General features: G+C 71.4%; 52 protein-coding genes and 4 pseudogenes (1 of these 56 running past the window's edge). 24 read left to right on the top strand and 32 right to left on the bottom strand.

Annotated features, from left to right (window positions below; all coding sequences use genetic code 11):
* Positions 1–194, bottom strand: partial view of a hypothetical protein gene (locus tag AB0N17_RS36235; protein ID WP_366015878.1) — the beginning only. The gene continues 364 nt to the left of window position 1, outside the view; the window shows 194 of its 558 coding nt (coding positions 1–194); its start codon is at positions 192–194; the stop codon falls past the left edge of the window.
* 144 nt (positions 195–338) lie between these two features.
* On the opposite strand from AB0N17_RS36235, the gene AB0N17_RS36230 reads away from it, so the two are divergent.
* Both AB0N17_RS36230 and AB0N17_RS36225 read left to right on the top strand, forming a co-directional pair.
* Complete coding sequence (locus AB0N17_RS36230) at positions 339–1,112, top strand: IclR family transcriptional regulator (RefSeq protein ID WP_366015877.1); 774 nt, start codon at positions 339–341, stop codon at positions 1,110–1,112.
* Complete coding sequence (locus AB0N17_RS36225) at positions 1,109–1,957, top strand: SMP-30/gluconolactonase/LRE family protein (protein WP_366015876.1); 849 nt, start codon at positions 1,109–1,111, stop codon at positions 1,955–1,957. Before AB0N17_RS36230 ends, AB0N17_RS36225 begins: the two co-directional genes overlap by 4 nt.
* A 24-nt stretch (positions 1,958–1,981) precedes the next feature.
* Here AB0N17_RS36225 and AB0N17_RS36220 read toward each other — a convergent pair whose 3' ends face one another.
* Genes AB0N17_RS36220 through AB0N17_RS36210 form a run of 3 tightly spaced genes read right to left on the bottom strand, consistent with a single transcriptional unit; the run spans position 1,982 to position 5,203 of the window.
* Positions 1,982–3,379, bottom strand: coding sequence for an FAD-dependent oxidoreductase (locus tag AB0N17_RS36220; RefSeq protein WP_366015875.1), 1,398 nt, complete (start codon positions 3,377–3,379; stop codon positions 1,982–1,984).
* Positions 3,372–4,601 carry an MAB_1171c family putative transporter gene (locus tag AB0N17_RS36215; protein ID WP_366015874.1) on the bottom strand — a complete coding sequence of 410 codons (1,230 nt, stop codon included), beginning with the start codon at positions 4,599–4,601 and terminating at the stop codon, positions 3,372–3,374. Before AB0N17_RS36215 ends, AB0N17_RS36220 begins: the two co-directional genes overlap by 8 nt.
* A complete protein-coding gene (locus AB0N17_RS36210; protein ID WP_366015873.1) occupies positions 4,598–5,203 on the bottom strand; it encodes a toxin-antitoxin system, toxin component family protein in 606 nt (201 codons plus the stop codon). The genes AB0N17_RS36215 and AB0N17_RS36210 overlap by 4 nt, the downstream gene beginning before the upstream one ends.
* 214 nt (positions 5,204–5,417) lie before the next feature.
* On the opposite strand from AB0N17_RS36210, the gene AB0N17_RS36205 reads away from it, so the two are divergent.
* A complete protein-coding gene (locus tag AB0N17_RS36205; protein ID WP_366015872.1) occupies positions 5,418–6,932 on the top strand; it encodes an alpha-N-arabinofuranosidase in 1,515 nt (504 codons plus the stop codon).
* On the opposite strand, the gene AB0N17_RS36200 is transcribed toward AB0N17_RS36205, so the two are convergent.
* Positions 6,919–9,873, bottom strand: a complete 2,955-nt coding sequence (locus tag AB0N17_RS36200) for a beta-galactosidase (protein ID WP_366015871.1) — start codon at positions 9,871–9,873, stop codon at positions 6,919–6,921. The genes AB0N17_RS36205 and AB0N17_RS36200 overlap by 14 nt on opposite strands.
* Positions 9,874–9,948: 75 nt before the next feature.
* Here AB0N17_RS36200 and AB0N17_RS36195 point away from each other — a divergent pair, with 75 nt between their 5' ends.
* Positions 9,949–10,407 (top strand): Rrf2 family transcriptional regulator, encoded by a 459-nt coding sequence (locus tag AB0N17_RS36195; RefSeq protein WP_366015869.1) that lies wholly within the window; start codon positions 9,949–9,951, stop codon positions 10,405–10,407.
* A 170-nt stretch (positions 10,408–10,577) separates the two neighbouring features.
* The gene (locus AB0N17_RS36190; protein ID WP_366015868.1) at positions 10,578–11,231 is read left to right on the top strand and encodes a DUF4360 domain-containing protein; all 654 of its coding nucleotides are present in this window, start codon (positions 10,578–10,580) and stop codon (positions 11,229–11,231) included.
* Positions 11,232–11,278: 47 nt separating this feature from the next.
* Here AB0N17_RS36190 and AB0N17_RS36185 read toward each other — a convergent pair whose 3' ends face one another.
* The 8 genes from AB0N17_RS36185 to AB0N17_RS36150 form a co-directional block, all read right to left on the bottom strand.
* Positions 11,279–12,898 carry a histidinol-phosphate transaminase gene (locus tag AB0N17_RS36185; protein ID WP_366015867.1) on the bottom strand — a complete coding sequence of 540 codons (1,620 nt, stop codon included), beginning with the start codon at positions 12,896–12,898 and terminating at the stop codon, positions 11,279–11,281.
* Between the two features lie 102 nt (positions 12,899–13,000).
* A complete protein-coding gene (locus tag AB0N17_RS36180; protein WP_366015866.1) occupies positions 13,001–14,149 on the bottom strand; it encodes an aldose epimerase family protein in 1,149 nt (382 codons plus the stop codon).
* A gap of 75 nt (positions 14,150–14,224) precedes the next feature.
* On the bottom strand, positions 14,225–15,469 hold the full coding sequence (gene mmsB, locus AB0N17_RS36175) for a multiple monosaccharide ABC transporter permease (RefSeq protein WP_366015865.1): 1,245 nt from the start codon (positions 15,467–15,469) through the stop codon (positions 14,225–14,227).
* The gene (gene mmsA, locus AB0N17_RS36170; protein WP_366015864.1) at positions 15,466–17,025 is read right to left on the bottom strand and encodes a multiple monosaccharide ABC transporter ATP-binding protein; all 1,560 of its coding nucleotides are present in this window, start codon (positions 17,023–17,025) and stop codon (positions 15,466–15,468) included. The genes mmsB and mmsA overlap by 4 nt, the downstream gene beginning before the upstream one ends.
* Before the next feature lie 84 nt (positions 17,026–17,109).
* Positions 17,110–18,219 (bottom strand): multiple monosaccharide ABC transporter substrate-binding protein, encoded by a 1,110-nt coding sequence (gene chvE, locus AB0N17_RS36165; protein ID WP_366015863.1) that lies wholly within the window; start codon positions 18,217–18,219, stop codon positions 17,110–17,112.
* Positions 18,220–18,254: 35 nt separating this feature from the next.
* A complete protein-coding gene (locus tag AB0N17_RS36160; RefSeq protein ID WP_366015862.1) occupies positions 18,255–19,223 on the bottom strand; it encodes a hypothetical protein in 969 nt (322 codons plus the stop codon).
* A gap of 114 nt (positions 19,224–19,337) precedes the next feature.
* On the bottom strand, positions 19,338–20,351 hold the full coding sequence (locus AB0N17_RS36155; protein WP_366015861.1) for an alcohol dehydrogenase catalytic domain-containing protein: 1,014 nt from the start codon (positions 20,349–20,351) through the stop codon (positions 19,338–19,340).
* Positions 20,348–21,505 (bottom strand): mandelate racemase/muconate lactonizing enzyme family protein, encoded by a 1,158-nt coding sequence (locus tag AB0N17_RS36150; protein ID WP_366015860.1) that lies wholly within the window; start codon positions 21,503–21,505, stop codon positions 20,348–20,350. Before AB0N17_RS36150 ends, AB0N17_RS36155 begins: the two co-directional genes overlap by 4 nt.
* Before the next feature lie 201 nt (positions 21,506–21,706).
* Between AB0N17_RS36150 and AB0N17_RS36145 the strand changes: the two genes are divergently transcribed.
* The gene (locus AB0N17_RS36145) at positions 21,707–22,717 is read left to right on the top strand and encodes a hypothetical protein (RefSeq protein WP_366015859.1); all 1,011 of its coding nucleotides are present in this window, start codon (positions 21,707–21,709) and stop codon (positions 22,715–22,717) included.
* A 196-nt stretch (positions 22,718–22,913) separates the two neighbouring features.
* Positions 22,914–24,065 carry a serine hydrolase domain-containing protein gene (locus AB0N17_RS36140; protein ID WP_366015858.1) on the top strand — a complete coding sequence of 384 codons (1,152 nt, stop codon included), beginning with the start codon at positions 22,914–22,916 and terminating at the stop codon, positions 24,063–24,065.
* A gap of 63 nt (positions 24,066–24,128) precedes the next feature.
* On the opposite strand, the gene AB0N17_RS36135 is transcribed toward AB0N17_RS36140, so the two are convergent.
* Together AB0N17_RS36135 and AB0N17_RS36130 are read right to left on the bottom strand one after the other, a co-directional pair.
* On the bottom strand, positions 24,129–24,548 hold the full coding sequence (locus tag AB0N17_RS36135) for an organic hydroperoxide resistance protein (RefSeq protein WP_366015857.1): 420 nt from the start codon (positions 24,546–24,548) through the stop codon (positions 24,129–24,131).
* A gap of 94 nt (positions 24,549–24,642) precedes the next feature.
* Entirely contained in the window at positions 24,643–25,641 is a 999-nt protein-coding gene (locus AB0N17_RS36130; protein WP_366015856.1) for an NADP-dependent oxidoreductase, read from the bottom strand.
* 88 nt (positions 25,642–25,729) lie between these two features.
* On the opposite strand from AB0N17_RS36130, the gene AB0N17_RS36125 reads away from it, so the two are divergent.
* Together AB0N17_RS36125 and AB0N17_RS36120 are read left to right on the top strand one after the other, a co-directional pair.
* Entirely contained in the window at positions 25,730–26,164 is a 435-nt protein-coding gene (locus tag AB0N17_RS36125) for a MarR family transcriptional regulator (protein WP_366015855.1), read from the top strand.
* A 35-nt stretch (positions 26,165–26,199) separates the two neighbouring features.
* On the top strand, positions 26,200–27,000 hold the full coding sequence (locus AB0N17_RS36120) for an EI24 domain-containing protein (protein WP_366015854.1): 801 nt from the start codon (positions 26,200–26,202) through the stop codon (positions 26,998–27,000).
* 7 nt (positions 27,001–27,007) lie between these two features.
* Here the strand turns inward: AB0N17_RS36120 and AB0N17_RS36115 are convergent.
* Positions 27,008–27,298: pseudogene (locus AB0N17_RS36115) on the bottom strand (LysR substrate-binding domain-containing protein); the annotation flags it as partial.
* Between AB0N17_RS36115 and AB0N17_RS36110 the strand changes: the two are divergent.
* Positions 27,296–27,463 (top strand): annotated as a pseudogene (locus AB0N17_RS36110) (RidA family protein); the annotation flags it as partial. The pseudogenes AB0N17_RS36115 and AB0N17_RS36110 overlap by 3 nt on opposite strands.
* On the top strand, positions 27,460–27,792 hold the full coding sequence (locus AB0N17_RS36105; protein WP_366015853.1) for a YrdB family protein: 333 nt from the start codon (positions 27,460–27,462) through the stop codon (positions 27,790–27,792). The pseudogene AB0N17_RS36110 and the gene AB0N17_RS36105, both read left to right, overlap by 4 nt.
* A 3-nt stretch (positions 27,793–27,795) precedes the next feature.
* Here AB0N17_RS36105 and AB0N17_RS36100 read toward each other — a convergent pair.
* Positions 27,796–27,951, bottom strand: a pseudogene (locus tag AB0N17_RS36100) (TetR family transcriptional regulator); the annotation flags it as partial.
* Here AB0N17_RS36100 and AB0N17_RS36095 point away from each other — a divergent pair.
* A pseudogene (locus AB0N17_RS36095) lies at positions 27,952–29,907 on the top strand (glycoside hydrolase family 3 C-terminal domain-containing protein); the annotation flags it as partial.
* A 115-nt stretch (positions 29,908–30,022) separates the two neighbouring features.
* Here AB0N17_RS36095 and AB0N17_RS36090 read toward each other — a convergent pair.
* Positions 30,023–30,286: a hypothetical protein gene (locus AB0N17_RS36090; RefSeq protein WP_366015852.1), complete on the bottom strand. Its 264-nt coding sequence runs from the start codon at positions 30,284–30,286 to the stop codon at positions 30,023–30,025.
* Positions 30,287–30,301: 15 nt separating this feature from the next.
* Here AB0N17_RS36090 and AB0N17_RS36085 point away from each other — a divergent pair, with 15 nt between their 5' ends.
* Complete coding sequence (locus tag AB0N17_RS36085) at positions 30,302–30,988, top strand: hypothetical protein (RefSeq protein WP_366015851.1); 687 nt, start codon at positions 30,302–30,304, stop codon at positions 30,986–30,988.
* A gap of 14 nt (positions 30,989–31,002) precedes the next feature.
* On the opposite strand, the gene AB0N17_RS36080 is transcribed toward AB0N17_RS36085, so the two are convergent.
* Both AB0N17_RS36080 and AB0N17_RS36075 read right to left on the bottom strand, forming a co-directional pair.
* A complete protein-coding gene (locus AB0N17_RS36080; RefSeq protein WP_366015850.1) occupies positions 31,003–31,980 on the bottom strand; it encodes an aldose epimerase family protein in 978 nt (325 codons plus the stop codon).
* A gap of 26 nt (positions 31,981–32,006) precedes the next feature.
* Positions 32,007–32,900, bottom strand: coding sequence for an SGNH/GDSL hydrolase family protein (locus AB0N17_RS36075; RefSeq protein ID WP_366015849.1), 894 nt, complete (start codon positions 32,898–32,900; stop codon positions 32,007–32,009).
* A gap of 266 nt (positions 32,901–33,166) precedes the next feature.
* Here AB0N17_RS36075 and AB0N17_RS36070 point away from each other — a divergent pair, with 266 nt between their 5' ends.
* Entirely contained in the window at positions 33,167–33,661 is a 495-nt protein-coding gene (locus AB0N17_RS36070) for a DUF3145 domain-containing protein (protein WP_330340336.1), read from the top strand.
* 88 nt (positions 33,662–33,749) lie between these two features.
* Here AB0N17_RS36070 and fabF read toward each other — a convergent pair whose 3' ends face one another.
* The 5 genes from fabF to fasR all read right to left on the bottom strand — a co-directional run bounded on the left by fabF (position 33,750) and on the right by fasR (position 38,693).
* Complete coding sequence (gene fabF, locus AB0N17_RS36065) at positions 33,750–35,021, bottom strand: beta-ketoacyl-ACP synthase II (RefSeq protein WP_366015848.1); 1,272 nt, start codon at positions 35,019–35,021, stop codon at positions 33,750–33,752.
* An 87-nt stretch (positions 35,022–35,108) separates the two neighbouring features.
* Positions 35,109–35,357, bottom strand: a complete 249-nt coding sequence (locus tag AB0N17_RS36060; protein ID WP_366015847.1) for an acyl carrier protein — start codon at positions 35,355–35,357, stop codon at positions 35,109–35,111.
* A gap of 81 nt (positions 35,358–35,438) precedes the next feature.
* Positions 35,439–36,470, bottom strand: coding sequence for a ketoacyl-ACP synthase III (locus tag AB0N17_RS36055; RefSeq protein ID WP_366015846.1), 1,032 nt, complete (start codon positions 36,468–36,470; stop codon positions 35,439–35,441).
* A gap of 10 nt (positions 36,471–36,480) precedes the next feature.
* On the bottom strand, positions 36,481–37,398 hold the full coding sequence (locus AB0N17_RS36050; protein WP_366015845.1) for an ACP S-malonyltransferase: 918 nt from the start codon (positions 37,396–37,398) through the stop codon (positions 36,481–36,483).
* Between the two features lie 89 nt (positions 37,399–37,487).
* Positions 37,488–38,693, bottom strand: a complete 1,206-nt coding sequence (gene fasR, locus AB0N17_RS36045) for a fatty acid biosynthesis transcriptional regulator FasR (RefSeq protein ID WP_366015844.1) — start codon at positions 38,691–38,693, stop codon at positions 37,488–37,490.
* 86 nt (positions 38,694–38,779) lie between these two features.
* Here fasR and AB0N17_RS36040 point away from each other — a divergent pair, with 86 nt between their 5' ends.
* Positions 38,780–39,442: a pirin family protein gene (locus AB0N17_RS36040; protein ID WP_366015884.1), complete on the top strand. Its 663-nt coding sequence runs from the start codon at positions 38,780–38,782 to the stop codon at positions 39,440–39,442.
* A 25-nt stretch (positions 39,443–39,467) separates the two neighbouring features.
* Here AB0N17_RS36040 and AB0N17_RS36035 read toward each other — a convergent pair whose 3' ends face one another.
* Positions 39,468–40,283: a serine hydrolase domain-containing protein gene (locus AB0N17_RS36035; RefSeq protein ID WP_366015843.1), complete on the bottom strand. Its 816-nt coding sequence runs from the start codon at positions 40,281–40,283 to the stop codon at positions 39,468–39,470.
* Between the two features lie 19 nt (positions 40,284–40,302).
* Complete coding sequence (locus AB0N17_RS36030; RefSeq protein ID WP_366015842.1) at positions 40,303–40,779, bottom strand: GNAT family N-acetyltransferase; 477 nt, start codon at positions 40,777–40,779, stop codon at positions 40,303–40,305.
* A gap of 96 nt (positions 40,780–40,875) precedes the next feature.
* Here AB0N17_RS36030 and AB0N17_RS36025 point away from each other — a divergent pair, with 96 nt between their 5' ends.
* Both AB0N17_RS36025 and AB0N17_RS36020 read left to right on the top strand, forming a co-directional pair.
* Positions 40,876–41,337 carry a MerR family transcriptional regulator gene (locus tag AB0N17_RS36025; protein ID WP_366015841.1) on the top strand — a complete coding sequence of 154 codons (462 nt, stop codon included), beginning with the start codon at positions 40,876–40,878 and terminating at the stop codon, positions 41,335–41,337.
* The gene (locus tag AB0N17_RS36020) at positions 41,334–42,347 is read left to right on the top strand and encodes an aldo/keto reductase (protein WP_366015839.1); all 1,014 of its coding nucleotides are present in this window, start codon (positions 41,334–41,336) and stop codon (positions 42,345–42,347) included. The genes AB0N17_RS36025 and AB0N17_RS36020 overlap by 4 nt, the downstream gene beginning before the upstream one ends.
* A 1-nt stretch (position 42,348) precedes the next feature.
* Here AB0N17_RS36020 and AB0N17_RS36015 read toward each other — a convergent pair whose 3' ends face one another.
* The 3 genes from AB0N17_RS36015 to AB0N17_RS36005 all read right to left on the bottom strand — a co-directional run bounded on the left by AB0N17_RS36015 (position 42,349) and on the right by AB0N17_RS36005 (position 45,200).
* Complete coding sequence (locus tag AB0N17_RS36015; RefSeq protein WP_366015838.1) at positions 42,349–43,197, bottom strand: DUF4429 domain-containing protein; 849 nt, start codon at positions 43,195–43,197, stop codon at positions 42,349–42,351.
* A 66-nt stretch (positions 43,198–43,263) separates the two neighbouring features.
* Complete coding sequence (locus AB0N17_RS36010; protein WP_366015837.1) at positions 43,264–44,481, bottom strand: alpha/beta hydrolase; 1,218 nt, start codon at positions 44,479–44,481, stop codon at positions 43,264–43,266.
* 83 nt (positions 44,482–44,564) lie between these two features.
* Positions 44,565–45,200: a TetR family transcriptional regulator gene (locus tag AB0N17_RS36005; RefSeq protein WP_366015836.1), complete on the bottom strand. Its 636-nt coding sequence runs from the start codon at positions 45,198–45,200 to the stop codon at positions 44,565–44,567.
* 66 nt (positions 45,201–45,266) lie between these two features.
* Between AB0N17_RS36005 and AB0N17_RS36000 the strand changes: the two genes are divergently transcribed.
* Positions 45,267–46,913 carry an MFS transporter gene (locus AB0N17_RS36000; protein ID WP_366015835.1) on the top strand — a complete coding sequence of 549 codons (1,647 nt, stop codon included), beginning with the start codon at positions 45,267–45,269 and terminating at the stop codon, positions 46,911–46,913.
* A 258-nt stretch (positions 46,914–47,171) separates the two neighbouring features.
* Positions 47,172–47,477 carry a small hydrophobic protein gene (locus tag AB0N17_RS35995; RefSeq protein WP_366015883.1) on the top strand — a complete coding sequence of 102 codons (306 nt, stop codon included), beginning with the start codon at positions 47,172–47,174 and terminating at the stop codon, positions 47,475–47,477.
* A 27-nt stretch (positions 47,478–47,504) separates the two neighbouring features.
* On the opposite strand, the gene AB0N17_RS35990 is transcribed toward AB0N17_RS35995, so the two are convergent.
* Together AB0N17_RS35990 and aceE are read right to left on the bottom strand one after the other, a co-directional pair.
* Positions 47,505–48,245: an ion channel gene (locus tag AB0N17_RS35990; RefSeq protein WP_366015834.1), complete on the bottom strand. Its 741-nt coding sequence runs from the start codon at positions 48,243–48,245 to the stop codon at positions 47,505–47,507.
* Positions 48,246–48,321: 76 nt separating this feature from the next.
* Positions 48,322–51,069, bottom strand: a complete 2,748-nt coding sequence (aceE, locus tag AB0N17_RS35985) for a pyruvate dehydrogenase (acetyl-transferring), homodimeric type (protein WP_366015833.1) — start codon at positions 51,067–51,069, stop codon at positions 48,322–48,324.
* A gap of 404 nt (positions 51,070–51,473) precedes the next feature.
* Between aceE and AB0N17_RS35980 the strand changes: the two genes are divergently transcribed.
* From AB0N17_RS35980 to AB0N17_RS35960, 5 genes are all read left to right on the top strand, one after another.
* The gene (locus tag AB0N17_RS35980) at positions 51,474–51,911 is read left to right on the top strand and encodes a DUF3052 domain-containing protein (RefSeq protein ID WP_366015832.1); all 438 of its coding nucleotides are present in this window, start codon (positions 51,474–51,476) and stop codon (positions 51,909–51,911) included.
* Positions 51,912–52,039: 128 nt separating this feature from the next.
* Positions 52,040–52,498, top strand: coding sequence for a peroxiredoxin (locus AB0N17_RS35975; protein WP_366015831.1), 459 nt, complete (start codon positions 52,040–52,042; stop codon positions 52,496–52,498).
* 137 nt (positions 52,499–52,635) lie between these two features.
* A complete protein-coding gene (locus AB0N17_RS35970) occupies positions 52,636–53,211 on the top strand; it encodes a calcium homeostasis/redox stress adaptation protein (RefSeq protein ID WP_366015830.1) in 576 nt (191 codons plus the stop codon).
* Positions 53,212–53,314: 103 nt separating this feature from the next.
* Positions 53,315–53,893, top strand: coding sequence for a TerD family protein (locus AB0N17_RS35965; RefSeq protein ID WP_366015829.1), 579 nt, complete (start codon positions 53,315–53,317; stop codon positions 53,891–53,893).
* Positions 53,894–54,048: 155 nt separating this feature from the next.
* A complete protein-coding gene (locus tag AB0N17_RS35960) occupies positions 54,049–55,188 on the top strand; it encodes a DUF475 domain-containing protein (RefSeq protein ID WP_366015828.1) in 1,140 nt (379 codons plus the stop codon).
* Positions 55,189–55,316 lie beyond the last annotated feature (128 nt).

Here is a 55,316-nt window from a genome sequence, read left to right as displayed (position 1 = left end):
GGCGCGCCGAGGACGGAGCGGTAGCGGGCGGCGGCCGACCTGGCTCGGGGTGAGCGGACCATCGCCTGCCAGCGCTTGTTCGCCTCCCGCATGTCCGCGATCGAGGCACCCAGCTGCCGGCGGGCGTCCGCCACCAGCTCCGGGTTGTGGTCGGCCATGCGACGCAGCAGCACCAGCTGGAAGTCGACGTACATGGCACCCATGGTGCCCGGCACGTACCCGACCATTGCCCGCCCACCCGTCCATGACTAGCCTGTGTTCGTCATGCCGATCGCCTGTTGATATCTCGAACACCGGGGTGGTGGACGGGCGCTTAGACCCAAGGGAGGGGGCCGGACGTGGGACGCCTCGTGCCTGCCGTGACCCGGGCTCTCGACATTCTTGAGCTGTTCCTCGACGGGGACGGGACGCTCACCGCCCCCGACATCGTGCGCAAGCTGCAGCTGCCGCGCACCACCGTGCACGAGCTGGTCACCACGCTCGCCGCACGGTCCTACATCGTGCCCCTGCCCGGACAGCCCGGACGGTACCGGCTCGGCGTACGCCCGTACCAGCTCGGCAGCCGCTACGCCGAGCAGCTGGACCTCGCCGCCGAGGGCCAGCAGGTGGCCCGCTCGGTCGCCGAGACCTGCGACGAGACGGTGCACGTGGCCATCCTGGAGGGCACCGACGTCATCTACATCGCCAAGGTCGACTCCACGCACGCGGTGCGCATGGTGTCGGCCGCCGGCCGCCGCCTCCCGGCCCACTGCACCTCGGTCGGCAAGATGCTGCTGGCCTCGCTGCCGGAGCAGGAGCTGGCCGCGCGGATACCGGACGGTGCCGAGCTGGCCGCGATGACCCCCAACAGCATCACGGACCCGGCCGCGCTGCGCGAGGCCCTGGCGGAGATCCGGCAGCGGGGTCTCGCCGTGGAGAACCGCGAGTCCAACCCGGACGTCTCCTGCGTGGCGGCACCGGTCCGCGACCGCGCCGGGCAGGTGGTGGCCGCCCTGTCCATCTCGGTGCCGATGATCCGCTGGAGCGAGGGCCGGCGGGGCGAGCTGGAGCAGCTCGCCGCGAAGGGCGCGGCGGAGCTGTCGGAGCGGCTCGGGCACCGGGGGACGGCGTGAGCGGCGGGTACGAGGTCGCCGTACGGGCCCAGGCGGCGCTGGGCGAGGGCCCGACCTGGGACCCCGAGACGGGCCGGCTGATCTGGCTGGACATCCTGGGCATGCGGATCCACACCTACGACCCGGCGACGGACCGCCGTTCGGCCCGTACGACGGAGCAGCACGTCGGCGCGGCCAAGCCCCGGGCGGCCGGGGGCCTGGTGCTCAACCTCCGGGACGGCGTGGGCCTGCTCGACCCCGACGGCACCTTCCGCTGGCTGCACCACGAGCCGGTGCCGGGCCGCCGGGCGAACGACGCGGCGATCGCGCCGGACGGCTCGCTGTGGGCGGGCACCATGCGGTACGACGAGGCGGCGGGCGGGGGCACGCTGACCCGGCTGACCGGTGCCGGCGCGGTGGAGCCGGTCCTGTCGGACGTCACCGTCAGCAACGGCACGGGCTGGAGCCCGGACGGCCGGCTCATGTACTACATCGACACCCCGACCCGCCGGGTGGACGTCTTCGACCACGACGGTGAGCGGGTGCGCGGCCGGCGGCCGCTGCTGGAGATCGAGGAAGGGGCCGGCTTCCCGGACGGGCTGACGGTCGACGCGGACGGCTGTGTCTGGGTGGCGCTGTGGGACGGGGGAGCGGTCCGCCGCTACACGCCCGCCGGCGAGCTGGACCGGGTGATCGAGGTGCCGGCCCCGCGGACGACGGCCTGCGCGTTCGGCGGCGCCGGGCTGACCGACCTGTACATCACCACGGCCCGCACGGGCCTGGCCGCGCCCCACCCCCTGTCGGGTTCCGTCCTGGTGATCCCGGACGCGGGGCAGGGCCTGCCCCAGCCCGCGTTCGCGGGCTGACGGCCCGCGCCGGCCGGCCCGCGCCTACAGAACCCCGGCGGCCTTGCGTTCCTCCGTGGTCAGCGGGGGTTCCGTCAGCCTCGGCCGCAGGGGGCCCACCGCGGCGGCGAGCAGCACGCTCGGGGCCAGCAGGACGTCCGCGCCGCGCTCCAGTGACGTCACGTCCGTCACCCGGCGGGCGATGCGGCCGTTGCCCGTCGCGGTGTACAGCAGCCGGCCGACGTACGCGGACACCAGCCGGTCCCGCAGCGTCGGTCCCTGCTCGGTGGCGCCCGGATAGAACACGTCCGCCCCGATCGCCAGTTCCCAGGCCTCCCGCACGGTCCGCCCGACCGCCTTCTGCACCCGCCGGGCCAGGCCCGGCGACCCGAGGCCGAACCGCAGCGCCGTGTCGCGCAGCACCCGCGCCGACCGGGCCGCGACGGCCATCCCGTGGCCGTACACCGGGTTCAGCGCGCACACCGCGTCCCCCAGGACGACGAAGTTCTCCGGCCACCTCGGCATCCGCTCGTAGAAGTAGCGCCGGTTCGCCGTCGTCCGGGTGATCGTCACCTCGCTCAGCGGCTCCGCGCCCGTGCTCAGCAGCTCCCCGATGAGCGGATGCCGCAGCTCCGCACGGGCGTACCGGGCGAACTCCGCGCCGTCCGAGGGCGGTTCGTCACCCCGGCCGCCGTACAGCGTGACGATCCACTTGCCGTCCTCCACCGGCATCAGCACGCCCCCGCACCCGTTGCCCGCGGCCCGCGGATCGGGCTGGAGGTTCACGACCGGGAAGCCGTCCCGGGCCCCCTCCGGCGCCCGGAACAGCCGGCTGCCGTAGACGAGCCCGGAGTGCACCTCGCGCCGCTCGGGCGTGGGCAGCCCGAGTCCGGTCAGCCAGCCGGCGGCGCGCGAGGCCCGCCCGGTGGCGTCCACGATCAGATCCGCCGTCAGCGTCCGCTCGGTGTCGTCGTGGGCGCGGACGCGGACCCCCGTCAGGGCCGCGCCGGTGCCCTCCACTCCGACCGCCTCGGCCCGCTCGACCAGCTCGATCCGCTCGTCCGCCAGCACCAGCCGCCGCACCACGGAGTCCAGCAGATCCCGGCCGGCGGCCAGCATGAACGCCGACTCGGACCACCGCCGGTACCAGCCGTACGGGGACAGCGCGACCATGTCCGTGGTCATCGGCACCCGGCGCGCCCCGGCCGCCACGAGCCGCTCGATGGCCCCGGGCAGCAGCTCCTCCAGCGCCAGCGCGCCCCCCGACCACAGTTGGTGCACGTGCCGGGCCTGTGGCAGTCCCTTGCGCGGCTCGGGCCCCGCGGGCAGCGCGTCGCGCTCGATCACCGTCACCCGGGCGCCGGCGACGGCCAGGGAGCGGGCCGCCAGCAGGCCGGCGAGGGAGCCGCCGAGGACGACGGCCGTGGGCATGTGATCACTCATGGGCGGCAAGGCTCTCTGCTGGGGCGGTCGCACACGCGCGGACCGCCTCGATGTCGTCGGGACGGCGGAGGGCTCGGGAGACGGCCCCGATCTCCTGGAGCAGCCGCGTGGTGTCGGGCCCTTCGCCCGTCCCGGGCGGCTCCGGTGTGCGAGCCCTGGCCTCCACGGCGTCCAGGACGGCCACCGCGGCGGCGAGGGCCCGGGCGCGCTCGGGGGGATGCCCGAGGGCCAGCGCGGCGCCGTGGGCGCGTCTGCTCAGTTCGAGGTCGATGTGCCGGGCCAGCGGCAGCAGCACGTCCCGGATGAACGTCTCGCGCCGGGTCAGCCGCAGCTCGGGCGTGGCGCGCAGCACGAACGGCACGCCCTCTCCGCTCACGGTGCGCATCAGGTGGTACAGCGGCCGCAGTTCGCGGTGCGCGAGCCGGACCCGCCAGCGGTCGTGCAGGTACTGGCCGGCGTGCGGCAGGATGAAGCCGACCGCGATCAGGATGGCGGACAGCGCGGCGACCGGCGGCGCGAGGTCGGTGCTCAGCGAGTCCAGGTCCCGGCCGCACCAGTGGGCGGTGACGGCGGTCAGCTTGGAGGCGTCGAAGATCAGGTTGAGCACGTAGCCGACGCCCAGCAGCTTCAGGCCCCAGCGCAGCCAGGCGTCCAGCCCCTCGGTGCGCACCCAGTTCCAGATCAGCCGCGAGGTGATGAGGACGGCCACGGCATGGGCGAGGAGGTAGAGCAGGATCTCCTCGCGCATGAACGGCGTGTCGGCGTAGTAGGTGTCCAGGTCCCGCAGCCGCTCGACGGGCGCGTCGGCGAGCAGGAACAGGATCCACAGGGCGGCGATCACCCCGCAGTACACGGAGACCACCCAGCGCATCGCCCGCCGGGTGGCGGCCGAGCGGTCGGACAGGCCGTTGCGCCAGGCGATGATCAGCAGCAGACACGAGCCGCAGAACGCGGTGAGCAGCGAATAGCACCAGGGCGCCGAGACGTTGGGCACCCCGACCAGCCGGTTGACCCGGGCGATCGTGGAGGGCGCGCAGAACACGAACACCGCGCAGGCGAGCAGCAGCAGTCCGCCGACCGCGCGCAGCAGCGGATCCCGCCACAGCCGGATGATCGTGGGCAGCTTGATCACCAAGGCGGCGCTCAGGACGGCCGCGGGGATCCAGAAGGAGATGTAGAACTCGCCGAGGAGTCCGGAGGTGTTCAGCGCCAGCAAGGTCACCGCGCGGCTCCTCCGCGTCCGCGGTAGCCGAGGGAGCGCTGCAGCGGGTCGAGGGGCGCGCCGGATCCGGAGCCGTCGAGACGGGGCCGGAACAGGGTGGCCAGGCGGTGCCCGAAGTCGTCGGCCTCGGCCTCGTCGGTCTCCCGGGAGCCGTTGCGCGCGGCCACCGTCAGCGGCGCGTCCCGCCAGTCGGGCGCGTCGGCGAGGGCACGGGCCGCCGCGGCCCCGGCCAGGTGGTGGTGCCGGTGCCCGGCGTGCAGATGCCACAACTCATGGCCGAGGATCACCAGTTGCTGCACGGCCTCGGCCCGTTCCTCCACGATCACCAGGTCGAAGTCGGCGAACTCCACCCACAGCCCGGTGACCTCGATCTCGTCGGGGAAACGCTCGAAGCGCAGCTCCACCGGCCGTCCACCGCGCAGCGCGCCCATCTCCTCGCACAGCGCCCGGCCCAGCTCCCGTACGCCGTGCGGCGGTTCGGGGCGGGCGCGGACGGCGGCGGCGAGGGCGCCGGCCAGGGAGCGCATCGCCGAGCCCGGACGGGCCGGCCGCAGCCGTGCCGCCAGGCGTGCGGCTCGCTCACGCGCCCCCGCGATGCTCATCGGTCCCCCTTCTGCCGCTCAGAGCGTACGCGTCTGGACGTGTCCTCGTCACGGGATCCCGGCGAGCTTCGTCCAGGACGAAACCACCTGTGAGCTCGTGCAGGGACCATTGACGCGGAAGCGCTTCGCACCTACGGTCCGTTCGGAGTCACGTGCACCAGTCGACATGTCGAACACCTCGGGACGGTGGGGGCAAGGTATGGGACAAGGCGCCGTGCACACCGCACGCTTCACGCTCGACCCGGCTTTCACGGTCGGCCCGGTCAACCCCCGTCTGTTCGGCTCCTTCGTGGAACACCTGGGCCGTTGTGTCTACACCGGCGTCTACGAGCCGGACCACCCCACGGCCGACGCCGAAGGCCTCCGTACCGACGTCCTCGACCTCGTCCGCGAACTGGGCGTCACCACCGTGCGGTACCCCGGCGGCAACTTCGTCTCCGGCCACCGGTGGGAGGACTCCGTCGGCCCGGCCGAGGACCGTCCCCGCCGGCTCGACCTGGCCTGGCACTCCACCGAGACCAACCGCTTCGGCCTCTCCGAGTACATCGCGTTCCTGAAGAAGATCGGCCCCCGGGCCGAACCGATGATGGCCGTGAACCTGGGCACGAGGGGCGTCGCCGAGGCCCTCGAACTCATGGAGTACGCCAACCACCCCGCCGGCACCGCCCTCTCCGACCTGCGCGTGTCCCACGGCGACAAGGAGCCCTTCGGTATCGGGCTGTGGTGCCTCGGCAACGAGATGGACGGCCCCTGGCAGACCGGCCACAAGACCGCCGAGGAGTACGGCCGCCTCGCCGCCGAGACGGCCCGGGCCATGCGCCGGATCGACCCCTCCGTCGAACTGGTCGCCTGCGGCTCCTCCGGCCGGGCCATGCCCACCTTCGCCGCGTGGGAGGCGACCGTCCTGCGGGAGACGTACGACCTCGTCGACCACATCTCCCTGCACGCCTACTACGAGCCCACCGACGGCGACGTGGACTCCTTCCTCGCCTCGGCCGTCGACATGGAGTCCTTCATCGAGAACGTGGCCGCGACCGCCGACCACGTGGGTGCCGGGCTCAAGTCGAAGAAGAGGATCAACCTCTCCTTCGACGAGTGGAACGTCTGGTACCTCTCGAAGTGGGAGGAGCACGCGAGGACCGTCGAGCGGTCCGACTGGCCCGAGGCGCCCCGCCTGCTGGAGGACGCCTACAGCGTCACCGACGCGGTCGTCCTCGGCTCGCTGCTCATCGCCCTGCTCCGGCACGCCGACCGCGTCACCGTGGCCTGCCTCGCCCAGCTGGTCAACGTGATCGCCCCGATCATGACCGAGCCGGGCGGCCCGGCCTGGCGGCAGACGACGTTCTTCCCGTTCGCGCAGGCCTCGGCGTCCGGCCGCGGGGAGGTCCTCGACGTCCGGGTGGACTCACCGACGTACGAGACGAGGAAGTACGGCGAGACGGACCTGCTGCACGCCACCGCCGTCCGCGCGGCCGACGGCACGGTCACGGTCTTCGCCGTCAACCGCGACCGCACCCGGCCCCTGCCCCTCGAAGTCGCCCTGAACGGGCTCGACCTGACGGCCGTCGCCGAGCACAGCGCCCTCGCGGACGCCGACCCCGACGCCCGCAACACCCTTCAGGACCCCGAGCGGGTCACCCCGCACCCGGTCGGGGGCACCGTCCTCGCGGACGGCACCCTCACCGCCGTACTGGAGCCGCTGTCCTGGAACGTGATCAGACTGGTGTGACGGGCACTCCGCCGCTCGCCCGGCCGAGCAGCGTCAGGCTCACCGACCCGGGGCCCGACAGCGTGGTGAACTCCGACAGGACCGCCAGCGCGAGGGTGTTGGTGCCCCGGGTGCGCAGGACGCCGTTCGGCAGGACGAAGGTGTGCTGCGGGCCGACGTCGTTGATGTACTGGCCCATGTTCCAGCCGTTGAGGAAGATCTGCGCCCGGTAGGCCCGGTACGGGTCGTCCTGGAGGGTCAGGCCGATCGACGCGTCGACGTCCGCCGGCACCGACAGCCGGAACGTGGTCCGGTACCAGGTCACCCCCTGGTACCGCGCGGCCCGCGGGAAGCTCACCGTCTCCCAGTCCCGGTCGCGGAAGCCGGGCAGGTGCCAGCCCTCCCGCTCGCCGTACAGGCCGCCGTTGTTCATCGGCCCGCGCACCGGGTCGGGTGCGGCCTGGCCCTGGATGCGCCAGCTCACCTCGGGGTCGGCCCCCTTGAAGGCGGCGGCGGTGAGCCCGCGGGCGGCCTTGTGCGTGTCCAGGCCCTTGCCGTCCTGGTCGTGCTGCATGCGCCGCACCAGCACGGACAGCACATGCCGGCCGGGCGAGCGCAGCGCCTCCCGCACCGGGAAGGCGGCCGTGGCCGTCCAGCTGCCCTGCCGGACGGTCGTGTCCTTGTCCGGCACCGGCATCCGGTGCGTGCCCAGCGGTTCCCCGTCCAGCCACGCCATCAGCAGCCCCTGGGTGCCGGTGGCGTAGGCGAGGGAGACCTCGTCCAGGCCGGTGGAGTCGGTGAAGGAGCCCCGGTACCAGACGTCCCCGTAGTGGAAGCCGTAGTCGTCGGCGAACAGAACCGGCTGCCCCTCGGGCACGGGCGTGGTGCTGAACGACGTCTTCGCGTCCGCGGCCTTCCAGTCCGAGTCGTCGAAGCCGGGCCCGGCCTCCGGGTTCTCCGTCCGCATCCGCCAGCCGCCCAGCGCGGGCAGCTTCACCTCGGGCACGGCGGGCAGCAGCCCGGTGGTCATCAGGCTGCCGGACAGGGTGACCCGGGTGGGCAGCGTCCGCCCGTTCCACACCAGGCTCCCGATCCCGCGCGGCCCCCACACCTCGATGCTGGTCTCCCCGGTGACGTCACCGGTCAGATGGACCTCCGAGCCCCGGACCTCGGCGTGCCGCAGCAGCGCCGGACCGTACACCAGCAGGGTCCCGGACGGGGTGTCGTACGGGAACAGGCGCACGGCGGTGGCGTCGTCGGCGAAGAGCAGCAGCAGCGGGGTGTCGCTCTCGCCCTTCTCCACCAGTATCCGGGTCAGCCCGCCCTGGCCCAGCGGCACGTTCACATGGAGTTCGTCGTCGGCGTAGACCCAGGCGCCCTCCGGGTCCAGGCGCAGGACGAACGGCTCGACCGGGCACTTCAGCACCAGCTCGGCCATCTGGCCGGTCCGGCCGGTGAACAGCGCGACGTCCTGCCGTCCCGCCGTGAGGCACAGCAGGGGCTCGGCGGTGGCGTACTTCAGGGTCCGCTCGCCCAGCTTCAGGCCGGTGGTCAGCAGGGTGGCGTCCTTGCCGGGCACGGTGACCCGCAGGTCGCCGGCGTCGGTGGGCAGGTCGGTGGTGACCGCGTCCGCGCCGTCGTTGCGGGCGACGTACACGTGGGCGCCGGTGTCCGGGTTGGTCAGGTGGTAGACCTTCAGCCCCTCGGCCTCGACGTCCGCGGCCCGGTCGAGCTTGGCGAAGTCGGGCACGCGCTGCAGCAGATGCCCGAGCTGGTGCATCGGCGCGATCTTCGCGGTGACGTTGCGGGCCTCGTCGATCGCGGCCCCGTAGTCGTACGAGGTGTAGACGACGGGCGCGGGCAGCCAGCCCCACGACGTCCCGCCGAAGGTCATGTACACGTTGTGCAGGGTGAGCCCGTTGGCGAGGTTGGTCAGGTAGAAGCGGCGCTCGTAGGCCGCGTCCCGGGTGCGCCGCGACTCGGCGTATCCCTTGCCGTCGCACCAGGCGCCGCCCCACGGGTCGAACCAGCCGCCGCCGAACTCGGGCACGAACCCGGGCGTGGACGGCGAGGCGCTCGCCCCGCCCTTCGCCCCGCCGGGCCCGAAGGTCCCCCAGTCCGGCGGGGTCTGTGCCGGCGACGGATACCCGTCGAACCCGTACAGCCAGCCGCTCTTCTCCCCGCCGGTGCCGAACGAGCCGGGCACCCAGTAGCCGTTGCGCCCCTTGTCGTTGTGGAACAGAGGTACGTCGATCCCGTCGGCCCGGACCTTCCGGTACAGATGGGACATGTAGGCCCGGCCGGTCGCGTCGCCGGGGTGGGCGTCGTACTCGTTCTCGATCTGGTACAGCAGGACCGTGCCGGCGCCCTGTGTGTACAGGTGCCTGCGGGCGATCCGGTTCACCTGGGTGAGCCACTCGTCGACGTGGGACAGGTAGGCCGGGTCGTCGGTCCGGGCCGTCCCCTTCGTCGCCGTCAGCCACCCGGGGAAGCCGCCCGCGTCGACCTCGGCGTTGATGTACGGGCCGGGCCGCAGGATGACGTACAGGCCCGTCTCGGCGGCCGTGCGCAGGAACAGGTCGAGGTCCCGGACGCCGGTGAAGTCGTACCGGCCGGGCGCGGGGGAGTGGTAGTTCCAGGCCACGTAGATGCTGACGGTGTTGTACCCGTGGGCCCGCATCTTCTGCAGCACGTCCCGCCACAGGGACGGGCTCGGCAGCCGGAAGGGGTGCAGCTCGCCGGACCACACCACCAGCCGCCGCCCGTCCACGATCAGCGAGTGGCGGTCGTACCCGATCGTGTGGCGCGCGCCGTCGGCGCTCGGCGGGGCGGGCGCGGGCCCGGTGGGCACGCTGTGCGCCGCGAACGCCGAGGAGGCCCCGGGGCCGCCGCTGCCGCCCAGGGCGAGCCCGAGCGCGGTCGAGCCGGCCAGGGCACTGAAGGTACGTCTGCTGAGCGCCAAGGTGGATCCTCCCGGCGGTCTTACGGGGCGCGGGTGCAGGCCATTCTCCATGGCGCGACGGCCCACAATGGACCCATGAGGATCTCGGCGCGGGCGGATTACGCGGTACGGGCGGTACTGGAGCTGGCCGTACGGCAGGGTAACGGCCCGGTGAAGGCGGAGGAAATCGCCGCCGTACAGGACATCCCGCACAAGTTCCTGGAGGGCATCCTGGGCGACCTGCGCCGCGGCGGGGTCGTGGACAGCAGGCGCGGCGGGGGTGGCGGCTACCGGCTGGCGCGGAACGCGGCCGCGGTCACGGTGGCGGACGTCATCCGGGCGGTCGACGGCCCGATCGTCTCGGTCCGGGGCGAACGTCCCACGGGCCTCGCCTACACGGGCACCGCGCGGCCCCTGCTGCCGCTGTGGATCGCCCTGCGCGCGAACGTCCGCCGGATCCTGGAGGGCGTCACGATCGCCGACCTCGCGGCGGACGCGCTGCCCGAGCCGGTGCGGGCACTGGCGGCGGAACCGGCGGCCTGGGAGAACCCGTGAGGGGAGTGAACAGCCGGAAGTGAATGGCCGGAGTTGGCTCTGCCGGGTGCTCGTGGGGCTCCCTACGCTACCCACGCCTCCCTTCCTCCTTCACGGTTGACGCACAGATTCTCCAAAGGTGACGGGGCGGAGCGGAGGCGTGACCCCCCACTCGACAACCGGGAGAAACCATGGCTGGTGGATTCCTCCTGAGCGGCGCCGTCGCCGCTCTCCTGACCACCGCGCTACCCGCGCAGGGCTCCTCGTCCCCCGTGTTCGACAACCCGCCGCCGGACAAGATCGTCATCGACGTGGCCACGGTGAACGGCTCCGGCTGTCCCGCGGGCACGGCCGCGGTCGCCGTCTCGCCGGACAACACCGCCTTCACGGTGACGTACAGCAACTACCTCGCCCAGGCCGGCGGCAACTCCGACCCCACGGCGTTCCGCAAGAACTGCCAGCTGAACCTGGTGGTGCACGTGCCCCAGGGCTTCACCTACGCGGTCGCCAGCGCCGACTACCGGGGCTTCCTCTCGCTCCAGCAGGGCGCCACGGCCACCCAGAAGGCCTCGTACTACTTCCAGGGCTCCTCGCAGACGGTGCCCAGGACCCACCCCTTCAACGGTCCCTACAACGACGACTGGCAGGCCACCGACAGCACGGACTGGGCACAGCTGGTGTGGTCGCCCTGCGGGGTGCTGCGCAACTTCAACATCAACACGGAGCTGCGGGTGAGCGCGGGCAGCGCGTCCGCCGACAAGGTCAGCTTCATGACGATGGACTCGACGGACGGCGACATCAGCACGGTCTACCACCTGGCGTGGAAGGAGTGTCCCGCCAAGTAGCGGACGGGTGCGGTGCGTCGGCGCACCGCACCCGTCGCCCCCGCCGGTCAGGCGCCCGCCGCGTTGGGCCAGCTCTGCGCGTTGGGCCAGCCCGTGGCGGGCGCCGGTGACAGGCCCGTCGGGGGAGCCGGGGTGGCGGCCGGCGCCGTCATCCCGCGCACCTGGGCCGCCGTGAGCCCGCCGCGGGCCGGGACACCGGGCGGAGTGGGCGCCACGGCTGCCGCGGGCGCGGGTACCGGCACCGGTGCGGGTACGGGCACCGGCGCCGGTACCGGTGCGGGCATCGGGCCGGGCGTGGGCACCTGCGCGGGCAGCGGGACGGGCAGCGGGGCGGGCGCGGGCAGCGGGGCGGGTGCCGCCGGGAGCGGTGCCGGTTGCGGCACGGGCGCCGGCGCCGTCGGTTGCCGGGCCGGGGCCGGTGCCGGCATCGGCTGGGGCGGCGCGGGCATCGGCACCCCGGCGCCGTTGGTCTCGCTGACCAGGCGGTCCACCGCCGCCGTACCCGAGCTGTAGCTGGTCCCGGTGCCCAGCTCGGGTACGGCGGCTCCCCTCCTGGACCCGTAGAGCACCTGCTCCAGGCCGGACACCAGGCGACGCACGTCGACCTGGGGGCGCACCACGAGTCTCAGGAAGCGGCTGGAGGAGCCGATCTTGTTGCCGCACTCACGGACCAGGATCCGGTGCTCGGTGAGCATCCGGTCCCGGACCACGGTGCCCTCGGCTCCCACCGGAAGGCGTACGAAGAGGAAGTTGCCCTGGGAGGGGTAGACCGTCAGGCCGGGAAGCGCGGAGAGGTGGCTGGCCATCTCCAGGCGGTCCCGGCGGACCTGCAGCAGGCTCTGCGCGTACTCCTGGCCGTGGTCGCGCAGCATGAACACCACGTGCTCGGCGAAGGAGTTGAGGTTCCACTTGGGCAGCATCGAGCGGACCTTGCCCGCCAGCGCCGGGTTGGCGACCAGGTAGCCGAAGCGGATCCCGTGCAGGCCGAAGTTCTTGCCGAGGCTGCGCAAGACGATCACGTTGGGGCGGAGCATCGCCTCCTGCACCACGCTCGGCTCGGCCTCCGCGTCGGCGAACTCCAGGAAGGACTCGTCCACCACCACCAGGTCCAGGTCCGCCATCGCGTCCAGGAACTGCACCACCTGCTGCCGGCGCAGATAGCCGCCGTCCGGGTTGTTCGGGTTGCACAGCACGGCCACCCGGGTGCCCCGGGCGCGGATGAACTCGGCGTACCGGGCGAGGTCCAGGCCGAAGTCGTTCGCCTCCTGGAGAGGGAACATGTCGACCCGCTTGCCGGTCTCCATCGGCTGGTCGGTCCAGCGGCCGAAGGTGGGGACCGGGACGGCGAGGGACTCACGGACCAGCAGGTGGTCGATCCAGGTGATCAGCTCCGTCGAGCCGTTGCCCATGGCCACGCACTGCGGCGGCAGCTGGAGCAGCCCGCACAGCTCGCTGGTGATGGTGTCGGCACTGCTGGGGTAGTACGTGACGATCTCGCGCAGCCGGACCGACATCTCCTCGAACATCGCCGGGGTGGGGAAGTACGGGTTGCAGGGGATGCAGAAGTCCACCGGGCCGGTCCCGTCGCCGCCCTCCCGCGTCAACGCCGCCATCGAGGGGCTGTGCGCGGCGGTGCCGCCGAACAACGAGGTGACGTTGCCGGTCAAAGGAGACCTCCGTTCAGGGCGGCCCGTGCGGGGGAGCACGGGCCGCCCATGGATACGGAGGAGGCGTCAGTGGCGTTCAACTCACCTGCGGTGTGAGCCGGTTCACGCCTCGAAGGTGTGGATCGTCGTCGTCCGGTACGTCCGGCCCGGCCGCAGCACGGTCGAGGGGAACGACGGCTCGTTCGGCGAGTCGGGGAAGTGCTGGGTCTCCAGCGCCAGACCGTCGCCCTGCCGGTACGTGCGGCCGGACCGGCCGACGAGGGTGCCGTCGAGGAAGTTGCCCGAGTAGAACTGCACACCGGGCTGGTCGGTGAAGATCTTCAGGGTGCGTCCGGACCCCGGGTCGCGCAGCGTCACCACGTGTTCCGGCCGTGCGGTCACCCCCTTGTCGAGCACGAAGTTGTGGTCGTACCCCTTGGCGGTGACCAGCTGGGGGTGACCGGTGCGGATGTCCCGGCCGATCGGCTTGGTACGGGTGAAGTCGAACGGGGTGCCCGCGGTCCTCGCCAGCTCGCCCGTCGGGATCAGGCCCGCATCGGTGGGGGTGTACCGGCCGGCGGCCAGCCAGAGTTCGTGGTCGTAGATGCTGCCGCTGCCTTCACCCGCGAGGTTGTAGTAGGTGTGGTTGGTGAGGTTGACGACCGTCGGCCTGTCGGTGGTGGCCTCGTAGTCGATCCGCCAGTCGCCGTGCCGGTTCAGGGTGAAGGTGACCTTGGTCCGCAGCGTGCCGGGATAGCCCATCTCCCCGTCGGCGCTGGTGTAGTACAGGTGCAGGCCGACGTCGGAGCCGGAGGTGAACGGCTCGACGTCCCACACCTTGGTGTTGAAGCCCTTGGCGCCGCCGTGCAGGCTGTTCACCCCGTCGTTGACGGACAGCTGGTAGGTGGTGCCGTCCAGGGTGAACCGGCCCTTGGCGATGCGGTTGCCGTAGCGGCCGATGGTCGCGCCGAAGTACGTGGTCCCGGCCACGTAGGCGGCGAGATCGGCGTAGCCGAGCGAGACGTTCGCGTAGCGGCCGTGCCGGTCCGGGATCTCCAGGGACTGGACGATGCCGCCGTAGGAGAGGACCTTCAGGCGGGTGCCGCCGTTCTGCAGCGACCAGCGGTGGACCTTGGTGCCGTCGGCGAGCGTGCCGAACAGCTCCTTGACCGGCTTCCCGCCGGTGGAGGCCTGGGCCGTGCCGCCGAGAGCGGTGGCGGCGAGGCCCGCCGCCGCGGCGCCGGCGATGACGGTGCGTCTGTTCAGTTCCATGTGCGGCTCCCCTTTTCTTGGGCGCTCGGTTCGCCTCCGGGGCGCCGGATCCGCCCCTTCGGCTCACTCGCTTGCTTACGAACCGGACTTGCGCTTGTTCCACACGTCGAATCCGACCGCCAGCAGCAGGGCGAAGCCCTTGATGACCTGCTGCCAGTCGGTGCCGACGCTGAGGAGGTTCATGCCGTTGTTCAGCACGCCGAGGACGAGACCGCCGATGATCGCGCCGAGGACGGTGCCGACACCGCCGCTCATGGACGCGCCGCCGATGAACGACGAGGCGATCGCCTCGAGTTCGTAGTTCAGGCCCGCCTTCGGCGAGGCCGCGTTGAGGCGGGCGGCGATCGCCAGACCCGCCAGGGCCGCGAGCGCGCCCATGTTCAGGAAGACGTAGAAGGTGACCTTCCTGTCCTTGATGCCGGACAGCTTGGCCGCCGGCAGGTTGCCGCCGATCGCGTAGATGTGGCGGCCGAAGACGGCGTTGCGCATCACGTAGCCGTAGCCGACGACCAGGACGCCGAGGATGATCAGCACGATCGGGGCGCCCTTGTAGCTGGCGAGCAGCAGCGTGAGGGTGAGGACCGCGGCGACCAGGGCGACCAGCTTGAGCAGGAAGAGCCGGGCGGGCAGGACGTCCAGGGCGAACTCCTGCTGCCGGCGCCGGTCGCGCACCTCCTGCCACACCACGGCGGCGATCAGGACGAGGCCGAGGAGCAGCGTGAGGTTGTGGTAGTTGGTGTCCGGGCCGGCTTCGGGCAGGAAGCCGGTGAACGTCTTCTGCAGGCCGTCGGGGAACGGGCCGAGGGTCTGGCCCTTGAGCAGGATCTCCGTGAACCCGCGGAAGATCAGCATCCCGGCGAGGGTGACGATGAACGACGGTATGCCGAGGTACGCGATGAAGAACCCCTGCGCCGCCCCGGCCGCCGCGCCCACCAGCAGGCACAGCACCACGGCGAGCGGCCAGGCCACGCTGTGCTGCACCGTCAGCACGGCCGCGAACGCGCCCACGAACGCGGTCAGCGAGCCGACCGACAGGTCGATGTGCCCGGCGATGATCACCAGCATCATGCCGATGGCGAGGATCAGGACGTAGGCGTTCTGCAGCACCAGGTTGGAGACGTTGTGCGGCAGCAGCAGGTCCCCGTCGGTCCAGATCGCGAAGAGGGCCACGATCAGGCCGAGCGCGATCAGCATGCCGTACTGGCGCATGTTGCGGCGCAGGCCGTCCAGCATCAGCCGGAGCAGGCCCCCCTCGGCGGCCGATCCGCTTCCGCCCGGCGGCGCGGGGGCCGGGCTCTTGGCGGTCACATCCGTGCTCATCGCGTTACCTCTTTGTCCTTCTCGTCCTTCGTCATGTGGCGCATCAGCACTTCCTGCGTGGCCTCGGCCCGGGGCACCTCTCCGGTCAGCCGTCCCGCGGCCATCGTGTAGATGCGGTCGCACATGCCGAGCAGTTCGGGCAGCTCGGAGGAGATGAAGACGACCGCCTTGCCCTGGGCCGCGAGCCGGTCGATGACCGTGTAGATCTCGTACTTGGCGCCCACGTCGATGCCGCGCGTGGGCTCGTCCAGGATCAGCACGTCCGGACCGGTGAAGATCCACTTGCTGAGGACGACCTTCTGCTGGTTGCCGCCCGACAGCTTGCCCACCGGCTCGAAGACGGTCGGCGCCTTGATGTTCATGGTGGTGCGGAAGCCCTCGGAGACCTGCCGCTCCTCGTGCTCGTCGACGATGCCCCGCTTGGCGACCTTGCTCAGCGCGGTCAGCGAGATGTTGCGGTTGATGGTGTCGATGAGGTTGAGGCCGTAGTGCTTGCGGTCCTCGGTGACGTAGGCGATGCCGTGCCCGACCGCCTCCGCGACGGACTTCGTACGGATCTCCCGGCCGTCCTTGAGGACCGTGCCGCCCGCGTAACGCCCGTAGGTGCGGCCGAAGACGCTCATCGCGAGTTCGGTGCGGCCGGCGCCCATCAGGCCGGCGATCCCGACGATCTCCCCGCGGCGGACTTCGATCGACACGTCGTCCACGACCTTGCGCTGCTGGTCGATCGGGTGGTGCACGGTCCAGTTGCGGATCTGAAGCGCCGGTGCCGCGCCCTCCTCGGGATGGTGCGGCGTGCGCTCGGGGAAGCGGTGGTCGAGGTCGCGGCCGACCATGCCGGCGATGATCCGCTCCTCGGTGGTCTCCGGCGCCTTCACGTCGAGGGTCTCGATGGAGCGGCCGTCCCGGATGATCGTCACCGAGTCGGCGGCCTTGCGGATCTCGTTCAGCTTGTGGGAGATGATGATCGAGGTGATGCCCTGGTTCTTCAGTTCCAGGATCAGGTCGAGGAGTTTGCCGCTGTCCTCGTCGTTCAGGGCCGCCGTCGGCTCGTCCAGGATCAGCAGCTTCACCTCCTTCGCCAGCGCCTTGGCGATCTCGACGAGCTGCTGCTTGCCCACGCCGATGTCGGCGACGCGGGTCTCCGGGTGCTCGTGCAGCCCGACCCGGCGCAGCAGTGCGGTGGCGTGCCTGAGGGTGTCGTTCCAGTTGATGAGCCCGCGCCGGGCGTGCTCATTGCCGAGGAAGATGTTCTCCGCGATGGAGAGGTACGGCACCAGCGCCAGCTCCTGGTGGATGATGACGATGCCGTGCTGCTCGCTCGCCCGGATGTCCTTGAACCGGCAGACCTCTCCCTCGAAGAGGATGTCCCCCTCGTAACTGCCGTAGGGGTGGACGCCGGAGAGCACCTTCATCAAGGTGGACTTGCCGGCGCCGTTCTCCCCGCAGATGGCGTGGACCTCGCCCTGCCGCACGGTCAGGGTGACGTCCGACAGCGCCTTGACGCCGGGAAAGGTCTTGACGATCGAGCGCATTTCCAGGACGGGTCCCGCCATGGTCGTGCCTTCCAGTCAGTGGGGCCAACAAAGGGGCCGGACAGTGGGTCCGGACAGTGGGTCCGAACAGGGGTCCGGCGGGGACTACTTCAGCTGGGCGTCGGTGTAGTAGCCGGTCTTGACCAGCGCGTCCTCGTAGTTGGTCTTGTCGACGCTCACCGGCTGGAGCAGGTAGGCGGGCACGACCTTGGTCCCGTTGTCGTACGACTTGGTGTCGTTGATCTCGGGCTTCTTGCCCTTGAGCACGTCGTCGACCATGGTCGCGGCGACCTTGGCGAGCTTGCGGATGTCCTTGTAGACCGTCTGCGTCTGCTCACCCGCGATGATCGACTTCACCGAGGCCAGCTCGGCGTCCTGGCCGGTGATCACCGGCAGCGCCTTGCCGCCCGAGCCGTAGCCGTCCGACTTGAGCGCGGACAGGATGCCGATGGAGATGCCGTCGTAGGGCGACAGGACCGCGTCGACCCTCTGCGACGTGTAGTGCGCGGTGAGGATGTCGTCCATGCGCCGCTGCGCGGTCGCGCCGTCCCAGCGCAGGGTGACGACCTGGTTCAGGGCGGTCTGGCCGGAGCGGACGACCAGCTGCTTCTTGTCCATGTACGGCTTCAGGACGCTCATCGCGCCGTCGAAGAAGTACCGGGTGTTGTTGTCGTCGTTGGAGCCGGCGAACAGCTCGATGTTGAACGGGCCCTTCTTGCCGCTGTCCAGGCCCAGTTTGTGCACGATGTACGTGCCCTGGAGCCTGCCGACCTTCTCGTTGTCGAAGGACGCGTAGTAGTCGACGTTCTTGGTGCCGAGGATCAGCCGGTCGTAGGAGATGACCGGGATGTGGGCGTCCGCGGCCTCCTGGAGCACGCTGTTGAGGGACTTGTTGTCGATGGCCGCGACGATCAGGCCCTTGACGCCCTGCGTGATGAGGTTCTCGATCTGCGAGACCTGGGTCTCCGGGTCGTCCTCGCCGTAGACCAGCTTGGTCTTGTAGCCCTTGGCCCGGAGCTCCTTGACGACGTTGTTGCCGTCGGCGATCCAGCGCTCGGAGGACTTGGTCGGCATGGCGATGCCGATGGTGCCGCCCTTGCTGTCGCCCGCCTTCTCCTTGCTGCCGCCCTCGCCGCTCTGGCCGCAGGCGGTCAGGGTGAGGGCGAGCGAGGCGGCTCCGGCTATGGCGGCGAGTGCGGCTCTGCGGTTGCGCATGGTGATCCGTCCTTGGTCGTCTCGTCGTGGAGAGGTCACGCGGTGGTGGGGAAGCGGTGCAGGGTTCCGGGCAGCCGGGAGCCGAGCGGCGCCATGTCGCCGTCCGCGCCGTGCCGGGCGAGCAGGTCCAGGGCGAGCCGGCCGCGCCGCACCCGCTCCCGGGCGGTGTCCAGGGTCACGTCCCGCAGGTGGGTGCCCCACGGGTAGATGCCGGGCGCCTTGGACAGGCCGAACTTCAGGTAGAGCGGGGCGCCGCGCCGGATCAGCTCGGCGACCTCGTACATCCGGACGTAGCCGCCGAGGTCGTCGGGTGCCTCGATGTACATGTCCATCGGGGCGCCCGACGTCCGGCGGATCTCCGTGAGGTGATCCAGCGTCAGGTCGCTGGGCACGTTGACCGAGTCGGCGCCGAGCCGCTCGTAGACGGCGTACGACGCCGGGTTGACCGGTCCGATGAGCGCGGAGACCTTCAGGGTCGTGTCGGCCGGGATGATCCCCGCCTCGCGCGCCCGGTGCAGGGTCCACAGCACGCCCTCGTCGGCGACCAGCAGGCACTTCACGCCCAGTTCGGTCGCCCGGACGGCGTCCTCGACGCAGCCGGCGACGGCGTCGTGGCCGCGGGCGCGCAGTCCGGCCCCCCGCGAGTCGGAGCGCACCGAGCCGCCGGTGTCCCAGGTGCCGCGCGGGCCGGTGAACAGGCAGAGCTCGATGTCGCGTGCCGCGGTGGCGTCGACCATCTCGGTGATCTCGGCGTCGGTGAGCATCCACACGCCGCTGCCCTGGCTGATCCGGTGGATCGGCACGTCGAGGCGGGAGGACTCCTTCAGGACGACCGCCAGCGCCTCGGGACCCTCGCACGAGGGGATCTCGGTGCGCCAGCGGCCACCGCCCGGGAAGCAGTGGGCGGAGGTGTCGGCGGGGTCGAGGGCGGGCGCGTCCAGGCCGAGTGCGGTGAGCACCGGCTCGCCGGGCCTGCGGGCTGCCGGGGCGGAAGCGTCGGTCACTGGCTGTCCTTCGTGTTCGGTATTTCGGACAAGGTTCGTGCCTTGGGGCGCGAAAAAGGCCTGGTGGTACGCCGGTCGGGCCGCCGTCAGGTCGCGCCCCGGCCGGCGTACGTCTCAGGGGCGGAGCAGCACCTTGCCCACCTTCGGATCGCCGGCCCCGACCAGCTCGATGGCCCGCGGGAACTCGGTCAGCGGCAGCTCGTGCGTGATCAGCGGCAGCGGGTCCAGCAGTCCGGCGCCGAAAACGCGCACGGTGTGCGCCCAGGCGTCCGGCGGTGCCCCGAAGACCGTGTGCACCTCCAGCTGACGTACGACCAGACCGGTCGGGTCGAGCCCGTCCGCGCCCGGCGCCGGGATCCCGGTGAGGACCAGCCGGCCGCCGCGCCGCAGCAGTGCGGCGGCGGTGCGCGCGGCGGACGCGGACCCGGCGGTCTCGATGACGACGTCGAGGTCGTCGGGGAGCCGCTGGTCCCCCAGCCGGAAGTCGGTGGCCCCGAACCGCCGTGACAGCGCCTCCCGGTCGTACCGGGTGCCGACCACCAGCAGCTCGGCCGGTGAGACCGCCTTCAGGAACTGCACGGCGAACATCCCGAGGGTGCCCGTGCCGACCACCGCGACCCGCTCGCCCGGCCGGGCGCCCGCCTTCAGCGCGGCGGCCGCGACACAGGCGGCCGGCTCCAGCAGGGCGGCGGCACCGAGGTCGGCGTCGTCCGGCAGGGGGTGCAGCAGGCGGGCCGGCAGGGTGAGGGTGGCGGCCATGGCGCCCGGCTGGGTGAAGCCGGTCTCCTCGTAGCCGTCCGTGCACAGCGTGGTCTCGCCCGCGTGACAGCGGTCGCAGACCTGGCAGTTGCGGAACCCCTCGCCGACGACCTTCCGGCCGAGCAGCGACGACGGCACCCCGGCGCCCACCGCCCGCACGGTCCCGGACCACTCGTGCCCGGGGACGAGCGGGTAACGGACGTACTCTTCGGGCCGGTTGCCCTGGTACACCTCGCGGTCGCTGCCGCAGATGCCGACGGCGTGCACGGCGACGAGCGCCTCGCCGGGGCCGGGCTCGCGGGGTGTGTGCTCCTCCACCCGGTGCTCGCCGGGCGCGGGGACGACGACCTGGGAGCCGGCCGGGCTCACTGCGTGCCCTTCGGCTTGCGCTGCTCCCAGCCCTCGGCCCACAGGTCGAACCGGGCCTGCTGCTGCGGGAACTCGGCGGCGGCGTCGACGTCCAGCTCGACACCGAGCCCCGGCGCGTCGGAGAGGTGGAAGTAGCCGTCGACGACCTCGGGCGCGCCCTTGACCACCTTCTTGATCTCCGCGTCCGCGAAGTCGTTGAAGTGTTCGAGGATCTTGAAGTTGGGGGAGGTGAAGCCGACCTGGAGCGAGGCGGCCGTCAGCACGGAGCCGCCCACGTTGTGCGGGGCGACCAGCATGTAGTGCGTCTCGGCGGTCGCCGCCAGCTTGCGGGTCTCCCAGATGCCGCCGATGTGGCCGACGTCGGGCTGGATGACGTCCACGGCCTGGCTGTCGAAGAGTTCGCGGAACTCGATGCGGTCGTGGATGCGCTCACCGGTGGCGACCGGGATGTCCACCTTGGCGGCCACCTTCTCCAGCGCCTTCAGGTTCTCCGGCGGGACCGGCTCCTCCAGCCAGGCCGGCTTGAAGGGCGCCATCTCCTTGGCCAGCCGCACGGCGGTGGCGGGGGAGAAGCGGCCGTGCATCTCCAGCATCAGCTCGGCCTCCGGGCCGATCGCGTCGCGCACGGCCTCGATGAGCGACACGGCGTACAGGCTCTGCCGGTGGTCCAGCTCGAAGTGCCCGGTGCCGAACGGGTCGATCTTCAGCGCCCGGTAACCGCGCTCCATCACCCCCTGGGCCGCCTTGTGGTACGCCTCCGGCGTTCGCTCGGTCGTGTACCACCCGTTGGCGTACGCCTTGACCCTGTCGGTGACCTTGCCGCCGAGCAGCTGCCAGACCGGCACGCCCAGCGCCTTGCCCTTGATGTCCCAGCACGCCATCTCGACGACCGCGATGCCGGACATCACGATCTCCCCCGCGCGGCCGTAGTCGCCGTACTTCATGCGGCGCACCAGGTCCTCGACGGAGAAGGGGTCGGAGCCGAGAATGTGGTTGGCCTCGGCCTCCCGCAGATAGCCGATCAGCGCATCGGTGTGACCGAGCATCCGGGTCTCGCCGACTCCCGTGACCCCCTCGTCGGTGTGCACCTGGACGTAGGTCAGGTTGCGCCACGGCGTCCCGACCACGTGTGTGCTGATTCCGGTGATGCGCACGGCGGTTGCCCCTCAGCTGTTCGAGATTTCGTCACACGTTCGAAATGCTGGCGTGACAGTAAGGACGGGGCGGTGGGAGTGTCAATGGGGCGCACAGGTAACGGTTTCGACAAGGATTTCGACAATTCTTTCGCTGCTCTACGAAACCTTCACAGCGGCGCCTAGGAACGTGACCGATGCGGACTCTAGTCTTCCCGCGTCATGGACTACTGCCACCCGTGCCAACGGCACCTCAACGGCGCCCTGGCCTGCCCCGGGTGCGGAACACCGGCGCGCGCGACCGCGGAAGCGGAGGCGCCGGCCACGCATGCCTACGCGGGTGCGGCAGGATACGGCGGGCAGGTTCCCCACCAGACGTACACCGCACACCAGAGCTATGCCCAGCCCCAGGCCCATGCCGCGCCCCAGGGGCATGACGGGACCCAGGGGTATGACGGGACCCAAAATTACGACGGGCCGCAGGGTTACGACGGGCCGCAGGGTTACGACGCGCCGCAGGACTACGTTGTCACCCCCGCGTACGAACCGGAGGGTCCGGACGGGACGGAGGAACCGGAGCCCGTGCCCCGCGCGGAGTCCGGGCCCGACCCCGAGAACGACCCCGACTCCGACTCCGAACCCGGCTCCGGTGGTCGGGCCGCCCGGCGCCGGACGCGGGGCACCGTCACCGTCAGCCCCGCCGAGGCCGACTCCAGCCGGCGTGACCGCAAGGCCGCCGCACACCGCCGCCGGCGCCGCCGTACCGTGCTGATCGCGGCGGGCTTCGTCCTGGCCGCGGGCGGGCTCAGCTTCGCCGAGCTGGGCACGGACGCGCCCTTCTCGCCCTTCTCCAGCGGCAATCCGGACCCGGCCGGCGACACCTCGGCCGACGGCGGATCGTCCTCCACGGCCCCCGGTCACAGCGCGGACCCGCTGAACAACACCTCCGGTACCGCGCCGGGCGCGGGCGCCTCCGCCTCCCCGGACGCCTCGGCCTCCGCGTCCGCCTCGGCGTCCCCGAAGCACAAGGACTCCGCGTCCCCGTCCGCCAAGGCCACCGACAAGGCCGCGCAGTCGGCCACGGCGGGCTCCGGTGCGACCCCCACGTCCCCCGCCGCCCCGGCGACGACCGCGCCCGCGCCCACCCCGAGCAGCGCCCCGGCGACATCCGCCCCGCCCCCGCGCCCGACGCCCACCAAGACGTGCAACCGTTTCCTGTGGTGGTGCACCTGAGCGCTCGCGCCCCCCGGGCGCCCGGCCCCGGCTCCCCCGCCCTCCGCCATCCGGGGTATCCGTGACACCCGCGGGCCCTCACGGCGGTTGAGTCGAACAGGTACCTCTCGCCGTACCGATCCCGGGAGCGCCCGATGCCGCCACGGGCGTTGGCACGAGAGGGCGCAGCGAGCAGCGGCTCAGTCGAGGAGTGCGGATGACGCAGGAGATCACCGTCCACGGTACGGTCGCCGAGGGCTTCGAGGCGGTGCGCGAGGAGTTCGCCTCCTTCGTCGCCGGGGAACGGGACGACTACGAGGGCCAGTTGTGCGCCTACGTCCACGGCAGGCGGGTCGTCGACCTGTGGGCGGGCTGCCGGGCCGACTCCCTGTACGGCGTGTTCTCCTCCACCAAGGGCGCCGCGCACCTGGTGGTCGCCCTGCTGGTGCAGGACGGCACGCTGGAGCTGGACCGCAAAGTGACCTACTACTGGCCCGAGTTCGCCGCCGAGGGCAAGGGCGCGGTGACGCTGCGGGAGCTGCTGGCACACCGGGCGGGGCTGATCGGGATCGACGCCGGGTTCTCCGCCGAGGAGCTGGCCGACGACCGGGCGATCGCCGAACGGCTCGCGGACCAGAAGCCGTTCTGGCGGCCGGGGACGGCCTTCGGCTACCACGCGCTGGTGATCGGCGCGCTCACCGGAGAGGTGGTACGCCGGGCCACGGGCCACACGCTCCAGGAGGTCTACGAGGAGCGGGTGCGCGCGCCCTACGGCACGGACTTCTTCCTGGGGCTGCCCGACTCGGAGGAGCCCCGCTTCCGCCCGGTCCAGCCGATGCTCCCGACCCCCGAGCAGCAGACGCTGCTGGCGGCCCAGCCGGCCGGGCCGCACACGCTGACCTCGATCGCCTTCAACGGACATGTGCCGGAGCCGGGCACACTGGCGGAGTTCGCCAACTCCCGGCGGGTCCGCGCCAAGGGGCCGGCCTCGGCGGGCGGGGTCGCCTCCGCGCGCGGGCTCGCGAAGATGTACGCGTCGGCGATCAGCGAGGTGGACGACCGGTCGCCGCTGCTGAAGCCGGACACGGTCGCCGAGGTGGGGCAGATCCACTCCGTCGGCTACGACCTGGTGGCCCGTGCCCACAAGTCCTACGGGCTCGGCTTCCAGGCGACCTCGGACATGTGGCACCCGTTCCTGGGCGCGGGCACCTTCGGCCACAGCGGCGCGGGCGGTTCCCAGGCCTTCGCCGACCCCCGCAGCGCGCTCGCCTACGGCTACACCCGCCGCCGCATGTCCTTCCCGGGCGGCGCGGCCCCGGAGAACGACAGGCTGGCGAGAGCGGTGCACCGGGCCGTACTGGCCGGCTGAGCCGAAGAAGAGGCCGCACCCCACGTCCAGGGGTGCGGCCTCCACATGGTGCAACGACGGTGCTCAGACCAGCGTCACGGTGATGTTGCCCCGAGTCGCCTTCGAGTAGGGGCACACCTGGTGCGCCTTCTCGACGAGCGCCCGCGCGGTGGCCTCGTCGGCGTTCGGAATGTTCGCCGAGATCTCGACGATGATCCCGAACCCGTCGTCGTTCTTGCCGATCCCGACCTTCGCGGTGACGGTGGAACCGGAGATGTCGGCGCCCTCCTGCCGGGCGACGACCCCCAGCGCCCCCTGGAAGCAGGCGCTGTAGCCCGCGGCGAACAGCTGCTCCGGGTTGGTGCCGGCGCCGTTGCCGCCCATCTCCTTCGGCGGGTTCACGACGACGTCGAGCTTGCCGTCGTCCGTGGCGACCCGGCCGTCACGGCCGTTCTCGGCGGTGGCCACGGCGGTGTACAGAACGTCGGACTGCTGAATGGGCATGCGGTGTCTTCCTCCTCGGTCCGCCACGACTCGCGCCCACGATCGCCAGCGGATATCGGAAAGAAGTTACCGCATGCCGGAAAATCAGTGAAGGCTAGAGCTTGACGACCATCTTTCCGATGTTGTCGCCGCGCAGCACCCCGAGGAACGCCTCCAGGTTGTTCTCGATGCCCTCGACGACCGTCTCGCGGTACTTCAGCGCGCCGGAGGCGACCCAGGGGCCCACCTGCTGGACGAACTGCGGCTGGAGGTCGTAGTGGTCGCCGACCAGGAAGCCCTCCATCCGGCCCCGGGTCTGGATCAGACGGGCGAGGTTCCGCGGCCCGGGGGCGGGCTCGGTGTTGTTGTAGACCGAGATCATGCCGCAGACGGCGATCCGGCCACCCTGGTTGAGCGAGCCGATGGCGGCCTCCAGGTGGTCCCCGCCCACGTTGTCGAAGTACACGTCGATGCCGTCCGGGGCCGCTTCGCGCAGCTGCTCGGCGACGGGGCCGTTCTTGTAGTTGAAGGCCGCGTCGAAGCCGTACTCCTCGACCAGCAGCTTGACCTTCTCGTCGGAGCCGGCCGAGCCGATGACCCGGGAGGCGCCCATGAGCTTGGCGAGCTGGCCGACCTGGCTGCCGACGGCACCCGCGGCGCCGGACACGAAGACCACGTCGCCCTCCTTGAAGGAGGCGGTGCGCAGCAGGCCGGCGTAGGCGGTGAGGCCGGTCATGCCGAGGACGCCGAGGTACGCCGACAGCGGCGCGGCCTCGGGGTCGACCTTGACGGCGTGCTGCGCGTCCAGCACCGCGTACTCGCGCCAGCCGAAGAAGTGCAGGACGTGGTCGCCGACGGAGATCCCCTCGGCGTTCGAGGCGACGACCTCGCCGACCGCCCCGCCCTGCATGACCTTGCCCAGCTCGAAGGGGGCGGCGTACGACTTGGCGGCACTCATCCGGCCGCGCATGTACGGGTCCACGGAGAGGTACTTGTTACGCACCAGGACCTGGCCCTCGCCGGGGGCCGGGACCTCGGTCTCGACCAGGGCGAAGTCCTCCGGCTTCGGCCAGCCGACGGGACGGCTGACCAGGTGCCACTCGCGGTTGATCATCACAGGGCCTTTCGATTTACTTCAGTACCTGAAACAACCGTGCACCTGAATATTTCAGGATGTCAAGTAAGCGGGGTATCCTGAGGGCATGGCCACACCCGAGAAGACCCGTCCGGACGAACTGACCATGGAGGTCGTCGAGCTGATCGGTGAGGTGGTGGCCCGGTACCACGCGGACTACGAGGAGGCCGCCGCCGGGCACAACCTGACCGGCGCCCAGGCGAAGCTGCTCGGCCTGCTGTCGCTCGCCCCGCTGCCGATGCGGAAGCTGGCGCAGCGGCTGAAGTGCGAGCCGTCGAACGTCACGGGGATCGTGGACCGGCTGGAGTCCCGGGGCCTGGCGGAGCGCCGCCCGGACCCGACCGACCGCCGGGTGAAGCTGGCCGTGGCCACGGAGGAGGGCCGCCGGGTGGCCCGGGAGCTGCGCGACGGCCTGCGCTTCGCCCGTGAACCCCTCGTCGGCCTGTCCGCCGAGGAGCGGCTGGCCCTGCGGGATCTGCTGCGCCGGATGCTGGACGCCTGAATGACGCCGTCCGGGGCCCCGGTAAAGTCTTCGCCATGCGTGATCTCGGGGCGGGGTTCGGTTATCTGCTGAAGGGCCAGCGGTGGGTGGCGCGGCACGGCCGCCAGTACGGCTTCGGGCTGCTGCCGGGACTGATCACGCTGGTCCTCTACGCGGCCGCGCTCGTCGCGCTCGCGGTGTGGGGCGAGGACGCCGTCACCTGGGCGACACCGTTCGCGGACGACTGGGCCGGCCCCTGGCAGGGCCTGTTCCGCGGCTTTCTCACGGCCGTCCTGTTCGCGCTCGGCCTGCTGCTGGCCGTGCTGACGTTCACGGCCGTCACCCTGCTGATCGGCCAGCCCTTCTACGAGAACCTCTCGGAGAAGGTCGACGCCGACGTCTCACCCGACGGCACCGCCCCGCGCTCGGACCTTCCGCTCTGGCGCGAGCTGTGGATATCGGCCCGCGACAGCCTGCGCATCCTGGTGCGGGCCGCCCTGTGGGGCGTGCTGCTCTTCGCCCTCGGCTTCCTGCCGTTCGTCGGGCAGACCGTCGTCCCCGTCCTCGGCTTCTTCGTCACCGGCTTCTTCCTCACCGAGGAACTGGCCGCCGTCGCCCTGCAGCGCCGGGGGGTCGAACTGCGCGCCCGGCTCGGCCTGCTGCGCTCCCGCAAGACCCTGGTCTGGGGCTTCGGCGCGCCCCTCGGCCTGGCCTTCCTGGTCCCGTTCGTCGCGGTCTTCCTGATGCCGGGCGCGGTCGCGGGCGCCACGCTCCTCGCCCGCGACCTGCTGGGTGAGGACAGCGGCGAGCCGGACACCGAGGACGGCGACCAGGAGGTCACCTCCGGGACGTGGTAGGCGCCGCCTACGGCATGGCCCGTACGGTCTCCGCCGCCTGCGCCCGCAGCACCTCCAGGAACGCCCGTGCCGCCGCCGAAGGCGACCGCCCGCGCACGGTCGCCGCGTACACCGCCCGCGCCGGGGCCCCGGCGTCCCGCACCGGAAGCAGGACGACGTCCGGGCGCACCGAGCCGGCCGCCAGTCCCGGCACCAGTGCCACCCCGAGACCCGCGGCCACGTACCCCTGCTTGGCGGTCCACTCGGCCACCACGTGCGCCACGCGCGGCCGGAACCCCGCCCGCAGGGCCGCGTCGACCTCACCGAGCTGGAGGAGTGCGGCGCCGTACGCCGCCGGTTCCTCACCGGGACACCGCCGACGAGCATGACCTTCGAGGTGCCGCGGCTGTTCCGCCCGGAGGCACGGATCGAGATCGAAGTGGTGGCGGCGGTGCCGGCCGGACGGCCATACTGCGCGGCATGAAGACAGCGAAGGCCGCGAACCTGGGAGTCCTCTTCCTCGTCGAACTCGGCGCGCTCGCGGCCGCCGCCTACTGGGGCCTGACCCGGGACACCTCGCTCAACTGGCTGGTCAGCGTGGTCGCCCTCACCGTGATGGTCGCCCTGTGGTCGCTGTTCGGCGCCCCGCGGGCCCGCTTCAGGACGCGGGGCGCAGGCCGTGTCGCCTTCGAAGTGCTGTGGTTCGGCGCGGGGGTGGTGGCCCTGTGGGCCGCGGGAGCCGTCGCATGGGCGCTCGCCCTGGCCGTGGTGTGCGCGGTGAGCAAGAGCCTAGCCGTGACCTGGGGCCAGTAGACGCTACTCGACCGGCTCGCCCAGCAGCCGCAGGAAGTCCCGGAACGCCCCCGGCATGTCCACCGACTCCGGGTCCAGCAGCCACTGGTACTGCAGCCCGTCCATCACCGCGACCAGCAGCGGAGCGGTCCGTTCGGGGGTGAGGCCATTGGGCAGCCGACCGACCGCTTCACGGTCGACAACCGGGTCTCCGCGCGCGCCCTGCGCGAGCTGTACCTGGCCCCCTTCGAGGCGATCGTCGAGAACGCCCGCCCCTGGGGCATCATGACCGCCTACAACAGGGTCAACGGCACGACCATGACGGAGCACCACCACCTGGTCAACGAGGTCCTGCGCGGCGAGTGGGGCTTCGACGGGTTCAACGTCTCCGACTGGATGGCCGCCCGGGACACCGTGGGCGCCGTCGAAGGCGGCCTCGACGTCGCCATGCCCGGCCCGGAGACCGTCTACGGCGAGGCCCTCGCCCAGGCCGTGCGGGACGGCCGGGTCACCGAGGCCACGGTCGACTCCGGCGTGCGCCGCGTGCTGCGCCTCGCCGCCCGCGTCGGCATCCTGGACGGCGCCGAACCCGCCGTACCCGAACCGCCCGCCCCGGTCGACGGAGAGGCCCTGGCCCGCGAGATCGCCCGCCGCTCCTTCGTCCTCGTCCGCAACGAACGCGGCGCGCTCCCGCTGAGGCCCGGCACGGTGGCGCTGATCGGCGCCGCCGCCCGCGACGCCCGCGTCCTCGGCGGCGGCTCCGCGACCGTCTTCCCGGCCCGGATCGTCTCCCCGCTCGACGGCCTCACCGCCGCCCTCCCCGAGGGCACCCTCGGCTACGCCGTCGGCGCCGATCCGGCCACGGAACTCACCGTCGCCGACCAGGGCTTCACCCTGAGGGCGGTCTGCCGCGACGCGGACGGCACGGTCATCGGCACCCGCTCCGCTCCGAGCGGCCAGATCCAGTGGATGGGCTCGGACCTGCCCGACGGCGTCACCCACGACCGTCTGCACACCGTCGAACTCACCGGCACCCTCACCCCGCGCGAGTCCGGCCCGCACACCTTCGGCATCAAGGGCATGGGCGCCTTCACGCTCACCGTCGACGGGACGACGTACTTCGACGACGTCCAGCGGCCCGCCAAGGACGACCCGTTCGAGGCCCTCTTCGGCGCCCCCGTCCCGCACGCGCGGGCCGAGCTGACCGCCGGCGAGCCGGTCGAGGTCTCCCTCACCCACGTCGTCCAGCTGCCCGAGAGCATCCCCATGAAGGTCGTCACCTTCTCCCTCGCCCACTCCGCCCCGCGGCGCGACCCCGACGAGCTGATCGCGGAGGCCGTCGAGGCCGCCCGGAACGCCGACACGGCCGTCGTCATGGTCGCCACCACCGACCGCGTCGAGTCGGAGGGCTTCGACCGTACGGACCTGAAGCTCCCCGGCCGCCAGGACGACCTGGTCCGCGCGGTCGCCGCCGCCAACCCGAACACCGTCGTGGTCGTCAACTCCGGCTCCCCGGTGGAGCTGCCCTGGAGGGACGAGGTCACCGCCGTGCTGCTCAGCTGGTTCCCCGGCCAGGAGGGCGGCACGGCCCTCGCCGACGTGCTCACCGGCGCCCACGAGCCCGGCGGCCGGCTCCCCACGACCTGGGGCTCGCTCGCCGACGCCCCGGTCACCCAGGTCGTGCCGGCCGACGGCGAACTGCCCTACACCGAGGACCTGTTCATCGGCTACCGCGCCTGGGAGAAGGCCGGCCGCACCCTGGCCTACCCCTTCGGTCACGGCCTCGGCTACACCGAGTGGGCCTACGAGTCCCTGACCGCCGACGGCACCACCGCCCGCGTCCGCGTCCGCAACACGGGCGAACGGCCCGGCCGGGAGGTCGTCCAGGTCTACCTCTCCCCGGCCGACGCCGACGCCGACGCCTCCGCCGAGCGCCCGGGCCGTCGGCTGGCCGGCTTCGCCTCCGCCGAGGCCGGGCCCGGGGAGAGCGTCGAGGTGACCGTCGAGCTGCCGCGCCGTGCCTTCGAGGTCTGGGACGAGGAGGCGAAGTCGTGGGCGTTTGTGAAGGGTTCGTACGAGATCACGGCCGGACGCTCGATCGCCGACCGCAGGCTGACCACGCCGATTAACGTCTGATCCGGGACAAGTCCCCCAAGAGCAGCCCCGGTCCGGGACCTGACCCCTGGACCGGGGCTCATGGCGTCCGGGCGCATGTGGCAGACTCCCGGGCCGCGAACACCGGACACACCGGTCACGGGGGAGAGACATCGTGTATCCAGGCCAGCAGCAACCGCCGGGTCCGTACGGGCAGCAGCAACCGCCGGGTCCGTACGGGCAGCCGCCCCAGTACCAGCAGCCGTACGCGCCTCAGCAGCCGTACGCACAGCAGCCGTACCCGCAGCAGCAGCCGTACCCGCCGCAACAGCCGTACCCGCCCCAGCAGCCGTACCCGCCCCAGCAGTCGTACGCGCCGCAACAGCCATACCCGCCCCAGCAGCCGGCGCCCGTCCAGCACGTCGGTGAAGGGCGGATGCGGCTGGATCCGAATCTCACCCCGGACCAGCGCGAGCTGGCGCTGAAGATCCAGGCGAAGGCCAAGCCCATGGCCTACGGCATGGTGCTCGGCGTCCCGCTCACCTTCGGCGGTGTCCACTACGGCATCACGCGGCAGCCCGTCGGCTTCGCCGCCGCCCTCGCCGGACTGGGCCTGCTCGCCTTCGGTGTCTTCTCACTCCTGCAGATGCAGGGACTCAAGCGGCGGCTGCGGCTGATCACGGCCGACGCCTGGCGCTCCCCGGCCGCCCATCTGCCCGGCGCCCGCAAGGCCGCCACGCAGGCCGCCTATCTCAACGGCCTGCTGGTGCTGCTGTCCCTCGCCGCGACCGGCTACCTGCTCTACAAGGGCGCCGGCTGGGGCGCGTACGGGAACCCCTTCGGCTTCGGGGCGCTGATGCTCGGCGCCGCCCTGCCCTTCGGCATGGCCCTGTCCGCGGCGACCACCATCCCGCAGCTGCTCCAGGTCATTCCGGCAGGCGCACGGGTCGGCCGGAGCCTGTACTCGGTCATCTTCGTGCTGGCGACGACGGTGACCGGCGAGGGCATCAAGGGGCAGGCGGTGGGCCCGGTCGTGGCCGGCGGCTGCACCCTGCTCATCTGCGGCGGCGCCATGTCCCTGCTGGGCAAGGCGACCAAGCGCATGCGGGGCGAGAGCGTCTAGGGCCCGGCGTCCGCTCAGCGCGCCGAGAAGCCGTACACCGTCTCCGAGCGGAAGACCTGCCCCGGCCGCAGCACCGTGCTCGGGAACTGTGGGCGGTTCGGGGAGTCCGGGAAGTGCTGGGTCTCCAGGGCGATGCCGTCCCCGGGCGCGAAGGGGGCGGCCAGATGGTCGGCGGTGTAGAGCTGGAGGCCCGGCTCGGTCGTCGCCACGGTGAGGGTCCGCCCGGAGCCCGGGTCGTGCAGCTCGGCCACCTCCTCCGGCTGCCCGGTCACGCCCTTGTCCAGGACGAAGTTGTGGTCGTAGCCGGAGCCGACCTCGCGGGCCTCGCGGAAGTCGAAGCGGGATCCGGAGACGTCCTCCAGGGCGCCCGTCGGGATCAGGTCCGCGCCGACCGGGGTGTAGCGGGAGGCGGCGAGCCGCAGCTCGTGCCCGCCCGCGGGGCCCGCGCCCGGACCGGCCAGGTTGACGTAGCTGTGGTTGGTGAGGTTGAGCACGGTCGGCGCGTCGGTCGTCGCCTCGTAGGCGATCCGCAGCGCGCCGGACGCGTCCAGCGTGTACGTCGCCGACACCTCGACGCGGCCCGGGAAGCCCCCCTCGCCGTGCGGGTCGACCCGGCCGAGCCGCACCCCGTGCTCGACGGGCTCCGCCTCCCACACCCGCTTGTCGAATCCCCGCCGGCCGCCGTGCAGGCAGTGGGGTCCGTCGTTCGGCTCCAGGGCGTGGAGACGGCCGTCCAGCGGGAAGCGGGCGCCCGCGATGCGGTTGGCGTACCGGCCGACCAAGGCACCGAAGTACGGGCCCGGATGGGTGAGATAGCCGTCCAGCCCGGCGAACCCCAGCACCACGTTCGCCGTGCGCCCGGCCCGGTCCGGGACCTCCAGCGACCGCACGATCCCGCCGTACGTCAGGATCTCCACCCGCGTCCCGGCACGCTCCAGCGTCCAGCGGTGAACCTCGGTGCCGTCGGAAAGTGTGCCGAAAAGTTCGCTCATGTGGAAAACAGTAAGCGACCGGTCTCCTAGGCGGCCGGGTCCGGCGCCGTGATGGTCCGGTACGCGATCGCCGCGAGCCGGGCCTGGCCGTCCTTGCTGGGGTGGAACCAGTCCCAGTGGCTGAGCTGGTCCGTGCCGAAGCGGTAGTCGTAGACCGCGTTGCCGTCGAAGCGGCAGCGGCGGTCCTTGGCGCAGACCTCCTTCAGCACCCGGTTGTACTCCACCACCCGCTGCTGCACCCTCTCCCGGCGCGACATGGCCGCGCCGGTCAGATCGTCGGCGCCGGACAGCATCGACGGGCAGATGCCGAGCTTCCACACCTCCTTGCCCAGCGGGTTGCTCCGCCCCTCGGACCACAGGCGCTTCAGGTCCGGCACGCTCGCCACGTACACCTGCGTCTTCGGCAGCGCCGCGCGCAGGATGCGCAGGGCGTCCTCGAACTGCGCGCGGAAGTCGGCGACCGGGGTCATCGCCGACGCCGAGGCACGGCAGGCGTCGTTCGCCCCCGCCATCACCGTCACCAACTGGGGGGCGCGGGTGGCCGCCTGGGCCATCTGGTCCGGCAGGTCGGCCATGCGGGCGCCGGTCACCGCGTAGTTCCAGCTGCGCTCCGCCGCGCCCGTCACCCCGAGCAGACGCACCGCCAGGCTGTCCACCTTGGCGTCGCTGCCCGTCGCCCACGACACCTCGGGGCAGTCGGAGAGCACCGTGCACGCGTCGAAGCCGCGGGTGATGGAGTCGCCCACCGCGGCGATCGAAGAGGGGCTGCGGTCCCAGAGAGGGGCGGGCTTGGCGGCCCTGGCCTTGGTGGTCCCGGGCGCGGGCGAGCCGCCGCCCCCGGTGTCGCACCCCGCGACACCGAGCAGGGCCGCCGCCACGACGGCGAGAGCGGCCCGCCCACGGCTGCTTCGCTTCCGCATCCCCTGGTGATCCCCTCGTCGTCGAATCCGGTGCTCGCCGGTGCTTCCCCCATAACAACGTGCGGGGGTTCCCGGCCGGGTCCGCTGGAACGGACGGGACCCGTACAAGCGTCCCCCTGGGTGAATGGCGGGGGTTTCCTGGCACCGGGACCGACGGTACGTCACACTCCTTGCGCCGCCGCAGGGTAGCCTCGCCATCAACGCGGCCGTCGTGTCACTGCCGCCCAGCCAGTCCGCAAGATGTCCCGCTCTGCCCGGAGGTTCCGGTGACGACACGTGGAGTTCTGTACGTGCACTCCGCGCCGCGCGCGCTGTGCCCGCATGTCGAGTGGGCCGTCGCCGGGGTGCTCGGCACGCGCGTCAGCCTCGACTGGATCCGGCAGCCCGCGGCCCCCGGCACCTGGCGCTCGGAGTTCTCCTGGCAGGGCGAGGCCGGTACGGCGTCCAAGCTGGCCTCCGCGCTGCGCGGCTGGCACCTGCTCCGCTTCGAGGTGACCGCCGAGCCCTGCCCCACCGCCGAGGGCGAGCGCTACAGCTGCACCCCCGACCTGGGCATCTTCCACGCGGTGACGGGCATCCACGGCGACATCCTCATCCCGGAGGACCGGCTGCGCGCGGCGCTGACACGCTCTCAGCGCGGCGAGACGGACCTGGAGGCGGAGATCGCCAAGCTGCTGGGCAAGCCCTGGGACGACGAGCTGGAGCCGTTCCGCTACGCGGGCGAGGGGGCACCGGTGCGCTGGCTGCACCAGGTGGTGTGAGGACGTCCGCGCCACCGGACCCGGGTCCGTGACCGAACACGGGGAAGGGCCCCCGCCGACCAGCGGGGGCCCTTCCTCATGCACGTTCTCAGACGGTCCTGAACGCCAGCACCACGTTGTGGCCGCCGAAGCCGAACGAGTCGTTCAGCGCGGCGATGCGGCCCTCGACGGGCAGCTTCCGGGCCTCGTCCCGCACGACGTCGGCGTTGGCCTCCGCCTCGGGGTCGATGTTCTCGACGTTGATCGTCGGCGGTGCCACGCGGTGGTACAGCGCGAGCACGGTCGCCACCGACTCCACGCCACCGGCGCCACCGAGCAGGTGACCGGTCATCGACTTGGTCGCGGAGACCGCCATGTGGTCCGCGTCGTCGCCGAACACCTTGCGCAGCGCCTTCAGCTCGGCGATGTCACCGGCCGGCGTCGACGTGGCGTGCGCGTTGACGTGGACGATCTCGGCCGGGTTCAGGTCCGTGTTGTCCAGCAGGTTCTGCAGCGCGTGCGAGATGCCGCGGCCCTCGGGCTCCGGCTGCACGATGTCGTGGCTGTCGGCGGAGATGCCCTGCCCGACGGCCTCCGCGTAGACACGGGCCCCGCGCTTGGCGGCGTGCTCGGCGGACTCCAGGACGAGCACACCGGCGCCCTCACCGAGGACGAAGCCGTCGCGGGCCACGTCGTAGGGGCGCGAGGCACCCTGCGGGTCCTCGTTGTTCTTGGACATCGCCATCATGTTGCCGAACGCGGCGATCGGCAGCGGGTGGATGGCCGCCTCCGTGCCACCGGCGACGACGACGTCGGCCCGGCCGGTGCGGATCATCTCGATGGCGTAGCCGATGGCCTCCGCACCCGAGGCGCACGCGGACACCGGCGTGTGCACGCCCGCGCGGGCGCCCACCAGCAGGCCGACGTTGGCCGAGGGGCTGTTCGGCATCAGCATGGGGACGGTGTGCGGGGAGACGCGGCGGACGCCCTTCTCCTTCAGCACGTCGTACTGGTCGAGGAGCGTCGTCACACCGCCGATGCCGGAGGCGATCACGGCGCCCAGGCGGTCGGGGTCGACGGCTGCGTCCTCACCGGCCTTGGCGGTGAAGCCCGCGTCCTGCCAGGCCTCCTGAGCGGCGATCAGCGCGAACTGCGCCGAGCGGTCCAGCTTGCGGGCCTGCGGCCGGGGGATGACCTCGGTGGGCTCCACGGCGACCGGGGCCGCGATCTTGACGGCCTGCTCGGCCGCCCAGTCCTTCTCGAGGGGCTTGACGCCGGACTTGCCGGCGATCAGGCCCTCCCAGGTGGAAGCTACGTCGCCACCCAGCGGTGTGGTTGCGCCGATACCGGTGACGACCACGGTGCGATTGGTCGGGCTCACGGGAATTCTTTCTCCAACGGATGCGGGAATCTACGGCGCCACCGCCGGGTGGCGGGGCCTTGCAGCCTGACAGCCCTAAGGGGTGACTCAGGCCTGGTGCTTGAGGATGTAGTCGGCGGCGTCGCCCACGGTCTTGAGGTTCTTGACGTCCTCGTCCGGGATCTTCACCTCGAAGCGCTCCTCGGCGGCGACGACGACCTCGACCATGGACAGCGAGTCGACGTCCAGGTCGTCGGTGAAAGACTTGTCCAGCTGGACGTCCTCAACCGGGATGCCGGCGATCTCGTTGACGATTTCCGCGAGACCCTCGACGATCTCTTCCTGAGTGGCGGCCATGTCAGGCGCTCCTTCTTCGATATTGCAGACGGTTTGTGGCAGTTGTCCCCCTGCCGGATCGCATGATCCGGCACGGAGTGCCTAGGGGAGGGTAACGACCGTGGCGGCGTACACGAGACCCGCCCCGAATCCGATGACGAGCGCGGTGTCGCCGCTCTTCGCCTCCCCGGTCGCCAGAAGCCGCTCCATAGCGAGCGGAATCGAGGCGGCCGAGGTGTTGCCGGTGGTGCGGATGTCACGGGCGACCATGACGTGCTCCGGCAGTTTGAGGGTCTTCACCATCGAGTCGATGATCCGCACGTTGGCCTGGTGCGGGATGAAGACGTCCAGTTCCTCCGGGCTGATCCCGGCGGCGTCCAGTGCCTGCTGGGCGACCTTCGCCATCTCGTACACGGCCCAGCGGAACACCGACTGGCCCTCCTGCGTGATCGCAGGGAACTTGACGTTGCCGTCGCTGTCCAGCGGCAGGTCGGCCACGTCACCGATGCGGAAGCGGTCCCAGGGGACGGTCTGCTTGATGGTCGCGGACTTGTCGCCCTCCGAGCCCCACACGGTTGGGCCGATCGCCGGCTCCTGGGAGGGGCCGACCACGACCGCGCCGGCGCCGTCGCCGAACAGGAAGGCCGTGGCCCGGTCCTCCAGGTCGGTCAGGTCGCTGAGCCGCTCCACGCCGATGACGAGCACGTACTCGGCGGAACCTTCCACCACCATGCCCTTGGCGAGGGTCAGGCCGTAGCCGAAGCCCGCGCAGCCGGCCGAGATGTCGAAGGCGGCGGCCTTGTTCGTGCCGAGCTTGTCGGCGATCTCGGTGGCGACGGCCGGGGTCTGGCTGAAGTGCGACACGGTCGAGACGACCACGGCACCGATCTGCTCGGCGTCGATGCCCGCGTCCGCGATCGCCTTGCCGGAGGCCTCGATCGACATCGCGGCGACCGTCTCCTCGGGGCCCGCCCAGTGCCGGGTCTCGATGCCGGAGCGCGAGCGGATCCACTCGTCGGACGAGTCGATCTTCTCGAGGATCACCTCGTTGGGCACCACCCGGGTCGGCCGGTAGCCGCCGACCCCGAGGATGCGCGCATACGGGGCGCCCTTGCTGGGCTTGATCTTCGCCATGTACCGCTCCTTAGGCACCGGTGTGCTCGGAGATGAGCTCGCGGGCCGCGTCGAGGTCGTCGGGGGTCTTCAGCGCCAGCGTCTTCACGCCGGGCAGGGCGCGCTTGGCCAGGCCGGTGAGGGTGCCGCCCGGGCACACCTCGACGAGCGCGGTGACGCCCAGCTCCTTGAAGGTCTCCATGCACAGGTCCCAGCGCACCGGGTTGGCGACCTGGCCGACCAGCCGCTCCAGCACCTCGGCGCCGGACGTGACGGCCCCGCCGTCCTTGTTGGAGACGTAGGTGACCTTCGGGTCGGCGGGCTCCAGCGCCGCGGCGGCCTTGGCCAGCGTCTCGACGGCGGGGGCCATGTGACGGGTGTGGAAGGCGCCGGCCACCTTCAGCGGGACGACCTTGCGGACACCCTCGGGCTTGTCGTCGTTCAGCGCGGCGAGCTGCTCCAGCGTTCCCGCAGCGACGATCTGGCCCGCGCCGTTGATGTTCGCCGGGGTCAGGCCCAGCTTCTCCAGGTGCGCGACGGACGTCTCCGGGTCGCCGCCGAGCAGCGCCGACATGCCGGTCTCGGTGATCGCGGCGGCGTCGGCCATGGCCAGACCCCGCTTGCGGACCAGGCCCAGCGCGGCGGTGTCGCCCAGGACACCGGCGAAGTGGGCGGCGGTGATCTCACCGACACTGTGACCGGCCACGGCGTCCGGGGCGATGTCACCCAGTGCCGCGGCGGACAGGATTCCGGCGGCCACCAGCAGCGGCTGGGCCACCGCGGTGTCACGGATGGCGTCGGCGTCGGCCTGGGTGCCGTAGTGGACGAGGTCCAGTCCGATGGCGTCCGACCACGCGGCGACGCGGTCCGCGGCACCGGGGAGGTCGAGCCAGGGGGTCAGGAAGCCGGGCGTCTGGGCGCCCTGGCCGGGAGCGACGAGTACGAGCACTCTCACACTCTCTCTTGGGGACGGCCACGGCCGCCCGTGAGGACAGGGACGAAGAACACGAAGGGCTTTTGTGGGGCCCCGACAAAACCCTATGCCTGAGGTTCACCATCGGCCAGACGCCCCAGGATCAGGGCGATCCGCAGTGTGAACGCGGATCGTACATCGGAGGGCGACCATCCGGTGACGTCAGTCACACGTCGGAGCCGGTAGCGCACGGTGTTCGGGTGAACGAAGAGCATCCGGGCCGCGCCTTCCAGACTGCTCGCCTGCTCCAGGTAGACACTCAGGGTTTCCAGGAGCGCCGAGCCGGCCTCCTCCAACGGTCTGTAGATCTCCTCCACCAGCTGCTCGCGGGCGCTCGGATCGCCCGCGATGGCGCGCTCCGGCAGCAGATCGTCCGCCAGCACCGGCCGGGGCGCGTCCTGCCAGGCGGAACACGCCTTCAGGCCCGCGGCGGCGGCCTGCGCGGACCGGGTGCCGGCCAGCAGGTCGGGGACGATCGGCCCGGCGACGACCGGTCCGGCGGCGAACGGGCCGATCAGCGACTTGGCGACGGCCAGCGGATTGGGGTTGCCGCCGGCGATGACGACGAGCCGGTCGCCGAGGACCCCGGTGAGCACCTGCACCTTGGCGTGCCGGGCCGCCCGCCGGATCGCCTCGACGGTCAGCTCGCTGTCCCCGTCCGGGGCGGTGCCGAGGACGACACACACGTGCTCGGGGGAGTTCCAGCCGAGCGCCGCGGCCCGGCTGACGGCTCCCTCGTCGGCCTCGCCGCTGAGCACCGCGTTCACCACCAGCGACTCCAGGCGGGCGTCCCAGGCACCGCGTGCCTCGGCGGCCTGGGCGTACACCTGGGCGGTGGCGAACGCGATCTCGCGGGCGTACACCAGCAGCGCCTCGCGCAGCACGCTCTCGTCGCCGGGGGCGGCCACCTCGTCGATGGCGCTCTCCATGACCTCGATGGTGGTGCGCACCATCTCCACGGTCTGGCGCAGCGTGATGGCCCGGGTCAGCTCGCGCGGCGCGGTCCCGAACACGTCCGTGGAGATCGCCTGCGGTGCGTCCGGGTGCCGGAACCACTCGGTGAACGCGGCGATGCCCGCCTGAGCCACGAGCCCGATCCAGGAACGGTTCTCCGGCGGCATGGCCCGGTACCACGGCAGGGTCTCGTCCATGCGCGCGATGGCCTGCGCGGCGAGAGACCCGGAGGACTTCTCCAGGCGCCTCAGGGTCGCGGAGTGCGGGTGGACGTGGTGCGCTGCGTGATCGCTGCTACGGGATTCGGGTTCGGGCACGGGGACAAGACTGCCTTATCCGGACGCGGGCATGCGCCGCCGGGTCGGGCTTGCCCGCGGTGACGAGGGACTACGGTGGGCACGTGATGGACGTACGCCGCGCCGGTGAGCGCTACCGCGGAGGGGACCCGGAAGCCGGCATCGAGTCGTGGCACGCCTTCTCCTTCGGGCCGCACTACGACCCCGACAACCTGCGCTTCGGCGCGGTGATCGCCTGCAACGAGGAGCGGCTCGCGCCCGGTGCCGGGTTCGACGAACACCCGCACAGCCACACCGAGATCGTCACATGGGTGGTCGAGGGCGAGCTGACCCACCGCGACTCCACCGGCCGCGAGACGCGGGTGCGGCCCGGCGACGTGCAGCGGCTCAGCTCGGCGGCGGGCGTGCGGCACGTCGAGCGCAACGACGGCACGGCGCCCCTGACCTTCGTGCAGATGTGGCTGGCCCCGCTGGAGCCGGGCGGCGAGCCGTCGTACGAGATCGTCCCGGGCATCGCCGACTCCACCCCGTACGCCGTCCCGGAGGCGGGCGCGATGCTGCACGCACGGCGGCTGGCTGCCGGGGAGCGGACGGCGGTGCCGGACGGGGCGCACGTGTACGTGCACGTCGTACGCGGCCGGGTGCGGCTGGACGGCGCCGAGCTGGACCCGGGCGACGCGGCCCGCGTCACGGCCGCCGAGAGCCTGGAGGCGACGGCCCTGACCCCGGCCGAGCTGCTGATCTGGGAGATGACCGGCCCGGCGGCCTAGGCTTCGTCGGACCCGGGGCGGCGGTTCAGACCTCGCCGAGCACGGCGTCCGTGAAGGGCGGCCACGCCTCGACCGCCCAGGGGCCGAAGGCGCGGTCCGTCAGGGCGACCGCCGCGACCTGCGCGACCGGGTCGATCCACAGGAACGTACCGGACTGGCCGAAGTGGCCGAAGGTGCGCGGGGAGGAGGAAGAGCCGGTCCAGTGCGGGGACTTGGAGTTCCGGATCTCGAAGCCCAGCCCCCAGTCGTTCGGGTTCTGGTGCCCGTACCCCGGCAGCACGCCCTTCGTCCCCGGGAACTGCACGGTCATCGCCTCCGCGACCGTCCGCGGGTCCAGCAGCCGGGGCGCCTGCACCTCCGCCGCGAACCGCAGCAGGTCCTCGACCGTCGAGACGCCGTCCTTGGCCGGTGACCCGTTCAGCGACGTCCCGGTCATCCCCAGCGGCTCCAGCACCGCCTGGCGCAGGTACTCGGCGAACGGGATGTCCGTCGCCTTGGCGATGTGGTCCCCGAGCTGCTCGAACCCGGCGTTGGAGTACAGCCGCCGCTCTCCGGGCGCGGCCGTCACCCGGTGCTCGTCGAAGGCCAGCCCGGAGGTGTGCGCGAGCAGGTGGCGCACCGTGGACCCGGGGGGCCCGGCCGGTTCGTCCAGCTCGACCGCCCCCTCCTCGTACGCGACGAGGGCCGCGTAGGCGGCCAGCGGCTTGGTCACCGAGGCCAGCGGGAAGCGGTGCCCGACGGGTCCGTGTGTCCCGAGGACGGTCCCGTCGGCTCGTACGGCACCCGCCGCGGCGGTGGGGACGGGCCAGTTCTCGATCAGGGCCAGGCTCTGCAACGACATGCCGGCGAGCCTATGCGGCTCAGAGCGTCATCCGCATCGAGGGGTCGGGCTTGCGCACGAATCCCAGTGCCGCGTACAGCGGCTCCGCCGCGGCGGACGCGTTGAGATCGACGTGCACGGCACCCCGCTGCCGGAACCACGTCAGCAGTTCCTCCATGCACGCGCGCGCGTACCCGCGCCGCCGGGCCCCCGGGTCGGTGGCGACGCTGAACACGTGCCCGACCCGCCCGTGCGGGTTCCCGGCCCGCCCCATCCGGTAGTCCAGCGTCCCGGCCGCCAGCGCGGCCAGCGTCCCCGGCCGCTCCGGCCGGTCCACGACGAAGGCCACGAATTTCCCGTCGGTCTCGGTGAGCCGGGCCCGCAGCGTCGGCAGCGACTCGGCATGCCACTGCGTCGTCCCGGCACCGCCCTCGCCCCACAAGGAGTCGATCATGACCTGGCGCAGGCGCAGCACTTCGGCGGCGTCCTCGGGCAGGGCCCGGCGTGCAAGACTCATGGGCCGCACGCTAGCCAGGCGCCCCCGGCCGTGTCCTGCCGATTTCTTACCGGTTCCGCTTGCTTCGAGTGCACTCCAAGGTCATAGCGTGGGGCCATGACGGTGATGCAGTCCACGCCAGCGGCCACCGACCGGGCCACCCCCGACATCTGCTCCGCCCCGCCCCGGCGCCACCCGCGCGCCGACGGCCAGGACCGTTACACGATCAGCGAGGTCGTCGCGTTCACCGGCCTGACCGCGCACACCCTGCGCTGGTACGAGCGGATCGGCCTGATGCCGCACGTCGACCGCTCGCACACCGGTCAGCGCCGCTACAGCAACCGCGACCTGGACTGGCTGGACTTCGTGACCAAGCTCCGGCTGACCGGCATGCCGGTGGCCGACATGGTGCGCTACGCAGAACTGGTCAGGGAGGGCGAGAGCACCTACCGGGAGCGCCAGGGACTGCTGGAGTCGACGCGCCGGGACGTCCTGAACCGGATCGCGGAACTGCAGGACACGCTCGCCGTACTGGACCGCAAGATCAGCTTTTACGCAACGGAGGGGACCACTCGATGACCGCCAGGATTCCGACGGCACGGCTCGGACAGAACGGGCCGGAGGTCGGCGTGCAGGGGCTCGGCTGCATGGGCATGAGCTTCGCGTACGGCCCCACGGACGCCGGTCAGGCCCGCGCGGCGCTGGACCGGGCGCTGGAGCTGGGCGTGACGCTGTTCGACACGGCGGACGCCTACGGCGACGGGGACAACGAGCGGTTCCTGTCCCCGTTCTTCACGGCGCACCGGGACGAGGTGGTGATCGCCACCAAGTTCGCCCTGTCGATTCCCGAGGACGACCCGACCAAGCGGATCATCCGCAACGACGCGCCGTACATCCGCGCGGCCGTCGAGGCCAGCCTGAAGCGGCTCGGCGTCGACGAGATCGACCTCTACTACATGCACCGCCGCGATCCGGACGTCCCCGTCGAGGAGACCGTCGGCACGATGGCGGAGCTGGTCCGCGAGGGCAAGGTCAAGCACCTGGGCCTGAGCGAGGTCACCGCCGACGAACTGCGCGCCGCGCACGCCGTGCACCCGATCGCGGCCGTGCAGTCGGAGTGGTCGCTGTTCAGCCGGGACATCGAGGCGAAGGTCGTACCGGCCGCGCGCGAGCTGGGCGTCGCCCTGGTGCCGTACTCGCCGCTGGGCCGCGGCTTCCTCACCGGCTCCTTCACCAACGCCGAACAGCAGCTCACGGCCGACGACTTCCGCCGTCAGCAGCCCCGCTTCACCGGTGACAACGCGGCGGCCAACGCGGCCCTCCTGGAGCCGGTCCGCGCGATCGCCGAGGCCCACGGCGCCACGCCGGGCCAGGTCGCCCTGGCCTGGGTGCAGCAGCGGGCCACGGTCTGCGGCCTGCCGGTGATCCCGATCCCGGGCACCCGCAAGCCGGGCCGGGTGGAGGAGAACGTGGCGGCGACGGCGCTCACCCTGACCGACGGGGAACTCGCGCGACTGGAGCCGATCGCGGGCAAGGTGGCGGGCGACCGGTACGCGGACATGACGTTCACGTCCGCCGGCCGGGAGTAGCTCAGAGCTCCGCCAGCAACTCCGCCTTCTTGGAGGAGAATTCCTCGTCGGTGACCAGTCCGGCCCGGTGCAGCTCCCCGAGATGCCGGATCCGCTCGGCGATGTCGGCGGGATCCCGCCGCACCGGGGCCGGTACCACGGGTACCGGCCCGCGGGTGCGGACGGCCGCGAGGACCGCCGCGGCGAACGGCAGCGACTCGTGCACCGGCCCGTACCCCAGCCCGAACACGACGGCGGCCGGGTCCTGGTCGGGCTGCACGGACCCCGCCGGGCCGGCGGAGCGCGGCAGCAGGCGCAGGTGTCCCTCGAACACCTCCGGCGACCGCCACTCGATGCCGCCGAGTTCGGTGACCGGGAAGCTCTGGTCGCCGGCCTTCCACTTCGCGGACGACGCGCCCGTCCACGACCAGCGGAACTGCACGGACGTCCCGTCGAAGGACGCCTTCCCGTCGTACGCCTTGAAGTGCAGCGGAGTCCCGGGCGCCGCCACCAGGTGCCGCTCGGCGGGACCGGACTCGGTCAGCAGCCGCTTCAGCTCGTCCGCGTAGTACTCGGCGAGCGTCTCCCGCTCGGCCGGCAGGGTCAGCCGGTAGGGGTCGGAGCCCTCCTTCAGCTGCCCGTCGGCCGCCTCCATCAGCGGGTCGGCGCCCGCGCGGGGCGTCAGCCGCAGGACCACCGTGCCGCGCCGGCCCGGTGTGAGCGTCACGTCCTCCACCGCGGACAGCGGTATCCGCCGCTCGCCGAGCGCCTGGAACAGCTTCGGTGTTCGAATCCCCCGTTCGTAACGGATGAGCACGGAGTCGGACTCGAACTCCCAGACGGCATGAAAACCCGCCAGTACGTCACCCATGCGGCTCATCGTATGCGGCACGTGCTCCTCCGTCGCCACCCGCGCAGACCGCACTTCCTGCTGTTTCTACGCGCGTCCGGCCGTCGTCGTGCCGGGCAGACCGGACCGGCACGCATCGTTCTCCCGGGCGCACGTGACCGCGTCGTACGCCCCCACGCCGACCTGGGCCAGGTTGCGCAGGCTGTCCGTGCCCGGCTGGAAGTAGCCGGCGTGCCCCTGTGCGTCCCGGGCGGACAGCACGCGCGCGCCGAACGCCGAGGACACCGGGTCGGCGCCGTGCCCGAGCCCGCCGAGCTCCAGGTACGGCACGTCCTGGATCCAGTCGGTGGCGTCCCGCATGGCCCACACCCGGGCCGTGGTGTCCAGGTGGGAGGCCTTCGTGGCCCGCATCCCGGGGCTCGCGGCCACCGCTATGTCGGTCACCCGGCGCGGCATCCCGTGCGCGGCGACCCCGCACACCACCGAGCCGTAGCTGTGGCAGATCATGGCCACCGTGGTGCGGCCGGGCAGCGCGTTCAGCAGCGCGTTCAGCCGGACGGCGCCCTCCGCGGCGCGCAGCCCGGTGGCCGCGTCCACACCGAGGCCGTCCGGCGAGGTGTAGTCGGCCCAGGCGATCACGGCCGTACGGGTGCCGGGGCGCGCCGCGCGCTCCGCCGAGTACAGCGCCTTGGCCATGCCGACCGGGGCGGTGTACTGGCGGTAGCTCTTCTGGAAGGTCATCAGGTCGGTGTCGACGCCGGGCACGACGACCGAGATCCGCTGGGCCCTGTCGAGGTTCCCGAACACCTCGGCGATCCGGCCCGAGCCGTCGGGGTCGAAGGCGAGGATGTGCCGGCCGGGCTCCAGCAGCGACTCGTAGCGGTGCATACGGCTGCCCGCGTCCTGCTGGCCGGCCGAGCTGAGCCGGCTGTCGTGCATGCGTGCGCGCTCGACCCTGCGGGCCTGGTCCAGCGCGACCCGGTTGGCGCGGTAGCGCAGGCCGGCGGGGGCGCCGTTCATGTTCCCCACCGCGAGCGGATAGCGGTGGGCCAGCCGGGCCTGCTCCTCGGGGGTGAGCGAGGCGAAGAAACGGGTGAGCCGCGTGGGTCCGGCCTCCGGGTCCGGCAGGGGGACGCCGTGGAGACGGCCGTGCTCCCACTTGGTGAGCGAGGCCTGCAGTGCCGTCGACTCCCGGTGGGTGCGCAGGGCGGTCCAGCCGGTGGTCGCGAGCATCACGAACACCACGGCCAGCGCCAGCAGTGCGCGCCAGACGTTCAGTTGCGGGGAGGTGTCGAAGGAAGTCACTGGGAGGACACACTAGGAGAACGAGAGGGTCTCGAGGTAACCGAGTGACAGGGATCACGTTTCGGCCATCCTCGAACGCCTCCTCAACGATCTCGGGTGGTACGCCAGTTACCGGTGAGCGCGGAACCCACCTGATCGAGGTACGACGCGGTGAGTTGACGGATCGCCACCAGACTGAAGTCCTCACCCGTGCACCACTGCCGCTCGGTGACCCTTATCACCCCGCCGAACACCGCCACGGCCAGCCGCGGACGGGGGTCCGCGTCCACGTCGACGCCCTCCCGTTCGGCCAGCACCCGCGCGATCGTCTCCTCGGTCGCCGCCGAGCGGCGCAGATGGGCGGCGAGCAGCGCGGGCGTCGACTCGATCGTCCGGTACATCCGCAGATACAGCTCGACCGGGACGGCCGACTCGACGGTCTCCCGGATCGCGTCCCAGCCCTCCAGGACCGCCTGCCGCAGCGCCTCCATCGGCGCCTCGTGCGCCGGGCGCGCGCGCACCGCCGCGACGAAGTGGGCCTCGGTCATCTCCTGCACCGCGAAGGCCACGTCCTCCTTGCCCGCGAAGTAGCGGAAGAAGGTGCGCTGCGAGACCTCGACCGCGTCCGTGATCTCGTCGACGGTCGTGTGCTCGTACCCCTGGGTGGTGAACAGCTCCAGAGCGGCCCGCAGCAGCGCCTCCCGGGTGCGCTGCTTCTTGCGTTCGCGCAGTGTTTCCATAGGTGTCAGTTACCGACTTGTGAAATCGTTTGTCAATTGTCAGTGGCTGTCACTAGCCTCGAACGTATGACTAGTCAGACCACCATCGATGCGACGGGACCGGGCGACAGCGCACCGGCGGCCCCGTCGGAGGCGGCCCCGGCCGCGGGGCTGCGCGGGCATCCCTGGCTCACCCTGATCACCGTCGCCGTAGGGGTCATGATGGTGGCCCTCGACGGCACCATCGTGGCCATCGCCAACCCGGCGATCCAGAAGGACCTGGGCGCCACCTTCGCCCAGGTGCAGTGGATCACCAACGGCTACTTCCTCGCCCTCGCGGTCTCCCTCATCACCGCGGGCAAGCTCGGTGACCGCTTCGGCCACCGCCAGACCTTCCTCATCGGCGTGACCGGCTTCGCCGCCGCGTCCGGTGCCATCGGGCTGTCGAACAGCATCGCCGCGGTCGTCACCTTCCGCGTCTTCCAGGGCCTGTTCGGCGCGCTGCTGATGCCGGCCGCGCTCGGCCTGCTGCGGGCCACCTTCCCGGCCGAGAAGCTCAACATGGCCATCGGCATCTGGGGCATGGTGATCGGCGCGTCCACCGCGGGCGGTCCGATCCTCGGCGGTGTCCTCGTCGAGCACGTCGACTGGCAGTCGGTGTTCTTCATCAACGTGCCGGTCGGCGCGCTCGCCCTGCTCCTCGGCGTGCTGATCCTGCTCGACCACCGTGCTGCCCTCGGGCGGAGCCCGGAAAGCGGAGACGGCGCCCCGCGCTCCTTCGACCTCCTCGGCATCGCGCTGCTCTCCGGCGCCATGTTCTGCCTGGTGTGGGCGCTCATCAAGGCCCCGGCCTGGGGCTGGGGCGACGGCAAGACGTGGGCGTTCATCGCCGCGTCCGTGCTGGGCTTCGGCCTCTTCTCCTTCTGGGAGATGCGGGTCAGGGAGCCCCTGATCCCGCTGAGCCTGTTCCGCTCCGTCCCGCTGTCGGCGGGCGTCGTCCTGATGGTCCTGATGGCCATCGCCTTCATGGGCGGCCTGTTCTTCGTGACCTTCTACCTGCAGAACGTCCACGGCATGAGCCCGATCGACGCCGGCCTGCACCTGCTGCCGCTCACCGGCATGATGATCGTCGGCTCGCCGCTCGCCGGCGCCGCGATCACCAAGCTCGGCCCGCGGATCCCGCTCGCCGGCGGCATGGCCGCGACCGCGATCGCCATGTACGGCATGTCGACGCTCGAGGCCGACACCGGCAGCGGCGTGATGTCCGTCTGGTTCGCCCTGCTCGGCCTCGGTCTCGCCCCGGTCATGGTCGGTGCCACGGAGGTCATCGTCGGCAACGCGCCCATGGAGCTGTCCGGTGTCGCCGGTGGTCTGCAGCAGGCGGCCATGCAGATCGGCGGCAGCCTCGGTACGGCCGTGCTGGGTGCTGTGATGGCTTCCAAGGTCGACAGCGATCTGCCTGGCAACTGGACGGGCGCCGGGCTGCCGCAGCTGAGCCCGGCCCAGCTGGACAAGGCCTCGGAGGCGGTGCAGGTCGGCGTGGCGCCGGTGCCGAAGGGCGTGCCGGACCAGGTCGCCGCGAAGATCACCGAGGTCGCGCACCACACCTTCATCACCGGCATGAGCCTGGCCTCGCTGGTGGCGGCGGGCGTGGCGGCGGTCGCCGTCCTCGTCGCCCTGCTCACCAAGCGGGGTGAGAACGCGGACCCGGGCGCGGGCGTCGGCCACATCTGACGGCCTGCGCCGGCCCGTGCCGGCCTGCTCCCGGCGAGGTTCGCCTATCAGGGTGACTCCGCTAAAGATCCCTCGCACCGGGCACGCACCGCAGGTCACAGTGGGTCAAGTCCTCCGCAGGGCATGGGAGGACCGCCGGGCCGTGGCGCGCGCCGCTGGAGGGGGGTGGCGCGCGCTGGCCTGGGCATGTCTGCCCGCCGTGAACCGGGGTACCCGCACACCGAAGCCGAACTGTCCATGAGCTGCAGGGAGTTGATGATGGCAGGCTTCGGGCACGGAACACGCGGGTACCCCCGGTCACGTGGCCGGACGTGGCAACGGACCGGGCCGGACCGCGCAACGCTGGGCATCATCGGCACGATCTGTGCGGTGGCCGGCTTCTTCGCGCTGGGCGTCATCCTCGGCCCGGTCGCGATGCTGTGCGGATGGCAGTCGCTGGGACGCAAGTGGTCCAACGACCGCAACATCCCCGGCCTGGTGGCCCTGGTCCTGGGAGCGATCGACACGCTCCTGGCCATCATCGCCCTCGCGGGCGCGGCAACCTGGGGCCACGGGCTTCTGTGACGGATCGCGACGGCACTGGGCGTCGGCTCAGTGCCGTTGCTCCTCAACGGCCGCCAGCCGGGCCACCTCGGCCCGCAGCAGGCGGACCTCCTCCGCCAGCGCGGCGATCGCCTCCGTCTGCCGGCGCTCCTCCACGTCGTCCTTCTCGAACCGCGCGATGAACCACGCGGCGATGTTCGCGGTCACCACACCCAGCAGCGCGATCCCGGACAGCATCAGGCCGACGGCGATCACCCGGCCCAGGCCGGTCGTCGGCGCGTGGTCGCCGTACCCCACGGTCGTCATCGTCGTGAACGACCACCACACGGCGTCACCCAGCGTCCGGATGTTCCCCCTGGGCGAGTCCCGCTCCACGGACAGCACCGCCAGCGAGCCGAACATCAGCAGCCCTACCACCGCACCGGCGACGTACGTCGTGAGCCGGATCTGCGAGGCCATCCGCGCCCGCCGCCCCACCAGCAGCAGCGTCGACACCATCCGCAGCAGCCGCAGCGGCTGCAGGAGCGGCAGCACCACCGCGCCCAGGTCCATCCAGTGCGTGCGGACGAACTCCCGCCGGCTCGCCGTGAGCGCCAGCCGCATCAGGTAGTCCACCGCGAACGCGCCCCACACCAGCCACTCGGTGGCGGTGCAGACCACCGTCAGCGACCGGCTCGCGGGGCTGACCACGATCGGCACGGCGTAGGCGAGGGCGAACGCCACGGCCAGCGCCAGCAGGGGCCGTTGGGTACGGCGTTCCCAACGCGCCTGCGCCGACAGATCGTTCATACAGGCATAGTAAAGAAAAAGTAACGGGGCGGCGCCGCGGGCGCCGCCCCTCACCCGGCCGAAGCCGAGCGCAGCGCTACGCGTCTCCGCCCGCCGCGCCCGGGTCCGCCGCCGACACGTCCAGCAGCTGGTACCGGTCGACGGCCTGCTTCAGGACGGACCGGTCGACCTTGCCCTCGCGCGCCAGCTCGGTCAGCACCGCCACCACGATCGACTGCGCGTCGATGTGGAAGAACCGCCGCGCCGCACCCCGGGTGTCCGCGAAGCCGAAGCCGTCCGCGCCCAGCGACTGGTACGTCCCCGGCACCCACCGCGCGATCTGGTCCGGAACCGACCGCATCCAGTCGGACACCGCCACGAACGGACCCTCGGCCCCGCTCAGCTTCCGCGTCACGTACGGCACCCGCTGCTCCTCCTCCGGATGCAGCAGGTTGTGCCGCTCGCACTCCACCGCCTCGCGCCGCAGCTCGTTCCAGGAGGTCGCGGACCACACGTCCGCCTTCACGTTCCACTCCGCGGCCAGCAGCCGCTGTGCCTCCAGCGCCCACGGCACCGCCACGCCCGACGCCATGATCTGCGCCGGGACGGAGCCGTCCGTGCCCTCGCTGAGCTTGTGGACGCCCTTGAGGATGCCCTCGACGTCCACGTTCGCCGGCTCGGCCGGGTGCTGGATGGGCTCGTTGTAGACGGTCAGGTAGTAGAAGACGTCCTCGCCGTGCGGGTGCTCGGCGTCGCCGCCGTACATCCGGCGCAGGCCGTCCTGGACGATGTGCGCGATCTCGTACGCGTACGCCGGGTCGTAGGCCACGCAGGCCGGGTTGGTCGAGGCGAGCAGCTGCGAGTGGCCGTCCGCGTGCTGCAGGCCCTCACCCGTCAGAGTGGTACGGCCGGCGGTCGCACCCAGCACGAAACCGCGCGCCAGCTGGTCGGCCATCTGCCAGAACTGGTCACCCGTGCGCTGGAAACCGAACATCGAGTAGAAGACGTACACCGGGATCAGCGGCTCGCCGTGCGTGGCGTAGGCCGAGCCCGCCGCGATCAGCGAGGCGGTGCAGCCCGCCTCGGAGATGCCGTCGTGCAGCATCTGGCCGGTCGGCGACTCCTTGTAGGCCAGCAGCAGGTCGCGGTCCACGGCCTCGTACTGCTGGCCGAGCGGGTTGTAGATCTTCGCACTCGGGAAGAAGGAGTCCATGCCGAACGTGCGGTACTCGTCCGGCGCGATCAGCACGAACCGCTTGCCGATCTCCTTGTCCCGCATGAGGTCCTTGAGGAGCCGGACGAATGCCATCGTCGTGGCGATGGACTGCTGACCCGAGCCCTTCTTCACCGACGCGTACGTCTTGTCGTCCGGCAGCGCGAGCGGCTTCGAGCGCACGACGCGCGTCGGGACGTACCCGCCGCACGCCTTGCGCATGTCGTGCATGTACTGGATCTCCTCCGTCTGCGGGCCGGGGTGGTAGTACGGCGGCGCGCCGGACTCCAGCTCCTTGTCGGAGATCGGCAGGTGCAGGCGGTCGCGGAAGCGCTTGAGGTCGTCGACCGTCAGCTTCTTCATCTGGTGCGTGGCGTTGCGGCCCTCGAAGTTGGGGCCCAGCGTCCAGCCCTTGACCGTCTTGGCCAGGATGACCGTCGGCTGGCCCTTGTGCTCCAGGGCCGCCTTGTAGGCCGCGTAGATCTTCCGGTGGTCGTGACCGCCGCGGCCCAGCATCAGGATCTGGTGGTCGCTCATGTTCTCGACCATCGCGCGCAGCCGTACGTCGTCGCCGAAGAAGTGCTCGCGGATGTACGCGCCGGACTCGGTGGCGTACGTCTGGAACTGGCCGTCCGGCGTGGTGTTCATCTTGTTGACCAGCACGCCGTCCCGGTCCTGCGCGAGCAGCGGGTCCCAGGTGCGGTCCCAGATCAGCTTGATCACGTTCCAGCCGGCGCCCCGGAAGATCGACTCCAGCTCCTGGATGATCTTTCCGTTGCCGCGCACCGGGCCGTCCAGCCGCTGCAGGTTGCAGTTGACCACGAAGGTCAGGTTGTCCAGGCCCTCGCGGGCGGCGATGGACAGCTGGCCGAGCGACTCCGGCTCGTCCATCTCGCCGTCGCCGAGGAACGCCCACACGTGCGACCTGGAGGTGTCGGCGATGCCGCGCGCCTCCATGTAGCGGTTCATCCGCGCCTGGAAGATCGCGCCCAGCGGGCCGAGGCCCATGGAGACCGTCGGGAACTCCCAGAAGTCCGGCATGGAGCGCGGGTGCGGGTAGCTGGACAGGCCGTCGGGGTACTTCGACTTCTCCTGGCGGAACCCGTCGAGCTGGTTCTCGGTGAGCCGGTCGAGCAGGTAGGCGCGCGCGTAGATGCCGGGGGAGGCGTGACCCTGGAAGAAGACCTGGTCGCCGCCGTCGCCCTCGTCCTTGCCGCGGAAGAAGTGGTTGAAGCCCACGTCGTACAGCGAGGCGGAGGAGGCGAAGGTGGCGATGTGGCCGCCGACCCCGATGCCGGGGCGCTGGGCGCGCGAGACCATCACGGCCGCGTTCCAGCGGGTCGCGTTCAGGACCCGGCGCTCGATCTCCTCGTTGCCGGGGAAGAACGGCTCGGCCTTGGTGGGGATCGTGTTGACGTAGTCCGTGCTGCGCATCTCGGGCACGGCCACGCGCCGCTCGCGCGCCCGCTCGATCAGCCGGAGCATGAGATAGCGGGCCCGCTCCCTGCCGCGCTCGTCCACGGCGGCGTCGAGGGAGTCGAGCCACTCCTTGGTCTCTTCGGGATCGAAGTCAGGAACCTGACTCGGAAGGCCGCCAATGATGATCGGGTTGCGATCGGATCCGGAAGCCACGCTGTTCCTTACCTGTCAGAGGGCGGATTTACTGCTCGTGCCTACACCGTTCCCCATCGTGTACCTCGGGAAGGCGTACGTCATCTCCTCGGTGTCCCATCCGTGTCCCGTCGGTCAAAACGCAACGATACGCCCGGGGTGTGACGTGATCGGCAAAGTTGTTCGACGGGCGTATCGGCGGATGATTCCGATTGGCGCAAACCGGGCACATCGGTGTGATGTGGGTCACGAAGTACGAAGATGCGGTGCCAGGAGTTGCGGCGACACGGCCCGGATCGTCACCGTTTCGGCGGTCCGGACGGCCGGGTACTTGCGCGATCCGCCCCGCCCGTGTGGACTACGGCCAATGCTTCGCGCACGCGCGTGGCTGAGTTATTCCCCAAAACATGATCAGGAGGCAACCCGTGAGCGCGACCGCGGACCACGCGGAGGAGCGGACGAACCCTGCCGCCAGGCTGGGGTTCCAGCCCGGGCAGGTGGTCCAGGAGATCGGCTACGACGACGACGTCGACCAGGAGCTCCGCGAGGCCATCGAGGAAGTCGTCGAGGGTGACCTCATGGACGAGGACTACGACGACGTGGCCGACGCCGTCGTGCTGTGGTTCCGTGACGACGACGGCGACCTGACGGATGCGCTGGTGGATGCCACCACGTACATCGAAGAGGGCGGTGCGATCCTGCTCCTCACGCCGAAGACCGGCCGTCCGGGATACGTGGAGCCCAGCGACATCCAGGACGCCGCGAAGACGGCCGGCCTGACGGCGTCGAAGAGCGTCAGCGTGGGCAAGGACTGGAGCGGCAGCCGGCTGGCGACGCCGAAGGCGGCCAAGTCCAAGAAGTGACCGCGAACGCCGGACGGGCCGGGCCTGGCCCCGGCCCGTCCGGACGTCCCCGGTGATCGCTGCGTAGGGTGGACCCCAGCGTTTGCTGTGCCCTCACCCGAACAGCCCACCGAAAGGGATGCACGACGATGGCGATCCAGGTCGGCGACAAGGCCCCCGACTTCGAGCTCAAGGACAACCACGGCCGCACGGTGAAGCTCTCCGACTTCCGCGGCGAGAAGAACGTCGTCCTGCTCTTCTACCCCTTCGCCTTCACCGGTGTGTGCACCGGTGAGCTGTGCGAGCTGCGCGACAACCTGCCGAAGTTCGCGGACCGCGACACCCAGCTGCTCGCCGTGTCCAACGACTCCATCCACAGCCTGCGCGTCTTCGCCGAGCAGGAGGGCCTGGAGTACCCGCTGCTGAGCGACTTCTGGCCGCACGGCAACGTCAGCCGCGCCTACGGCGTCTTCGACGAGGACAAGGGCTGCGCCGTCCGGGGCACGTTCGTCATCGACAAGGAGGGCGTCGTGCGGTGGACCGTGGTCAACGGCCTGCCGGACGCGCGCGACCTGAACGACTACGTGAAGGCGCTCGACACCCTGTAGGCCGAGCGTGGCCGACACCTGTGAATCTCCGGGTCCAGGGTCTGCGGGGGGCGGGAACCCGTCACTAGGATCGGCACGTTGATCCCATATCCGTAGCACGACGGGGCTCTCGCCCCTGGACACCACATGGAGGACCCGTGGGAGTCAGCCTCAGCAAGGGCGGCAACGTATCGCTGACGAAGGAGGCCCCGGGCCTGACCGCCGTCATCGTCGGCCTGGGGTGGGACGTACGCACCACGACCGGCACCGACTTCGACCTCGACGCCAGCGCGCTGCTGCTGAACAGCTCCGGCAAGGTCGCGAGCGACCAGCACTTCGTCTTCTTCAACAACCTCAAGAGCCCCGACGGCTCGGTCGAGCACACGGGTGACAACATCACCGGTGAGGGCGAGGGCGACGACGAACAGATCAAGATCAACCTGGCCGGCGTCCCGGCCGACATCGAGAAGATCGTCTTCCCGGTGTCGATCTACGACGCCGAGAACCGCCAGCAGTCCTTCGGTCAGGTCCGCAACGCGTTCATCCGCGTCGTGAACCAGGCGGGCGAGCAGGAGATCGCCCGCTACGACCTCAGCGAGGACGCCTCCACCGAGACCGCCATGGTCTTCGGCGAGCTGTACCGGCACGGGGCGGAGTGGAAGTTCCGCGCCATCGGCCAGGGCTACGCCTCGGGCCTGCGCGGCATCGCCCAGGACTTCGGCGTCAACGTCTGATCCCGGCAGGATCACGACACCTGCACCATCCGGCGCCGCACCGTTTACGGGCGGCGCCGGACGCGCAGGACAACCAGGGAAGCACCACTAGGGGAGGACCATCATGGGCGTCACGCTCGCCAAGGGAGGCAACGTCTCCCTCTCCAAGGCCGCACCGAATCTCACCAACGTCATGGTCGGGCTCGGCTGGGACGCGCGTTCCACCACCGGCGCCCCCTTCGACCTGGACGCCAGCGCCCTGCTGTGCGGTGCCGGCAACCGGGTCCTGGGCGACGAATGGTTCGTCTTCTACAACCAGCTCAAGAGCCCCGACGGCTCCGTCGAGCACACCGGGGACAACCTGACCGGTGAGGGTGAGGGCGACGACGAGTCCGTCCTGGTGGACCTCACCAAGGTGCCCGCCCACTGCGAGAAGATCGTCTTCCCCGTCTCCATCCACATGGCCGACGAGCGCGGCCAGACCTTCGGCCAAGTCTCGAACGCCTTCATCCGCGTGGTCAACCAGGCGGACGGCCAGGAGCTCGCCCGCTACGACCTCAGCGAGGACGCCTCCACCGAGACCGCCATGATCTTCGGCGAGCTGTACCGCTACCAGGGCGAGTGGAAGTTCCGCGCCGTCGGCCAGGGGTACGCGTCGGGTCTGCGCGGCATCGCCCTCGACTTCGGGGTGAACGTCTCGTAGCGAGCGACCTCCCCGTGGGCCGGTGCTGTGGCTTTTCCCGTGCGGGCCGCCCTCGGCGGTACCGCCGACCGGGTGTCCCTCTACACTCGTGGTCAACGTTTAGCAAAGCCGAGTACGGCGCGGGGGAGCCCCGTACACACACGATTGGGTAGCCAGTGCTTCTGAAAACCTTCGGCTGGTCGTTCGCGATCACCGCGCTCGGCCTGGTCGCCGCGGTCTTCTACGGGGGGTGGGAGGCCTTCGGCGTCGTGGCGATCCTCGCCGTCCTCGAGATCTCGCTGTCGTTCGACAACGCGGTGGTCAACGCCGGAATCCTGAAGAAGATGAACGCCTTCTGGCAGAAGATCTTCCTCACGGTCGGCGTCCTCATCGCGGTCTTCGGCATGCGGCTGGTCTTCCCCGTCGTCATCGTCGCGATCACCGCCAAGATGGGCCCGATCGAGGCCGTCCACCTGGCCTTCAGCGACAAGGACCGCTACCAGCAGCTGGTCACCGACGCCCACCCGGCGATCGCCGCCTTCGGCGGCATGTTCCTGCTGATGATCTTCCTCGACTTCATCTTCGAGGACCGGGACATCCAGTGGCTTCGCTGGATCGAGCGGCCCCTGGCCAAGCTCGGCAAGGTCGACATGCTGGCGGTCTGCATCGCGCTGATCGTCCTGCTCATCACCTCCTTCACCTTCGCCACCCAGGCCCACCAGCACGGCGGCGCCCACGTCGACAAGGCCCAGACGGTCCTGATCGCCGGTATCGCCGGCCTGATCACCTACATGATCGTCGGCGGTCTGTCCGGCTACTTCGAGGACCGGCTGGAGGAAGAGGAGGAGCGCGAGCACGAGGAGGAGGAAGAGGCCGCCCGCACCGGCAAGAAGAAGTCGGCGGTGCTGCTGGCCGGCCAGGCCGCGTTCTTCATGTTCCTCTACCTCGAGGTCCTCGACGCGTCCTTCTCCTTCGACGGGGTGATCGGCGCCTTCGCCATCACCAACGACATCGTGATGATGGCCCTCGGCCTCGGCATCGGCGCCATGTACGTCCGGTCGCTGACCGTCTACCTGGTCCGCCAGGGCACCCTCGACGACTACGTCTACCTGGAGCACGGCGCCCACTACGCCATCGGCGCCCTGGCCGTGATCCTCATGGTCACCATCCAGTACGAGATCAACGAGGTCGTCACCGGCCTCGTCGGCGTCGTCCTGATCGCCCTGTCCTTCTGGTCCTCCGTGCGCCGCAACCGCGCGCTGGCGGCGGCCGGGGACGGCAGCGGCGAGAAGGCCGAGGTCTCCTCCGGGGTGTGACACCCCGGCCGGTGAGGAACGCTCTGAGCGGGGCGGCCCGCCGACATGGCTCTCCCGGATGCCGGGCTCGCCGCGGCGCGGGCGGAGTTTGACGACCGTGCGGGAGAGCCGGGCCAGGCCGGGCATGG

It is taken from the genome of Streptomyces sp. NPDC051133 (assembly GCF_040682635.1).
In the GTDB taxonomy this organism is placed as follows: domain Bacteria; phylum Actinomycetota; class Actinomycetes; order Streptomycetales; family Streptomycetaceae; genus Streptomyces.
This window is presented reverse-complemented; position numbering and strand designations above follow the sequence as displayed.

Excerpts from the sequence above, each read along its gene's own strand:
- AB0N17_RS36220 (WP_366015875.1), bottom strand. The coding sequence starts at position 3,379 with ATGAGTGATCACATGCCCACGGCCGTCGTCCTCGGCGGCTCCCTCGCC.
- AB0N17_RS36210 (WP_366015873.1), bottom strand. The coding sequence starts at position 5,203 with ATGAGCATCGCGGGGGCGCGTGAGCGAGCCGCACGCCTGGCGGCACGG.
- AB0N17_RS36195 (WP_366015869.1), top strand. The coding sequence starts at position 9,949 with ATGAGGATCTCGGCGCGGGCGGATTACGCGGTACGGGCGGTACTGGAG.
- AB0N17_RS36190 (WP_366015868.1), top strand. The coding sequence starts at position 10,578 with ATGGCTGGTGGATTCCTCCTGAGCGGCGCCGTCGCCGCTCTCCTGACC.
- AB0N17_RS36180 (WP_366015866.1), bottom strand. The coding sequence starts at position 14,149 with ATGGAACTGAACAGACGCACCGTCATCGCCGGCGCCGCGGCGGCGGGC.
- mmsB (WP_366015865.1), bottom strand. The coding sequence starts at position 15,469 with ATGAGCACGGATGTGACCGCCAAGAGCCCGGCCCCCGCGCCGCCGGGC.
- mmsA (WP_366015864.1), bottom strand. The coding sequence starts at position 17,025 with ATGGCGGGACCCGTCCTGGAAATGCGCTCGATCGTCAAGACCTTTCCC.
- chvE (WP_366015863.1), bottom strand. The coding sequence starts at position 18,219 with ATGCGCAACCGCAGAGCCGCACTCGCCGCCATAGCCGGAGCCGCCTCG.
- AB0N17_RS36145 (WP_366015859.1), top strand. The coding sequence starts at position 21,707 with ATGGACTACTGCCACCCGTGCCAACGGCACCTCAACGGCGCCCTGGCC.
- AB0N17_RS36140 (WP_366015858.1), top strand. The coding sequence starts at position 22,914 with ATGACGCAGGAGATCACCGTCCACGGTACGGTCGCCGAGGGCTTCGAG.
- AB0N17_RS36135 (WP_366015857.1), bottom strand. The coding sequence starts at position 24,548 with ATGCCCATTCAGCAGTCCGACGTTCTGTACACCGCCGTGGCCACCGCC.
- AB0N17_RS36130 (WP_366015856.1), bottom strand. The coding sequence starts at position 25,641 with ATGATCAACCGCGAGTGGCACCTGGTCAGCCGTCCCGTCGGCTGGCCG.
- AB0N17_RS36125 (WP_366015855.1), top strand. The coding sequence starts at position 25,730 with ATGGCCACACCCGAGAAGACCCGTCCGGACGAACTGACCATGGAGGTC.
- AB0N17_RS36120 (WP_366015854.1), top strand. The coding sequence starts at position 26,200 with ATGCGTGATCTCGGGGCGGGGTTCGGTTATCTGCTGAAGGGCCAGCGG.
- AB0N17_RS36105 (WP_366015853.1), top strand. The coding sequence starts at position 27,460 with ATGAAGACAGCGAAGGCCGCGAACCTGGGAGTCCTCTTCCTCGTCGAA.
- AB0N17_RS36085 (WP_366015851.1), top strand. The coding sequence starts at position 30,302 with ATGCGGCTGGATCCGAATCTCACCCCGGACCAGCGCGAGCTGGCGCTG.
- AB0N17_RS36080 (WP_366015850.1), bottom strand. The coding sequence starts at position 31,980 with ATGAGCGAACTTTTCGGCACACTTTCCGACGGCACCGAGGTTCACCGC.
- AB0N17_RS36075 (WP_366015849.1), bottom strand. The coding sequence starts at position 32,900 with ATGCGGAAGCGAAGCAGCCGTGGGCGGGCCGCTCTCGCCGTCGTGGCG.
- AB0N17_RS36060 (WP_366015847.1), bottom strand. The coding sequence starts at position 35,357 with ATGGCCGCCACTCAGGAAGAGATCGTCGAGGGTCTCGCGGAAATCGTC.
- AB0N17_RS36055 (WP_366015846.1), bottom strand. The coding sequence starts at position 36,470 with ATGGCGAAGATCAAGCCCAGCAAGGGCGCCCCGTATGCGCGCATCCTC.
- AB0N17_RS36040 (WP_366015884.1), top strand. The coding sequence starts at position 38,780 with ATGGACGTACGCCGCGCCGGTGAGCGCTACCGCGGAGGGGACCCGGAA.
- AB0N17_RS36035 (WP_366015843.1), bottom strand. The coding sequence starts at position 40,283 with ATGTCGTTGCAGAGCCTGGCCCTGATCGAGAACTGGCCCGTCCCCACC.
- AB0N17_RS36030 (WP_366015842.1), bottom strand. The coding sequence starts at position 40,779 with ATGAGTCTTGCACGCCGGGCCCTGCCCGAGGACGCCGCCGAAGTGCTG.
- AB0N17_RS36025 (WP_366015841.1), top strand. The coding sequence starts at position 40,876 with ATGACGGTGATGCAGTCCACGCCAGCGGCCACCGACCGGGCCACCCCC.
- AB0N17_RS36020 (WP_366015839.1), top strand. The coding sequence starts at position 41,334 with ATGACCGCCAGGATTCCGACGGCACGGCTCGGACAGAACGGGCCGGAG.
- AB0N17_RS36015 (WP_366015838.1), bottom strand. The coding sequence starts at position 43,197 with ATGGGTGACGTACTGGCGGGTTTTCATGCCGTCTGGGAGTTCGAGTCC.
- AB0N17_RS36005 (WP_366015836.1), bottom strand. The coding sequence starts at position 45,200 with ATGGAAACACTGCGCGAACGCAAGAAGCAGCGCACCCGGGAGGCGCTG.
- AB0N17_RS36000 (WP_366015835.1), top strand. The coding sequence starts at position 45,267 with ATGACTAGTCAGACCACCATCGATGCGACGGGACCGGGCGACAGCGCA.
- AB0N17_RS35995 (WP_366015883.1), top strand. The coding sequence starts at position 47,172 with ATGGCAGGCTTCGGGCACGGAACACGCGGGTACCCCCGGTCACGTGGC.
- AB0N17_RS35990 (WP_366015834.1), bottom strand. The coding sequence starts at position 48,245 with ATGAACGATCTGTCGGCGCAGGCGCGTTGGGAACGCCGTACCCAACGG.
- AB0N17_RS35975 (WP_366015831.1), top strand. The coding sequence starts at position 52,040 with ATGGCGATCCAGGTCGGCGACAAGGCCCCCGACTTCGAGCTCAAGGAC.
- AB0N17_RS35965 (WP_366015829.1), top strand. The coding sequence starts at position 53,315 with ATGGGCGTCACGCTCGCCAAGGGAGGCAACGTCTCCCTCTCCAAGGCC.